Raw genomic sequence first — 57,671 nt, forward strand, 5'->3', positions numbered from 1 at the left:
GTTCGGTGGTCGGAATGATCTTCACCGGAATGCGCGCAACCTTTTCCGCACCGCGCAATTTGACGCCGGCTTCAACTTTCGGACGTGGCGCCCGCTCGGAGACATCCACCGTCGGGATCAGGGTTTGAACAGCGTCTTGCGCAGTAGTCATATCAGTCGATTCCGCCCGTTAGGGTCGTCTGCTCAGCATAGTCGAGGTGTTTGACGAGCTGCGCACGCAGCCGGGCACTTACCTCGGCAAATTCAATCGGCCCTGCATGGTCGCTCAGCTGGGTCATCGCCAACCCGGCATAACCACAGGGGTTAATCCGTCGAAACGGCTGCAAATCCATGTCCACGTTCAAGGCCAGGCCATGAAAGGAACATCCATGGCGGATACGCAGGCCCAGGGAGGCGATTTTCGCCCCTTCGACGTAGACACCCGGTGCATCGGGCTTGGCCGCCGCCGGCACGCCGTAGCTGGCCAACAACTCCACCAGGCATTGCTCCATGCGACTGACCAGGTCACGCACGCCAAACCCCAGCCTGCGTACATCCAGCAGCAAGTAAGCCACCAACTGGCCGGGACCGTGATAAGTCACCTGTCCGCCGCGATCGGCCTGCACCACCGGTATATCTCCCGGCAGCAGCAGATGCTCGGCCTTGCCCGCCTGGCCCTGGGTAAACACCGGCGGATGCTGCACCAGCCAGATTTCGTCTGGGGCGCTGGTGCCACGTTCATTGGTAAAGCGCTGCATGGCCTGCCAGACCGGCTCGTAAGCCATCAGGCCAAGCTCACGAAAGCCCAGCGTCTGTGGCATCACAGCACCATGTGGACGACACCGGTAGCACGCAGGGCACTATTGATATCACGCAGTTGGTCTTCACCGGTGGCGGTGATGTGCAGTTGTACCGTGGTGTACTTGCCGTTGCTGCTCTGACGCTCGGCCAGGGACTTGATGTCCAGCTTGGCGTACTTGGCGAGGATCTCGATCACGGTGTCCTTGAAGCCGACAACCGTGTCACCGATCACCTTGATCGGGTAGTCATCGACGGGGAATTCAATCTTGTGCGACTTAACGTCAGTGTCTGTCATGGCAGTAACGGCCTCGTAAGCCGGACGACGGACATGGCCCCCGCTCCACTTCGGAGCGAGGGCCATGCAGGTCGACAATATCAGTTGAACAAGCCGTAGAAGAATAGACGGATGCTATCCCACATGCGGCGGAAGATACCACCTTCGTCGACCGCTTCCAGGGCGATCAGGTCAGCGCTGTGCACCACCTTGTCGTCCAGTTTCACTTCGACTTTACCAATCACGTCGCCCTTGGCGATCGGCGCAACCAGTTGCGGGTTCATGGTCATGCTGGCGGCGAGCTTTTTCAACTGGCCTTTAGGCATGGTCATGGTCAGATCTTCAGCCAGACCGGCCTTGACCTGATGAGTGGTGCCCTTCCACACCGGCGCCTGAGCCAGCTCGGTGCCTTTCTGGTAGAAGGTCTGGGTTTCGAAGAAGCGGAAACCGTAGGTCAGCAGCTTCTGGGTTTCGGCGGCGCGGGCCTGCTCGCTGTTGGTGCCGAACACCACGGCGATCAGACGCATGCCATCGCGTACTGCCGAAGACACCATGCAGTAGCCGGCTTCATCGGTGTGGCCGGTTTTCAGACCATCGACGGTCTTGTCGCGCCACAGCAGCAGGTTACGGTTAGGTTGCTTGATGCCGTTCCAGAAGAACTCCTTCTGCGAGTAGATCGCATAGTGGGCAGGGTCTTCATGGATGATCGCGCGAGCCAGCACCGCCATATCGTGGGCCGACGAGTAGTGCTCAGGGTTCGGCAGACCGGTCGGGTTCATGAAGTGGCTGTTGCTCATGCCCAGATCGGCAGCCGTCTTGTTCATCATGTCGGCAAAAGCGTCTTCGCTGCCGGCAATGTGCTCGGAAACCGCAACGCTGGCGTCGTTGCCCGACTGAATGATGATGCCGTGCAGCAAGTCGCTGACGGTGACTTGCGAACCCACCTTGATGAACATCCGCGACCCGCCGGTACGCCAGGCATTCTCGCTGACGGTTACCGGATCGTTCTCGCCGATCTGGCCGCGACGGATTTCCAGGGTCGCGATGTAGGCGGTCATCAGCTTGGTCAGACTGGCTGGTGGCAGGCGCTGGTCACCATTGTTCTCCACCAGCACGTTACCGCTGCTGGCGTCCATGAGCACATAGGATTTGGCGGCCAGTTGCGGTGGCGACGGCATCGCTTCGACCGCCCAGGCGGCGGGCGTGATGATCAGCGGGACAAGCAGGCACAGGCGTTTGGCAAAGGTGGTGATGTTCATCCGTCTCTCGAAGTTGCTAATGGAAACTTGCCCGAGGGCAAAACTATTTCAGACAGCCTTCTAAAGGGCTGTCGCGTGTTCAGTTGCTCACTCACTGACCCTTGCCGGGCTTTTGTTGTTCGACGAGCCAACAACCAGGGTCCGCCCCCCAATACCGCAAGCGGACCTTCAATCTTCTTACTCGGCAGTCACCACACTGGGCTGGCCAAGGTTAGCCAAGCGCACACTGTTCTGCGCTTGCTGAGCCTCACCCGGCGTGCCGAATGGCCCCAGGCGTACCCGATGCAGCGTCTGCTGATTACGTACGATCGAGCTGATGAACACCGGGGCGCTCACCATGCTGCTCAATTTAGACCTCAACAGCTCCGCAGCGTCCGGGTTGGCGAAGGCCCCAACCTGCAGATACTGGCCTGAGGCGGCTGCAGGAGTGTTTTTAACTTGTACGGGAACCACTGCGGCAGCGTGTTGCTGGGGCGGCGGCGTCCATTGCTCGACAGTACCGGCCGAAGCCGTGATCACCGGCGCGCTATTTTGCGCCACTTGCGGCTCATTGAGCATCAACGGCGCCGGACGGCCACGCTGGGCCCACCACTGCTGCGGATCGATGCCTTCGACCTTGACCCGAGCGGTGCCGGTCTCGGCATAACCGAGCTTCTTTGCAGCCGCGTAGGACAGGTCGATGATGCGGTCGGAGTAGAACGGACCACGATCGTTGACCCGCAGGATCACGCTGCGATTGTTGTCCAGGTTGGTGACCTTCACGTAACTGGGCAAGGGCAGGGTCTTGTGTGCGGCACTCATACCGTACAGGTCATAGACCTCGCCATTGGCGGTGTTTTGACCATGGAACTTGGTGCCGTACCAGGACGCCGTACCGGAGGCCACGTAGTTCTTGGACTCCTGGATGGGGAAATAGGTTTTGCCCAGTACCGTATAGGGGTTGGCCTTGTACGGGCCGGTGTGCAGGGTTGGGGTCGCATCGGGAATGCGCGAGACGTCGACGTCCCACCAGGGCGCGCCATCCTTGTGGGCACGGTTGACGTCCAGGCCCGGCATGGCGCGCACGCCACTCGTGGACTTCTGCTGCGGCGAGCGGCTCGTCGAGCAACTGACCAACAACAAGGACAACGCGGCAAAAGCCACCAGCTTCAGGGGTTTGCGGATTGGCATTGCCAGCATTACTTGACGCCCCGTGCTTGGACCAGTTGTTCAGACAACTGATGTACGGCCATGGCATACATCACGCTGCGGTTATAGCGAGTGATCGCGTAAAAGTTCTTCAGGCCCATCCAGTATTCCGGGCCACTGTCACCTTCCAGACGGAAAGCGGTGACCGGCAGATCATCGCGCAGCGCATCATGACTCGACCAGCCCAGGGCCCGCAACTCCCCGACCGTCTTGGTCGGCTCTATCCCTGTGGTCAAGCCTTCGTCCACGCGATCGCCACGCACGTCGGCGCGACTCACCACCGGCTCGCCGGCCACCCAGCCATGACGCTTGAAGTAGCTGGCAACGCTGCCGATGGCATCGTCCGGGTTGGTCCAGATATTGATGTGGCCATCACCGTCGAAGTCCACCGCATAGGCGCGAAAACTGCTCGGCATGAACTGCGGCAGCCCCATGGCTCCCGCGTAGGAGCCCTTGAGGCTCAAGGGATCAAGTTGCTCTTCACGGACCAGCAGCAGGAACTCGCGCAGTTCCTTACGGAAGAATTCGGCACGGGGCGGATAATCGAAGCCCAGGGTAGATAACGCATCGATCACCCGGTAATTGCCGGTATTACGCCCAAAAAAGGTCTCAACACCGATAATCGACACTATGACCTGGGCCGGTACGCCATATTCCTGCTCGGCGCGAGCCAGAACCGCCTCATGCTGACGCCAGAAATCCACACCGCGGGCAATGCGCGCGTCGGTGATGAACATCGGCCGGTATTCTTTCCACTGCTTGACCCGCTCGGCCGGCCGGGAAATGGCGTCAAGAATCGATTGCTTGCGCTCGGCCTCGCGGAACACCCCCATCAGCTGTTCCCCGGCAAAACCATAGTCCCGGGTCATTTCGCCAACGAATTCGGCCACTTGCGGCGAACCTTCGTAATCACCGGCGAACGCGGGTTGCGCTGCACCAAGGATGCTTACCAGGCCGACCCACGGCGCATGCCGAGCAGCCCAGCCACGCATTACTTGCATTGAATTCTTCACCTTAATCAAACCTGCGCGATCCACTTGCGATGGGTATGGATCGACATCAAAACCCCAAACGCTGACAGTAGCGTCACCAGCGAAGTTCCTCCGTAGCTAATGAACGGCAACGGAACCCCCACTACCGGCAACAAGCCACTGACCATACCGATGTTGACGAAAACGTAAACAAAAAACGTCATGGTCAGGCTGCCTGCGAGCAACTTGCCGAACAGCGTCTGCGCCTGAGCGGTGATCACCAACCCGCGCCCGATCAACAGCAGGTAGATCAGCAGCAGCGCACAAATGCCCACCAGGCCGAACTCCTCGCCCATGACCGCAATAATGAAGTCGGTGTGGCTCTCCGGCAAAAAGTCCAGGTGCGACTGCGTACCCAGCAGCCAACCCTTGCCGAAAACCCCGCCGGAACCGATGGCCGCCTTGGACTGGATAATGTTCCAGCCCGTGCCCAGGGGGTCGCTCTCGGGGTCGAGAAAAGTCAGGATTCGCTGTTTCTGGTAGTCATGCATGATGAAGAACCACATGGCGATGGCCACCGGCACCGCGGCCGCCAGCACACTCAGAATCCAGCGCCAGCGCAGCCCACCCATGAACAGCACGAAGGCGCCACCGGCCAGGATCAGCAGGGCGGTGCCCAGGTCCGGCTGACGCACGATCAGGATGAACGGAATGCCGATCAGTATCAGGCTGATCCCCACATGCTTGAGATGGGGCGGCAAGGTGCGCTTGGACAAGTACCAGGCGATGGTCGCCGGCATGATGATCTTCATGAACTCCGACGGCTGGAAGCGGATCACCCCGGGAATGTTGATCCAGCGGGTCGCGCCCATGGCGTTGTGACCCATGACGTCCACCACCACCAGCAACACCACGCCGAACACATACCCCAGAGGCACCCAGCGCGCCATGAAGCGTGGCTCGAACTGGGCGATGACAATCATCGACACCAAGCCGATGCCAAAGGACGTGGCCTGCTTGGCCAGCAGATCCCAACTCTTGCCACTGGCGGAATACAGCACGAACAGGCTGCCGGCGGCCAGCGTCAACAGCAATACCAGCAAGGGACCATCGATATGCAGGCGCTGCAACAGCGTCGCACGACGGCGCATCACATCCTCACTGGAGAGGATGCGGTCAAAATTACTCTTCACGGGCCGTAGCCTCCGCGCTGATAGGGCTGGCGAACTCAGGCTTGAGCTGGCCGTCCTGGCCGAGAAGCCAGGCATCCATCACCTGGCGCACCACGGGAGCCGCGACGCCGGAGCCCGACTCGCCGTTCTCGACCATGACCGAAACCACGATCTTGGGGTTTTCCGCCGGGGCGAAGCCGACAAACAGGGCGTGGTCGCGATGGCGCTCCTGAACCTTGGAGCGGTCGTATTTCTCGCCCTGCTTGATCGCCACCACCTGGGCGGTACCACTCTTGCCGGCAATCCGGTACTGCGAACCAACCGCAGCCTTGCGCGCAGTGCCGCGGGCGCCGTGCATCACCTGCTGCATGCCGTGATTGACCCTCATCCAATCCGACGGGTCGCGCAGGACGATGTCCGGCATCGGGTTGTGATCCACCGGCTTCTCGCCTTCGATGCTCTTGGCCAGGTGTGGTCGGTTCCACTTGCCCTTGCTGGCAACCAGAGCGGTCGCCTGGGCCAGTTGCAACGGCGTCGACTGCATGTAGCCCTGGCCGATCCCGAGAATCAGGGTTTCTCCCGGGAACCAGGCCTGACGCCGGGTGGCGCGCTTCCACTCGCGGGTCGGCATCAGCCCGGGGGATTCCTCGAACATGTCCAGGGAGACCTTCTGGCCGATGCCGAACTTGGTCATGTAGGCCGAGAGCCGATCGATCCCCAGCTTGTGGGCCAGGTCATAGAAATAGGTGTCGTTGGACCGCATGATCGCGGTGTCCAGGTCGACATAACCGTCACCGCTTCGGTTCCAGTTGCGGTACTTGTGATCGTAGTTGGGCAGTTGGTAGTAGCCCGGGTCGTAGACGCGGGACGAGGCCGTCACCACCCCGGCATCCAGCCCGGCAATCGCCACCGCCGGCTTGATGGTCGAACCCGGTGGATACAGACCGCGCAGCACCCGGTTGAACAGCGGCCGATCAATGGAATCACGCAATTCGGCATAAGCCTTGAAGCTGATACCGGTGACGAACAGGTTCGGATCGAAACTTGGCTGGCTGACCATCGCCAGAACTTCACCGGTGCTCGGGTCCAGCGCCACCACCGCACCGCGGCGGCCGCCCAGAGCTAGCTCCGCGGCCTCCTGCAACTTGATATCCAGGCTCAGGACAATGTCCTTGCCGGGAATCGGATCGGTGCGCTTGAGCACCCGCAGCACTCGGCCACGGGCGTTGGTTTCAACTTCCTCGTAACCCACCTGTCCATGCAATTCCGGCTCGTAGAAGCGTTCGATGCCAGTCTTGCCGATATGGTGGGTGCCGCTGTAGTTCACCGGGTCCAGGGACTTCAGCTCTTTCTCGTTGATCCGTCCCATATAGCCCACGGAGTGCGCAAAGTGCGCGCCCTGCGGGTAGTGCCGGACCAGTTGCGCAACCACTTCCACCCCGGGCAGACGGAACTGGTTCACCGCAATGCGGGCTATCTGCTCTTCCGTCAACTCGAACAGGATAGGCACCGGTTCGAAAGGGCGCCGCCCCTGTTTCATGCGCTTTTCGAACAGCACCCGGTCTTCCGGGGTCAGTTCCAGCACCTCGACAATCACATCGAGGACCTGCTGCCAGTTGCCGGAACGTTCGCGGGTCATGCTCAGGCTGAAACTGGGCCGGTTATCAGCAACTACCACGCCATTGCGGTCGAAAATCAGTCCGCGAGTCGGAGGAATCGGCTGCACATGCACCCGATTGTTCTCCGACAGCGTGGAGTGATAGTCGTACTGGATCACCTGCAGGTAATACAGCCGGGCAATCAGCACGCCAATCAGGCAGACCACCATAATGGCGCCGAACACGACCCGGCTACGCACCAGACGGGCGTCTTTTTCGTGGTCCTTGATGCGGATCGGCTGGGACATTAGGGGCGCGGGCTACTTGTGGTAAGGGTGCCCGGACAACACGGTCCAGGCGCGATACAGCTGTTCACCGATGAGAATCCGCACCAGCGGGTGCGGCAAGGTCAGCGGCGACAGCGACCAACGCTGATCCGCTCGCGCACAGACTTCCGGCGCCAGCCCTTCCGGGCCGCCGACCATGAAATTCACGGTGCGCGAATCGAGACGCCAACGATCCAGTTCCACCGCCAACTGCTCGGTGCTCCAGGGTTTGCCGTGCACCTCGAGGGTGACGATGCGCTCGTTATGCCCGACCTTGGCCAGCATGGCTTCGCCTTCCTGACGGATAAAGCGAGCCACGTCGGCGTTCTTGCCCCGGGTATTGAGCGGAATTTCCACCAGTTCCAGCGCCAGCTCGGAGGGCAGACGCTTGGCATACTCGTGCCAACCCTCTTCCACCCACTTGGGCATGCGTGAACCAACAGCGATCAGACGCAGGCGCACAGCTGTCCCTTATTGCTGGTCTTTGTTGAGCTTGGTGAAGTGCTCGTGGCCATGCTCCGGGCTGTGGTGCTTGCCATCGGCCGCGCGGCTCTGCTCGGCGCCCTGCCACAGACGCTCCAGGTCATAGAACTGACGAGCCGAGGCAGTCATCATGTGCACGATCACATCGTCCAGGTCCAGCAGCACCCAGTCGCTGTCGCCCTTGCCTTCTTCACCCAGCGGACGCACGCCCTGGGCCTTGACCATTTCGCGGACCTTTTCCAGCATCGCGCCGATCTGGCGATTGGAGGTACCAGTGGCGATGATCATGTAGTCAGTGATGCTTTGCTTGTCGCGAACATCGATCACCAGGACATCCTGGGCCTTGACGTCTTCCAGCGCGGCAACAGCCACCTTGACCAGATCTTCGCCTTTCATTACTTGGTTAGTCATATAAAACTCGTTCAGCTCGTATGTTTGGAGCGCCGCTCAGCACAGGCCGGCAGCGTTCCTTCAGTTCGGCGCACGGTAAAGTCCGTGAGCATCGATATAGGCCAGGACCGCGTCAGGCACCAGGAAACGTACCGACTTACCGCTGGCCAGCAGTTGACGGATCTGGGTGGCGGACACCGCAAGCGGCGTCTGCCAGACGAATGCAATGTGTCCCCCCGGCCCTTGCAGGGCCAGTGGGTCGCTCACCGAGCGCGCCGCCAACAGGTTGCGCAAGGCATCCGGTGGCTCGCTGTCGGCATCCGGGCGTTGCAGCACCAGGATGTGGCAATGCTGGAGTAATTCTTCCCAACGATGCCAGGTGGGCAGGCCGCAAAACGCGTCCCAGCCCAGTAACAGAAACAACTGGTCATCCGCGGCCAACTCGGCCCGCATCTGCTCCAGGGTGTCGATGGTGTAGGACGGCTTGTCCCGTTTCAGCTCACGGTCGTCCACCACCAGGGGTGAAACGCCCGCCACCGCATATTCGACCATCGCCAGACGATCGAGCGCCGACACCTGCGGTGTATCCCGATGCGGCGGCCTGGCACTGGGTGTCAGGCGCAGCTCATCGAGTTGCATGGATTCAGCCACCTCCAGCGCACCACGCAAGTGGCCGATATGCACTGGATCGAAGGTGCCGCCCAGCAGACCGATACGTTTGCCCATCAAGTGCGCACGTGACCGTCACCGAAAACCACATACTTCTCGCTGGTCAAGCCTTCCAGGCCCACCGGGCCACGGGCGTGCAGCTTGTCGGTGGAAATGCCGATCTCAGCGCCCAGGCCATATTCGAAACCGTCGGCAAAGCGCGTAGAGGCATTGACCATGACCGAACTGGAGTCCACTTCATTGAGGAAGCGCCGAGCGTCACTGAAGTTCTCGGTGACGATGGAGTCAGTATGGTGCGAGCCGTAAGTGTTGATGTGCTCGATGGCCTGCTCCAGGTTGTCCAGTACCCGGATCGAGAGGATCGGCGCGGTGTACTCGGTGCGCCAGTCTTCTTCGGTCGCTTGCAGCACATCGGCGCCAAGAATTCCTCGGGTTTGCTCGCAGCCACGCAACTCGACGCCCTTGTCGCGATAGATCGCAGCCAATGGCGGCAATACGCGCTCGGCAATGGCGGCGTGAACCAGCAGGGTTTCCATGGTGTTGCACGGCGCGTAGCGCTGGGTCTTGGCGTTATCGGCAATACGAATCGCCTTGTCCAGGTCCGCCGCCACATCGATATACACGTGGCAGACGCCGTCCAGGTGCTTGATCACCGGCACCTTGGCATCGCGGCTGACCCGCTCGATCAGGCTCTTGCCGCCACGAGGCACAATTACGTCGACAAACTCGGGCATGGTGATCAGCGCGCCCACCGCGGCGCGATCGGTGGTTTCCACCACTTGCACCACGTGAGGCGGCAAATCGGCAGCCGCCAATCCCTGCTGAATGCAGGTGGCAATGGCACGGTTGGAATGAATGGCCTCGGAACCACCCCGCAGGATGGTGGCGTTGCCAGACTTCAGACACAGGCTGGCAGCATCGATGGTCACGTTCGGACGGGACTCGTAAATGATGCCGATCACGCCCAGGGGCACGCGCATCTTGCCCACCTGGATGCCCGAAGGCAGGTAGCGCATGTCGCGGATTTCACCGATGGGGTCAGGCAGCTTGGCCACCTGACGCAGGCCTTCGATCATTTCATCGATACGCGCTGGAGTCAGCGCCAGACGATCCAGCAGAGCCGGTTCCAGACCATTGGCCCGGCCGTTGGCCAGGTCCTGCTCGTTGGCTGCGGTCAGCTCCGGTCGCGCAGCGTCCAAGGCATCGGCAGCCGCCAACAGCGCACGGTTCTTCTGCGCAGTGGTGGCACGGGCGATCACCCGGGAAGCTTGGCGGGCAGCGCGACCCAAACGGGTCATGTAGTCAAGAACGGACTCAGTCATGGTCTGGTGTGGTCTTGGCAAAGAGGAAAGCGGCTGATTATAGCTGTCGCGCCCGTTCACGGACAGCGGTCACGGGCGGATGGTCGAAATGGAGTGTAAATACCCGCAGTTCAGCCTGAATTAAGCCTGGAGTTGTTACCATTACGTCACTTTTTCCGCCATAACCCTCGTCACCATGTCCATCCTGACCTCTGCGAACCCGCCCAAAGCCTTGCCTGACGGCTTTTTCGACCGTGACGCCGAGCTTTTGGCCCGTGAACTGCTGGGCAAAGTCATTCGCCATAAAGTCGGCGAGCTGTGGTTATCCGCGCGCATTATCGAAACCGAAGCCTATTACTGCGAGGAAAAAGGCAGCCACGCCTCCCTCGGCTACACAGAAAAACGTAAGGCTTTGTTTCTCGATGGCGGCCACATCTATATGTATTACGCACGCGGTGGCGACTCGCTGAACTTCAGCGCCCAGGGCCCCGGCAATGCGGTACTGATCAAGTCCGCCTATCCCTGGGTCGACGCCGTCTCCGGCCCGGCCAGCCTGGCGCAGATGCTGCTGAACAACCCGGACGCCAGTGGCCGCCCGCGCCCCTCGCAAAAGCTCTGCGCCGGCCAGACCCTGCTGTGCAAGGCCATGGGCTTGAAAGTCCCAGTCTGGGATGCAAAGCGCTTCGATCACGAAACCCTTTTCGTCGAGGACGTCGGCAGCGCAGTGCCGCACATCATCCAGACCACCCGCCTGGGTATCCCCCGCGGTCGTGACGAACACCTGATGTACCGCTTCGTCGATGCCGCCTATGCGCCCTACTGCACACGGAACCCGCTGCGCCGTGGCCAAGTCGAAGGTCGCGACTACCTGATCCTCGACTGATTAGCGCAACCCCGTACCCGCCAGACACTGACAATGGAGTTGAAATTATGGGCCCATGGCTCGACAGCGTGACCGCCTGGCTGACCACCAACCCGCAGTGGCTGGCCGCCGCTGTATTTATTGTGGCCTGCGTGGAGTGCCTGGCCATTGCCGGCCTGATCGTTCCGGGAACGGTGCTGCTGTTCGCGATTGCCGTGCTGGCGGGCAACGGCGCGTTGTCACTGGGAGAAACCCTGCTTCTGGGGTTGTTCGGCGGTTTGCTCGGGGATGTGGTGTCCTACCTGCTGGGGCGTCACTTTCACCAGAGCATCCGGCGCCTGCCAGGACTGCGCCATCATCCGGAATGGATCAACGGCGCCGAAGCCTATTTTCAGCGTTACGGCATCGCCAGTCTGCTGGTAGGACGCTTCATCGGCCCGCTGCGGCCAATGTTGCCAATGGTTGCCGGCATGTTCGACATGCCATTTGTACGATTTTTCGCCGTCAGCCTGCTGGCAGCCGCGGGCTGGTCGGTGGCTTACCTGCTGCCAGGCTGGGCCACGGGTGCGGCGATTCGCCTGCCGCTGCCCGAAGGCTTCTGGCCACAAGCCGGTGTCGTAGCCGGCAGCCTCGCGATACTGATCGGCTTGAGCGTTGCCAGCAGCCTGCGCCGCCATCGTCGGGCTACCCTGCTGATGTCCGGCCTGAGCCTGTTGATCCTGGCAGGGCTGTTCATCGGTTACCCCTATCTCACGCAGTTCGACCAGGGGCTGATCGCCCTGGTGCAGGAACACCGGAACCCGAGCCTGGACAAGATCATGGTGATGGTCACCCAGATCGGCGAGTTTCGCGCCATGTTCATCATCAGCGCGGTACTGACCCTGCTACTTCTGGCCCTGCGCCAATGGCGTCACGCCGTATTCGCCGGCGCCACCCTGATGTGCACCGCACTGGCCAACACTGGCAGCAAATGGTTCTTTGCGCGGGTACGTCCCGAGGTCCTGACCGAGCCCCTCACCAGTTTCAGCATGCCCAGCGGGCACTCTTCTGGCTCCTTCGCCCTGTTCCTGACACTGGCGGTATTGGCTGGCCGTGGCCAACCACCACGAATGCGCCTGACCTGGCTGCTGCTGGGTTGCCTGCCGGCGGCATCCATTGCCTTGTCCCGGGTCTACTTGGGGGCCCATTGGCCAACCGACATTCTCGCCGGCGCCATGCTCGCGACCTGTGTCTGCGCCGCCAGCCTGACCCTGATTCAATGGCAAGAATCGCTCAAGCCGATGTCGGCCAAGGTCTGGTGGCTGCTACTGCCAGTCATGCTGTTGATGTGCGGGTTCATGGCGACACGGCATCTGCCTCACGCCCTGCTGCGATACGCCTATTAAGCGTGCAAGCGGCAACCTGTAGCCGCCGCTAGAGGTTCAGGTCTCAGGCGAAGAGCTCGCCCTGCAGTTCATCCAGCAGTTGCTGGATGGCATCGAGACGCTGCTGCGGGTCATCCAGTTGCAGCAGGTCGATCTTGTCCTGCTCGGAAAAGGGCAACAGGTAGGCCAGTTGATTGGCCAGGGACAATTGCCCCTGGGCCTCGCTGCCCATGTCCAGGGCCTCCACCATCGGATGCTCGGCCAGAGCCTTGAGCAGCGCGATCAGGTCTGCGTCCTCATCCTGCAATGGTTGCTCCGCAGCCTCCGCCAGCCACTGGACCTGGGCCACCGTCAGTTGGTCTTTCTGCACTTCGCTCTCCAGCACGCGGAAGCGTCGACCACCCTTGACCCTGATTCCCAGCAGTCCATTGTCCTGCTGGTGAAAGTCGGTAATCAGTGCTTCGCAACCCACCAGGGCATAGCCTGGCGCGGCCGTACCGACCTCCTCGCCCTCCAGGATGCACACCACCCCGAAGCCGCAACCCTGCTTCATGCAGCGGCCGATCATGTCCAGGTAGCGCGCCTCGAAAATCTGCAGATCGAGGATGCAGTCAGGGAACAGCACGGTATTCAAAGGAAACAGCGCCAGGCTCATACACCCATCCTTAAACCAGCAAAGACACCGCCAACGGCAGCAGTACCGCCGTGGCCACGCCCATCAGACTCATGGCCAGCGCCGCAAAGGCGCCGCACTCCTCACTCTCCTGCAAGGCCACCGAAGTGCCCACCGCATGGGCGGTCATGCCCAGGGCCATGCCTCGCGCCTCAGGCCCATGAACGCCCAGGCGGTCGAGGATACTCGGGCCGAAGATCGCCCCGATCACCCCGGTAATCAGCACGAACACCGCCGCCAGAGCCGCGACGCCACCAATCTGCTCGGCCACCAGCATAGCGATCGGCGAAGTCACCGACTTGGGTGCCATGGTCATGAGGATCATGTGCTCAGCACCGAACCACCACCCCAGCAGTACCCCCAGGCTGGTGGCCAGCACCCCGCCCACCACCAGCGTAGTCAATATCGGCCAGAACAATTGGCGGATGCGCCGCAAGTTGAGGTACAGGGGAACCGCCAGGGCCACCGTGGCAGGGCCCAGCAGAATGCTCAGAATCTCGGTGCTCTTGCGGTACTCCGCATAACTCAAACCACAGCCGAGCAGCACACCGATCACCAGCAGCATGGACACCAGTACCGGCTGCAGGAACATCCAGCGAGTTTTCTCAAAGGCCGCCAGCACCAACTGGTAGGCGCCCAGGGTGATGCCGATGCCGAACAGCGGATGGTGAATCACCGCCGCCCAGGCGCCTTGCCAATCAACATTCATTGACTGTCCTCCCGGCGGGACTGGCGCTTGACCAGGCGCTGCATCAGCACACCGACAAAGGCCATGGAGATCACCAGAGACAGCACCAGCGCGCCACTGATCGCCCAGAAGTCCGCGGCAATATCCCGGGCATAGACCATCACTCCGACCGCAGGCGGCACCAGTAACAGCGGCAGGTATCGCAGCAAACTGCTGGCTGCCAGGTTCAACGGCTCGCCCACTTCGCCGCGCACCACTAGAAAAACCAGCAGCAACAACAGGCCGATGATCGGCCCGGGAAGTACGGGCAACAGCAGATGATTGAGCGCCGTGCCGAGCAATTGGAACAGCACCAGCCATGTCAAACCGCGTAACAACATACCGCCTCTCCAGCCAGATCCCGTGGCGCATTATAAGCACGCAGGCGCTATGAACCGGCATTCGCCAAAAGCATGGATGTTTACCGGGAAGGATCGCCATGATGATCTAAAGTGGATACTTCAGACCACAAAGCACTGGGTCGAATACTAAAAAATCGTTGAACCAAGGAGAGTCTCAATGCCCTATGTTCCTGTTGCAGAGCTCAAAGATTATGTCGGGAAGGAACTCGGACGTTCCGCGTGGCTCACCATTGACCAGGAGCGTATCAACCTGTTCGCCGAAGCCACTGGCGACTTCCAGTTCATTCACGTGGACCCGGTCAAGGCAGCGAAAACGCCGTTCGGCACCACCATCGCCCATGGGTTCCTGACCCTGTCGCTGATCCCCAAACTGATGGAAGACATCCTCGTGCTGCCCGAGGGCCTGAAGATGGTGGTCAACTATGGCCTGGACAGCGTGCGCTTCATCCAGCCGGTGAAAGTCGACTCCAAGGTGCGTCTCAAGGTCGAACTGACCGACGTCACCGAGAAGAAGCCCGGCCAATGGCTGCTCAAGGCCACGGCCACCCTGGAAATCGACGGCGAGGAAAAACCTGCCTATATCGCTGAGCCTCTTTCGCTCTGCTTCGTCTGAAATGTCCCTGATGCGAAACAGCTCATGCTGTTTCGCTCAACCTCTCTATATATAAGTCACACCGCTGCGGCATACTCGGTCCCCTAATTATCCGGAACCCGTTATGCGCCCACTTGTACCCCTGGTCTTGACTCTCTTGCTCAGCGCTTGCGGAGACGGCGAATCGCTGTTGCCGCCCGATGCCCGACTGCCCGACGGCGGGCGCTATCGCGGCGACCTGGTCAATGGCCTGCTCCAGGGACAGGGACGCATCGACTACCCCAACGGCAGCTGGTACGCCGGCCAGTTCGACAAGGGCCAATGGCATGGCCAGGGCGAATGGCATGGCAGCAATGGCGAGGTCTATCGCGGCCAGTTCCAGCAAGGGCTGTTCCACGGGCAAGGCACCTTGACCACCAAGGACAGCAGCTACAGCGGCGGCTTCAAACTAGGCCGCCGGGACGGCGAAGGCACCCTAAAAGAAGACGGCATGACCTATCGCGGCGAGTTCAAGGCCGACCTGTACTCGGGCCTGGGCCGCCTGGAACTGGAGGACGGCAGTCAGTACCAGGGGCAATTCGCCAAGGGCAAGCCCAATGGCGAAGGCCAGCGCAGCGATGCCAGCGGCAACCAGTTCAGCGGCAACTTCGTCAACGGCCAACTGGAAGGCAACGGCACCTTCAACAGCGCCGAAGGTGACATTTATGTCGGTGGTTTCAAACACAACCAGCTCAATGGCAAGGGCCGCTACGAAAACTCCGACGGCGACGTCTGGATCGGCCAGTTCAAGGAAGGTGCCCTGGGTGGCAAGGGCGAGCTGATCGGCGCCGATGGCAGCCATTATGTCGGCACCTTCAGCGACTGGCGCTTCAGCGGCGAAGGACGACTGAACCTCAGTGACGGCAGCTTCTACATCGGCGGCTTCGACAGCGACAACTACCAGGGCCACGGTGTGCTGGTGCTGCGCGATGGCAGCGTGCAAAGCGGTGTCTGGAGCAATGGCATGCGGGTTCGCGACGCCGACGGCAAACTACTGCCGGACCCATTGGAAACTGCTCTGCTGGTCCAGGGTCGCCTGCTCAAGGAGGCCCTCGACGCGGTGCCTGCCTCCAGCCCGACCATCGAACTCTATAGCCTGACCCTGGCCGGCGACGGCAAGCAGAGTGTCTTCCTGCGCGAAGCCGACTACGTCAGCAACATGCTCGCGAGCCGCTTCGGCGCCCACGGCCAGATCCGCCTGGTCAACCACCGGGACCACCTGATGAACCGGCCCATGGCCACCCGGGAGAACCTGCGCCGCGCCGCACAGACCCTGGCCGAACGCAGCGGCCCCGAAGACCTGGTGTTCATCTACCTCACCAGCCATGGCACCAGCGAGCACGAACTGGTGCTGGATCAGCCGCGCATGGAGTTGACCGACCTACCAGCCGATGAACTGGCCATTGCCTTGGCCCCCCTGAAAAACCGCGACAAGATCATTGTCATCTCGTCCTGCTACTCGGGCGGTTTCATCCCTGCGCTCAAGGACGAACGAACCCTGATCATGACCGCCTCCCAGGCCGACCGGGTGTCTTTCGGCTGTTCCGAAGAAGCCGACTTCACCTACTTCGGCGATGCTTTATTCGCCCAGGCACTGAACCAGACTGATGACCTGGAGCACGCCTTCAAGCTGGCCCGGGCCACAGTGGCCGAACGTGAACAGGCCGATGGTTTCGAAGCGTCAGAACCACAGATCTGGGCCCCCAAAGGCGTCATCGCGCATTGGCAACAATTGCGCAAACAGCAGGCACGAAAAGCGCTGCAAAGTGTCTCTATAGGCAGCAAGGAAGCACAGAGCAACTAAGCTGAAACAGTATCAAGGGGGAATGACTATGTACTTGACGCCTCAGCATATCCTGCTCGCCGGCGCCTCCGGACTAACCGGAGAGCATCTACTCGATCGCCTGCTCAACGAGCCCACCATCATTCGTGTTCTGGCACCCAGCAGACGCCCGCTAAGCAAGCACCCACGCCTGGAGAACCCCGTCGGCGATCCGGCGGTATTCCTGCCGCAACTGAGCGGCAAGGTGGAGATCGCCTTCTGCTGCCTGGGCACCACCATCAAGCAGGCGGGTTCCGAAGCGGCCTTTCGCGCCGTGGACCTGGACATGGTGGTGGCCTTCGGCAAACGCGCCCTGGAAATGGGCGCGCGGCACCTGATAGTGGTCAGCGCCCTGGGCGCCGACCCCAAGTCATCGATTTTCTACAACCGGGTCAAAGGTGAAATGGAAGAGGCCCTTAAACAGCAGGGCTGGCCACAGCTGACCATTTGCCGGCCGTCACTGCTGCTGGGAGACCGGATCGAACCGCGCCTGACCGAACAACTGGCCGGCCCGTTGTCGCGACTGATCCCGGGCAAGTACCACGGCATCGAAGCCTGCCAGTTGGCACGCGCCATGTGGCGGTTGGCCCTGGAAGAGCAAAGCGGCACTCGGGTCGTCGAATCCGATGAGTTGCGCAAGCTAGGTAAATGAAGCACTCGCCGGCAAGCCGGTTCCTGCACATAGCTGCAGGAGCCGGCTTGCCGGCGAAACACTACAACCCACCCGTTGCCTGAAACCCCACCCCCAACACTGTCAGCACCGACAACGGCAGCAACAGCGTATCGAGCAAGGCACTGGCCGGCAGGTCTACTCCCGGATAGCTCGGTGCCTCGGCGCCAAAGCGGTCCATGGCACAGCAACCACCCTGCATGGCATAAAGATCCAGGCGCGTCCCCGAATACACCACCGGCGCCCCAGCTTGTGCGGCGTTCAAGGTGCGGACCGTGGCACAGCCCCCCAGCTGCAGGGCAGCCAGCAGCATCAGCAGGGATTTATTCATCGCTGCTCAAATGATGTTCGCCCCAGCGCGGCAACATGTCCTGGGGGATGTTCAGCAGATTGAGAATCCGCGCCACGACGAAGTCCACCAGGTCATCGATGGTCTGCGGCTGATGATAGAAACCCGGCGAGGCCGGCAGGATAGTCACGCCCATGTTCGACAACTTGAGCATGTGCTCCAGATGAATGCTGGAGTAGGGAGCCTCGCGAGGCACCAGAATCAACTGCCGGCGCTCCTTGAGGGTCACGTCCGCCGCCCGTTCGATCAGGTTGTTGCAAGCCCCGGTAGCAATCGCCGACAAGGTGCCGGTGGAGCAAGGCACCACCACCATCGCCGCCGGCGAGCCGGAACCCGAGGCTACCGGCGACATCCAGTCTTCCTTGCCGTACACCCGGATCTGCCCCGCCGCCGCACCGGTGTACTCGGTGAGAAAGGCCTGCATCATCTGCGGCTTGGGCGGCAGGGTCACATCGGTTTCCGTGGCCATGACCAACTGCGCAGCCTTTGAGATCAGGAAGTGCACTTCCCGATCCTCACGCACCAGGCAATCCAGCAGGCGCAAACCGTACTGGGCGCCCGAGGCACCGGTCATGGCCAGGGTGATGCGTTCCGGGCCATTGCTCATTGCAGTGCCTCGGCCAGTTTGCCGTGCAGGCCGCCGAAGCCGCCGTTACTCATGATCACCACCTGGGTGCCCGGCTTGGCCTGGCTTTTCACCCGTTCGATGATGCCTTCCAGAGAGTCGCTGACAATCGATGGCACCGAACACAAGGCCGCCGTTGCCGCCAGGTCCCAGCCCAGGTTGGCCGGAGCGTACCAGATCACCTGATCGGCCTGGTTGACGCTTTCCGGCAGCCCATCACGGTGGGCGCCAAGCTTCATGGAGTTGGAGCGCGGCTCGATGATGGCAATCACCGGTGCGTCGCCGACCCGCTTGCGCAGGCCGTCCAGGGTGGTGGCGATGGCCGTCGGGTGGTGGGCGAAGTCATCGTAGATGGTCACGCCATGCACTTCGGCGACCTTCTCCATGCGGCGCTTCACGCTCTTGAACGCACTCAGGCCAGCAATGCCCATCGACGGCACCACGCCAACATGACGAGCAGCGGCCAGCGTCGCCAGGGCATTGGCCACGTTGTGCTGCCCGGTCAGTTCCCACTCCACCACGCCCTGGCTCACCCCCTCGAACATCACTTCAAAGGCCGAACCGTCGGCACTGAGCAACTTGACCTGCCACTGACCACCGGCACCGGTGGTCTGCACCGGCGTCCAGCAGCCCATCTCGATGACCCGCTGCAAGGCTGGTTCGGTGGTGGGATGAATCACCAGGCCTTCGCTGGGGATGGTCCGCACCAGATGGTGGAACTGCCGCTCGATGGCCGCCAGGTCAGGGAAGATGTCCGCATGGTCGAACTCAAGGTTATTGAGGATCGCCGTGCGTGGACGGTAGTGGACAAACTTCGAGCGCTTGTCGAAGAACGCGCTGTCGTACTCATCGGCCTCGATCACGAAGAACGGTGTGCCGCCCAGGCGGGCCGAAACGGCGAAATTCTGCGGCACCCCACCAATCAGGAAGCCCGGGCTCATGCCGGCATGCTCCAGTACCCAGGCCAGCATGCTGCTGGTGGTGGTCTTGCCGTGGGTGCCGGCAACAGCCAGGACCCAGCGCCCTTGCAGGACATGGTCCGCCAACCACTGCGGGCCGGAAACATAGGGCAGGCCTTTGTTCAGCACATACTCCACGGCCGGGTTGCCCCGGGACATGGCGTTGCCGATCACCACCAGATCCGGAGCCGGGTCCAGCTGGGCCGGGTCATAGCCTTGAGTCAGCTCGATGCCCTGGGCTTGCAGCTGGGTGCTCATGGGGGGATAGACGTTAGCGTCGGAGCCGGTGACGTGATGGCCCAGTTCTTTAGCCAGAACCGCCATCGAGCCCATGAAAGTGCCGCAGATACCGAGAATATGGATGTGCATAGTCGACCTCATAAAACATCGGCGCAGGTTAGCCTAGAGGGCTGCAAATCGCACCCATTAGCTGACCGGGAGGCTGTTGCGTTTGCCGCCGCTGGCACAAGGCAAGCGGCCCTGTACCGGCAGTCACAGGTGCGGTTTAACGCGCAATACCGTGTTTGCGCAGCTTTCTATAGAGGGTGTTGCGGCTGACCCCCAGCTGTTCGGCGGTATGGGTCATGTGCCAGCGCTGTTGCTCCAGGGCTGCCAGTAGCGCAACCCGCTCGGCGTCCTCCAGGGGGCGCTCCTGCGCTTCGGCAACCGGCTCGGCAACTGGCGCCGGGCGGCTGTTGCGGATCAGCGGCGGCAGGTCTTCCAGACCAATGCGGCCGTTTTCACACAAGGCCGCCAGGGTTCGCAGGACGTTGCGCAATTGCCGCACGTTTCCCGGCCAGGAATAACTCAACAGGCTCTGACGCGCCGCTTCGTCCAGCACCACCGGTTGCCCGCCCGCCTCTTCGGCCAGGAGAAAGTCCAGCAACTGGGATTTGTCGCTGCGCTCACGCAGGGCCGGCAGCGCGATCTCAAGACCATTGAGCCGGTAATACAGATCCTCACGGAAACTGCCGTCGCGTACCCGCTCCAGCAGATCCCGGTGGGTGGCGCTGATGATCCGCACGTTGACCGATTGCGGCTCACCGCCAATCGGCACCACCAGGCGATCTTCCAACACCCGCAGCAAACGCGTCTGCAGGGCCAGGGGCATATCGCCGATTTCATCGAGGAACAAGGTGCCGCCATCGGCCTGCTGCAACTTGCCGCGCATGCCCTCCTTGCGCGCCCCGGTAAAGCTGCCGCCGCGATAACCGAAGAGTTCGCTCTCGATCAGGCTCTCCGGAATCGCCGCGCAATTGAGGGCGACAAAGGTTTTATCCGAACGGGCACTGCCCTGGTGCACCGCCTTGGCAAAAGCCTCCTTGCCGGAGCCGGTTTCACCATTGATCAACAGCGGCACATCACGCTCGAACACCCGCGAGGCCCGGCGAAAATCATTCTGCAGCCCTTCATCCCCAAGGCAGATGCTTGAAGTGCGCGGCGGCGTAACACCAGCCGGCACCCGCGGTGCTGGTTGCGATACCGGGTGCGGCTGACCGCGCAACAAGGCAAACAGACGCCGCCCATCCCGAGTACGCAAGGGCCAACTGGCGCTGGCATTGATGCTGGCGCGACTGAGCAATTCATCCAGGGAACAGTCGAAAAAGCTGTCCACCGGTTTACCCAGCAAGCCACCGCGAATATGCCCCAGCAGATTCAGGGCGCTCTGGTTCACCGCACAGATTCGCCCTTCGCCGTCAAACGCCAGCAAGCCCTCACTGAACAGCCCCACAGACTCCGCCTGCAGATGAAAGCGCAGCAGCCACTGGTTCTCGAAATAACGCAGGAAATAGCAGCTCTCGATCATTTTCGCCGAGAGATTGACCAAGGCCATGGTGTGGAACTGACTCTGCCGGGAAACGTCCTGACGCGCCGAGGACACATCCAGCACCGCCAGCAATTCGCCATGGGGATCGAACACCGGGCTCGCCGAGCAGGTCAGGCCAGTGTGCCGGCCACGGAAGTGCTCGCCCTGGTGAATGGTCAGCGACTGACGCTCCACCAGGCAGGTGCCAATGCCGTTGGTGCCTTCCCGGGCCTCGCTCCAGTCGGCGCCCAGCCAGAGACCGGCATGCTCGAAAATCTTGCGCTCGCTAGGGGCGGTGATGCAGTTGAGGATCACCCCCCGGGCATCGGTCAGCAGCACGGCATGGCCCGCGCCGGACAACTGCTGGTGCAGGTTGGCCATCTCGGTGCCGGCTATTTGCAGCACATCCTGCAGGCGTTCGCGACTTTCCAGCAGGCGACCATGCTCCAGCACTGTGGGGGCCATGGCCTGGGCCGGATCAAGGTGATAGTCCTCAAGGCAGCGCAGCCAGGAGCGAGCAATGGAAGGATCGCTGCCGGGGCCCTGCAAATGGGCTTTACCCTGGGCCACCGTCAGCACCTGCTGGGCATGTCGACTCAGATGATTACTACTGTGCATTTCTTATTATTCTCCTGATGCGCTGTCACGCTCAGACGGAACACTGGCGCCGCTGCCGGCCGCAATCGGCCCTGTAAAGAAGGACAGACCATCAGATCTATCCGACAAGATTCGACACGCGAACCAGCATCCTCCAGCCGCTGTTTCATTGCAATGCCGGCTTGACCCATGAGTCACAGCTTGTGCCATCCAGGTTACAAACTGTCACTCGGTGCCGTACCAGATTCGTCACACGCGGCCGTTGGCACCGCTTCGAAACATCCGCAAACCCTTGATTCATATGGCCTGCACCCCACTGGCCCGACCTTTGCTCTACGCTTGGTATGCGCTATAGCGCGTCCTCCCCCATAAGCATAAAAGCCAGGAGATACCCACCATGCGTTACGCACACCCCGGTACTGAAGGCGCTATCGTTTCGTTCAAGAGCAAGTACGGTAACTACATCGGCGGCGAATTCGTTGCGCCAGTCAAAGGCCAGTACTTCACCAACACCTCGCCGGTCAATGGCCAGCCGATTGCCGAATTCCCCCGCTCCACCGCCGAAGACATCGACAAGGCGCTGGACGCCGCCCATGCCGCCGCCGACGCCTGGGGCGCCACCTCGGTACAGGCCCGCTCGCTGATCCTGCTGAAGATCGCCGACCGCATCGAACAGAACCTGGAACTGCTGGCCATCACCGAAACCTGGGACAACGGCAAGGCGGTACGCGAGACCCTGAACGCCGACATTCCCCTGGCCGCCGACCACTTCCGCTACTTCGCCGGTTGCCTGCGGGCCCAGGAAGGCAGCGCCGCGGAAATCGACGGCAACACCGTGGCCTACCACATCCATGAACCCCTGGGCGTGGTCGGGCAGATCATCCCGTGGAACTTCCCGATCCTGATGGCCGCCTGGAAACTCGCCCCAGCCCTGGCTGCCGGTAACTGCGTGGTACTCAAACCCGCCGAGCAGACCCCACTGGGCATCACCGTACTGATGGAAGTGATCGGCGACCTGCTGCCACCGGGTGTGCTCAACGTGGTGCAAGGTTTCGGCCGTGAAGCCGGCGAGGCCCTGGCCACCAGCAAGCGCATCGCCAAGATCGCCTTCACCGGCTCGACTCCGGTGGGCTCGCACATCATGAAGTGCGCCGCCGAGAACATCATTCCGTCCACCGTGGAACTGGGCGGCAAGTCGCCGAACATCTTCTTCGAAGACATCATGCAGGCCGAACCGAAGTTCATCGAAAAGGCCGCCGAAGGCCTGGTGCTGGCGTTCTTCAACCAGGGTGAAGTCTGCACCTGCCCATCCCGTGCCCTGGTGCAGGAATCGATCTACGACGAATTCATGCAAGTGGTGATGAAGAAGATCGAGCAGATCAAGCGTGGCGATCCGCTGGACACCGACACCATGGTCGGCGCCCAGGCCTCCGAGCAGCAGTTCGACAAGATCCTCTCCTACCTCGACATCGCCAAGAACGAAGGCGCGCAGCTGCTCACCGGCGGCAAGGTGGAGAAACTCGAAGGCGACCTGTCCAGCGGCTACTACATCCAGCCGACCCTGCTCAAGGGCACCAACAAAATGCGCGTGTTCCAGGAAGAAATCTTTGGCCCGGTGGTCAGCGTCACCACCTTCAAGGACGAAGCCGAAGCCCTGGCGATTGCCAACGACACCGAGTTCGGCCTGGGTGCCGGGGTCTGGACCCGCGACATCAACCGCGCCTATCGCATGGGCCGCGGGATCAAGGCCGGCCGCGTCTGGACCAACTGCTACCACCTGTACCCGGCGCACGCCGCGTTCGGTGGCTACAAGAAGTCCGGCGTTGGCCGTGAAACCCACAAGATGATGCTCGACCACTACCAGCAGACCAAGAACCTGCTGGTGAGCTACGACATCAACCCGCTGGGCTTCTTCTGATCGAACCTCCCGGCGACCCAGGTCGCCGGGAGGCCTTTTGGCGGCCTTGCCGCACTTGTTCACCTGCTCTGATCCGGTGCCGAAGGCTTGCCGGACGGGACACTGCTGTCGGAAGTTCTGCGCCAAACCAGTCGTGCACAGACCCTGCTTGAAAAACAATAACAAGGGACAAACGCAATGGATCAGATCGGCAACTACGTGCTCTACCTCATCATGCTCTGCGCCGTAATCGGTGCCTTCGCCGCCATCTATGACAGCGAGCGAGGCTTGGGCAAAGAATTCATGGAAGGCATTCATGCCACCGGCTACATCTTTGTGCCGGCCGCAGGGATCATGGCTTCCATTCCCTACCTGACGGTGGTCATCGAGACCGTCTTCGGTCCGTTCTTCAACTCCCTGGGCGCCGATCCGGCCCTGGCGGCGACCATGATCATCGCCTCGGACATGGGTGGCTATCAGCTGGCCTCGGCCCTGGCCGCCAGCAAGGAAGCCCTGGTGATGGCCTTGATCACCGGCTTCATGGGCGGCGCTACCATCGTCTTCTCGATCCCCATGGGCCTGGCGATGCTCGACAAGCGCGACCACAAGTACATGGCCCTGGGGATCATGTCCGGCATCCTCACCATCCCCGTCGGGGTGATGATCGCCAGCCTGATCCTGGCCTTCAGCAACCCGGTGGTACGCGAACTGGTGAGCACCAACGGTGAAGCCAGCTACCAACTGGCCCTGGGCCTGGGCAGCATCTTCGCCAACCTGCTGCCGATCCTGATCTTCGTCGTGGCCCTGGCCCTGGGCCTGCGCTTTTTGCCGGACATGATGATCAAGGGTTTCATCATCTTCGGCCGCGCCATGGACGCGGCCATCAAACTGGTGCTGGTGTTCTCCATCGTCGAATACTTCACCGGGGTCTTCTCCGCGGTATTTGGCGGCTGGGGCTTCCACCCGATCATCGCCGACGCCCAGGACCAGACCCGCGCCCTGGAAACCGCCGGCTACATCGGCATCATGCTGGCCGGCGCCTTCCCCATGGTCTACCTGCTGCGCAAGTACCTGGGCAAACCCCTGGAGAACCTCGGCGGCAAGATCGGCCTCAGCGCGGTGGGCAGCGCCGGCATGCTGGCGACCATCGCCAACATCCTCGCCATGTTCCGCCTGGTGCGCCTCATGCCGCCCAAGGACAAAGTGGTGAACATCGCCTTCGGCGTCTGTGCCGCCTTCCTGCTGGGGGACCACCTGTCCTTCACTGCCAACTTCCAGCCCACCATCATCCTGCCGGTACTGATCGGCAAGATCTGCGCCGGCTTCGTCGCCGTCGGCCTGGCCTACTGGCTGTCGGTGCCCAAGGCGCTGCAACTGGAAGCCCAGGATCGGGCTGCGGGGATCATCGCCCCGGGCGAGTACCTGGGCGGCACCGCGCTGGACACACCGGAACCTGCCGGCCAGAAGGCCACCGCCTGACTGCGGCGCGGCGAGGAACGCCTGCATGCAAGCCATCACGGGCGGCGCATCGGTACTGCTGCTGGGGCTGGACTTCGGGTCCACCACCAGCAGCGCGCTGATCGCCCAGGCCAGCCTGAGCAGCCACTGCATCACCGGACGCATGGCCCTCAACGAGCCACGGGTACTGTTTCGTGGCGAGCCGGTGTTCACCCCGTTCAAGGACCAGGTCATCGATGAGGCCGCGATCCGGGCCCTGATCGAAACCTGGCTCGAACAGGCCGGCGTGAGCCCGCAACAGCTGTTTTCCGGTGGTGTGATCATCACCGGTCTGGCGGCGCGGCGGCACAACGCCCAGGCCCTGGCGCAACTGGTCGGCCAATTGATCGGCAACGCCCTGATCACGCGCGCCGACGACGGCGGGCTGGAGTCCTGGCTGGCCTTCATGGGCAGTTGTTCGGCGCTGAGCCGCTTCCACGCTCGGCAACCGATACTCAACCTGGATATCGGCGGGGGCACCACCAACGCCGCCTGGGGCCTGGATGGCAACGTCCTGGCCAGCGGCTGCCATTTCATCGGGGCCCGGCACTTGCAGTTCGAGCCGGGCAGTTATCGTCTCAGCGGCGTATCGGAGTTTGGTCAGGCACTGCTCGATCACCTGGCAATCTGCAAGCATCCCGGACAGGTCCTGGAGCGTTCCGAGCTGGAGGCGGTGGTCAATTGGTACATCGATGCCTTGGTCGCCATTGCCGAAGGTGATCGCCACTTCTTTGCCAGCCCGTTGGGCCAGTCGACCGAGCAACTGCCGCTGATGCTCCCCGAACATAACGCCGCCCCAGCCCTGACCTTTTCCGGTGGTGTGGGCGAGCTGCTCTATCGCCACCTGCAAGGCGAACCCATGCCCGGCATCACCTATTACGGCGATCTGGGCATCGATCTGGCCCTGGCCATTGCCCGCCACCCGCGACTGGTGCAGGCGGCCACCCGACTGGTGCCGGAAAACCGCGGCCGGGCCACGGTCTACGGCCTGACCCTGCACAACACCGAGATTTCCGGCAGCACCCTGTTTCTGCCCCAGCCCGAGGTGCTGCCGCTCAAGGACCTGCCCATCGTCGCCCGGCTGCCCATGGATGCCACCGAGCAGCAACTGGACGACGCCCTGGCCCTGGCACTGAGCAGCTGCGACGGCGCTTGCCTGCAATTGCTCGACAACGGCCAGGCGCCACGACTGGAAGACATCCGACAGCTGGGCGCACGCCTGGCCCGCGCCCTGGAGCAAGCACGACCCGCCCCGCACTGGCCGCTGGTGCTGCTGTTGGAAAGCAACGTCGGCAAGGTCCTGGGCAACTACGCCACGGATTGGGGGCGCAGTTCTTGCAACCTGATCGTCATCGATGAAGTACGCGAGCGTTCGGCACACTTCATCAACCTGGGAAAACCCCACCAGCACATCGTGCCCGTCGCCTTCTACGGCGTGCACTGAGCCGATGCCGGCCAAGGAGCGTCTTGCCATGTCACTCACCGCACTGCAGCACATCCGCCTTCCCGAAGCGCTTGCCGAACGGGCCTACAGCACCCGGGTGCTGGACCGCGAGATAGGCTTCGCCAGCCTCAAGGCGGTGCTCGGCGCCGCCGACATCAGCAAGGCCGGGGACCGGGTGGCAGGGCTCGCGGCGGCTGATGAAATCACCCGCGAGGCGGCGCGCAAAGTGCTCTCAGAGCTGACCCTGGATCACTACTTCCAGCATCCGCTGACAGATCGCCACGGCCGCATCGACAGCGTCATGCAGGTCAACTACGACATCGACCACAGCGTCTTTGGCGAGATCGCCGACCTGACCCTGGGCGCCCTGAAAGATCGCCTGCTGCGCAGCCATGGCACTGAAATACGCCGTATCGGCACGGCCCTGACCGGGGTCATGGTGGCGGCCCTGGCCAAGCTGCTGGACGTGCATGAACTGATCCTGCTGTCGAAAAAGCTCAAGAGCGGCGCGGCGGCCAAGGCCCGGACCCTGGTGGGCCTGCCCGGTACTCTGTCGTCGCGGCTGCAGCCCAACCATCCCACCGACAACCTCAGCGGCATCACGCTGCTGGTCTACACCGGCCTGAGCATGGGCTCGGGGGACGCGCTGATCGGCCTTAACCCGGCCATCGACACCGTGGACAACATCAGTGCCACCCTGCGCCACCTGGATAAATTGCGTAGGGAAACCGGAGCGCCGACGCAGATCTGCGTGCTCTCCCACATCAAGACCCAACTGGCCTGCCTCGACCAGGGCGCGCCAGTGGAAATCATGTTCCAGAGCCTGGCCGGCACCGAACGCACCCTGACCGACGAGTTCGACGTCACCGTGCAGTTGCTGGATCAGGCCTGGCAGACCATGACCGAGCGCGGCCCGCTGCGCGATGTTGCAGAAAACTTCATGTACTTCGAGACCGGCCAGGGCAGCGAGCTGACCTACGGCAAGCACGAAGGCATCGACATGACCACCTGCGAAGCCCTGTGCTATGGACTGGCCAGGCGCTATCGGCCGTACATGGTGAACAACGTCACCGGTTTCATCGGCCCGGAAACCCACCTCGACAACTTCGAGATGACCTATTCCTGCCTGCAGGACCAGTTCATGGGCAAGCTGCTGGGGCTGCCCATGGGCATGGCGCCCTGCTACACCCTGCACTCCCAGGTGACCCTGGAAGGCCAGCAAATGGCCACCGAATTGCTGACTGCCGCCGGTGCCAACTTCTTCATGGACGTGTACCTGAGCACCGACCGCATGCTCGCCTACTTCGACACCAGCGCCCACGACAACCAGACCCTGCGCGAAGTCCACGACCTGGCGCCGGCCCCGGAATACCTGCGCTGGGCCCTGGGCAAGGGGATTTTCCAGGAGAACGCCCACGGCAACGTGGAACGCGGACCGAACTGGGGCAACCCGCGAATCTTCTGTGAGTCGGACATCGACTTCCAGCGCCTGCTCGAATCCACCCCGGCCACCTACGGCTTTGACAACGCCGGCCCACGCCCGGCCAACGCGGTGTCGCGGACCGTGCGCGCCAACCTCGCGGTGGCCCGAGAGGCGATCTACGTCGACCTGCGCCCTGCCGAAATCGGCGCCATTCCCCTGCGCGAGCTGCGTACCGCTGCCCCGGACAAGCTGGCCCACCTGCAAGACCCGGAGTTGGGCGCGCGGCTGACCGAGGAGGTGCTGCGGCGCCTGCAACCGGAATACAACGACGTGCAGATCGTGATTTCCGACGGCCTCAGCGCCGAAGCCATCCACCACAACATTCCCGAATTGCTGCCGGTGCTGATGGACGGTCTGCAGAGTCGCGAGCTGCGCATCGGCCAGCCGATCCTCGCGCCCTATGGCCGGGTCAAGCTGGCGGAATCGGTGGGCGAAGCCCTGCAACCGCAACTGATCATCGTACTGATCGGCGAGCGTCCCGGCGGCGATGCCCTGGCCTCGCGCAGCATGTCCGCCTACCTGGGCTACCGCCTGCCGGACGACCAGGCCCGCCGCGCCGCCGCCCAGTTCAGCGGCAACCCGGACATTCGCTACGAATACACCGTGATTTCGAACATCTACAGCGGTGGCCTGCCACCGCTGGAAGGCGGCAGCCTGGTGGCGGAAAAGGCCTTTGCCATCCTCCACCATCGGGCTGCCGGAAACCGTCTGGAAAACCTGCTGAAGAAGGTGGCATCCTGATGATCCGCCAGCACTCGGCAACGCCCCTACATCGTTGAAACGGAGACTGAGATGGCCCAATTTTCCCACAGCGTAGGTTCTCAGACCTATCGCTTCGACAGCCTCAAGGAAGTCATGGCCAAGGCCAGCCCGGCCCGTTCCGGAGATTTTCTGGCCGGTGTCGCCGCCCTCAACGACGGCGAACGGGTCGCTGCCCAGATGACCCTGGCGGATATCCCCCTCAAGCACTTTCTCGAAGAAGTGCTGATTCCCTATGAGTCCGACGAAGTCACCCGGCTGATTATCGACAGCCATGACAAGCAGGCCTTCGCCACCGTCAGCCACCTCACCGTTGGCGGTTTTCGCGATTGGCTGCTCAGTGACGCCGCCGACGAGCAGAGCCTGCGGGCCCTGGCGCCGGGCCTGACCCCGGAAATGGCCGCCGCAGTGTCGAAGATCATGCGCGTCCAGGACCTGATCCTGGTGGCGCAGAAGATTCGCGTGGTGACAAAGTTTCGCGGCACCCTGGGCCTGCGCGGGCGCCTGTCCACCCGCCTGCAACCCAACCACCCCACCGACGAGCCGGCGGGCATTGCCGCGAGCATTCTCGACGGCCTGCTGTACGGCAACGGCGATGCGATGATCGGCATCAACCCGGCCACCGACAGCATCGCCTCGATCTGCGCCATGCTGGAAATGCTCGACGCCATCATCCAGCGCTACGAGATCCCCACCCAGGCTTGCGTGCTGACCCACGTCACCACCTCCATCGAGGCGATCAATCGCGGTGTTCCCCTGGATCTGGTGTTCCAGTCGATTGCCGGCACCGAAGCCGCCAACGCCAGCTTCGGCATCAACCTCAACGTGCTCCAGGAAGGCTATGAAGCAGGCCTGAGCCTGAACCGCGGCACCCTCGGGCAGAACCTGATGTACTTCGAGACCGGCCAGGGCAGTGCCCTGTCGGCCAACGCCCACTTCGGCATCGACCAGCAAACCTGTGAAACCCGCGCCTATGCCGTGGCCCGGCATTTCAAGCCGTTCCTGGTCAACACCGTGGTCGGTTTCATCGGCCCGGAATACCTCTACAACGGCAAGCAGATCATCCGCGCCGGCCTTGAGGACCACTTCTGCGGCAAGTTGCTGGGCGTGCCCATGGGTTGCGACATCTGCTACACCAACCACGCCGAAGCCGATCAGGATGACATGGACAACCTGCTGACCCTGCTGGGCGTGGCCGGGATCAACTTCATCATGGGCATCCCCGGCTCCGACGACATCATGCTCAACTACCAGACCACGTCCTTCCACGACGCACTCTATGCTCGCCAGACCCTGGGCCTGAAACCTGCCCCTGAGTTCGAACAATGGCTAGCCAGGACCGGCATCTTCACCCAGGCCGACGGCAAGGTGCATTTCGGCAACAACCTGCCACCGGCTTTCCGCCAGGCACTGGCCCAGCTGGGATAAGGAACAGGCACATGCAAAAACATCCGACCGACTCGCAAAATCCCTGGCTGGAACTGCGCCGCCTGACCCCCGCGCGCATTGCCCTGGGCCGCACCGGCACCAGCCTGCCGACCGGCGCCCAACTGGACTTCCAATTCGCCCACGCCCAGGCCCGGGATGCCGTGCACCTGCCCTTCGACCACGCCGGCCTGAGCGCCCAACTGGCCGAGCGCGGCCGTGACAGCCTGCTGCTCCATAGCGCCGCTACCGATCGCCACAGCTACCTGCAACGCCCCGACCTGGGGCGCCGGCTCAGTGATGAATCGGCCCAGAGCCTGCGCGACTACGCCAGCGCCCATCCCGGTGGGGTCGACCTGGCGGTGGTGGTGGCCGATGGTCTTTCGGCCCTGGCAGTACATCGCCACACCCTGCCCTTTCTGGCGCGCATGGAGGAACAGACCGCCGCCGAAGGCTGGTCGCTGTCGCCGGTGATCCTGGTGGAACAGGGTCGGGTAGCGGTAGCCGACGAGATTGGCGAACTGCTGGGGGCGAAGATGACTGTGATCCTGATCGGTGAGCGTCCCGGGCTCAGTTCTCCCGATAGCCTGGGGTTGTACTTCACCTACCAGCCGAAAGTCGGGCTCACCGATGCCTATCGCAACTGCATCTCCAATGTGCGCCTGGAAGGCCTGAGCTATGGCATGGCCGCCCATCGCCTGCTGTACTTGATGCGTGAAGCCTGCCGCCGGCAATTGTCGGGAGTAAACCTCAAAGACGAAGCACAAGTGCAGACTCTGGACAGCGACTCAACGGCAGACATGAAGGGCAACTTCCTTCTGGGGCCGCCCCAAGCGTGATTTTGCAAGACGATTGCGCTTTTTTCCCGCTTTGGGCAGCATCGGAACACGGCTGCCCGAGTCATCCAACCTGTGCCGTCACATCCACTTGAAGTTGAGAGCCACCATGCGGATTACTCAAGCAACCCTCGAGCACCTGGATCTGTTGACCCCGTTATTCGTCAAATACCGCGAGTTCTATGGCGCCCTGCCCTATCCGGATTCGTCCCGGGCTTTTCTGGAAAAGCGCCTACGACGCAAGGAATCGGTGATCTACCTGGCCCTGGCCGATGATGACAGCAATAAATTGCTGGGTTTTTGCCAGCTGTACCCAAGCTTTTCCTCCCTGTCGCTCAAGCGCGTATGGATTCTCAACGACATCTACGTCGCTGAAGATGCCCGGCGCCAGCTGGTGGCCGACAACCTGATGCGCACCGCAAAGAAGATGGCCAAGGAAACCAACGCCGTCCGCCTGCGTGTGTCCACCAGCAGCAACAACGCCGTGGCGCAGAAAACCTACGAGTCCATGGGCTTTCGCGAAGACAGCGAGTTCAAGAACTACGTCCTGCCTCTGAGCGATAGCTGATCTCACCGACAGCGGCCTGCGGGCCGCTTTAGTCCCTCAGGCCGGGGTGATCCCAGGTGGCCTGCCGCGCTTTGCGCGCCGAAACGCCCCGCTACAATCTGAACACGCATTTCACCTCTCTGCCTTTATAATGGCCGCCCTTTTCGGCGCGTAAGAAAATCTACACATCCTTGTAGTCCCTTTCTCCGAGTCATCGCACAGGCCTGCCGAGCCAGGCTGTCACCACAGGTGCCCCCATGGATTTCAACCCGATCGACCTACTCCTTCATCTCGACGTTTACCTCGACATGTTGGTGACCAACTACGGGCCCTGGATCTACGCCATCCTGTTTCTGGTGATTTTCTGTGAAACCGGTCTGGTGGTGACGCCGTTCCTGCCCGGGGACTCCTTGCTGTTCATCGCCGGCGCAGTAGCCGCAGGCGGCGGCATGGACCCGGTGCTGCTGGGGGGCCTGCTGATGCTGGCGGCGATCCTCGGTGACAGCACCAACTACGTGATCGGGCGAACCGCGGGCGAACGGCTGTTCAGCAACCCCAATTCGAAGATCTTCCGTCGCGACTACCTGCAGAAAACCCATGATTTTTATGAAAAACACGGTGGCAAGACCGTAACCCTGGCGCGCTTCCTGCCGATCATCCGCACCTTCGCACCGTTCGTCGCTGGCGTGGCCCGCATGCCCTACCCACGATTCTTCGCTTTCAGCGTGATCGGCACCATCCTCTGGGTCGGCGGCCTGGTGACCCTGGGCTACTTCTTCGGCAACGTACCGTTCATCAAGAAAAACCTGTCGTTGCTGGTGGTGGTCATCATCCTGCTGTCCCTGGTGCCGATGATCATTGGCGTGCTGCGCAGCCGCTTCGGCCGCAGCGCTGAAAAAGCCGAAACCCGCTAAACACCATGTGGTCCCTCAGTGCCTGGCGCCGCAAGCGCCGGCTGGCCAAGCACCCGGTCAGCGATGAAACCTGGCAGCGGGTGCGCCAGCACCTGCCCTTCCTCGACGGCCTCAGCGTTGCCGAGGACCAGTGGCTCAGGGAAGCCAGCGTGCTGTTTCTCGATGACAAGCACCTCACCGCCCTGCCCGGCGTGGAGCTGCATCAGGAGCAACGCCTGCTGCTGGCAGCCCAGGCGCAACTGCCATTGCTGCACCTGGGCGACCTGAACTGGTACCAGGGCTTCCATGAAATCATTCTTTATCCCGACGACTTCCTCAGCCCCCAGCGCCACCGCGATGCCAGCGGTATCGAGCATGAATGGGACGGCGAGCACAGCGGTGAAGCCTGGCAGCAGGGCCCGATCATCCTCGCCTGGCCTGGGGTGCTGGCCAGTGGCGGTTGGGAAGCCTACAACCTGGTGATCCACGAACTGGCCCACAAGCTGGACATGCTCAACGGCGACGCCAATGGCCTGCCGCCGCTGCACAGCGACATGCGGGTCAGCGACTGGGCGCAGGTGATGCAAAGTGCCTACGACGATCTCAACCGCCAGCTCGACCATGATCCGGAGGCGGAAACCGCCATCGATCCCTACGCGGCGGAAAACCCGGCAGAGTTCTTCGCCGTCACCAGCGAGTACTTCTTCAGTGCCCCGGACTTGCTCGTGGCGGCCTATCCGAAAGTCTATGAACAGTTGCAGCTGTTTTATCGGCAGAATCCATTGGCCCGACTGCAGCAACTTCAAGCTAAAGATCCGGTCTATCAAACGCACCACTAATGTCCTGTCGCGCTGATACGTTGTTCATCTGAAGGCCAGTTGAAAGACCACTGCCACGCCTGCCGACCGATGGCAAAACCGCCGGTCGCACGGCCCACCCGAACATGTCTGCGAGACAGTACAACCAAGGTTCTACGACCCTTGGCACGTAGCATCGGTTGCGGAGTGTGTCTATAATCGCCGCCACTTTTTGGTCAATCCGGCCAAGTCATTTGGTCAACTAACGGGGGCAACGCCCAATGAGCTACAGCAAGATTCCGGCGGGCAAAGACCTGCCGAACGACATCTACGTCGCTATCGAAATCCCGGCCAACCACGCGCCGATCAAGTACGAAATCGACAAAGACAGCGACTGCCTGTTCGTTGACCGTTTCATGGCCACCCCCATGTTCTACCCGGCCAACTACGGCTTTATCCCCAACACCCTGGCTGACGACGGCGACCCCCTCGACGTGCTGGTCGTGACCCCGTACCCAGTAGCGCCAGGCTCGGTGATCCGTGCTCGCCCAGTGGGCATCCTGAACATGACCGACGACGGCGGCGGCGATGCCAAAGTGATCGCGGTTCCTCACGACAAGCTGTCCCAGCTGTATGTCGACGTGAAGGAATACACCGACCTGCCAGCCCTGCTGCTGGAACAGATCAAGCACTTCTTCGAGAACTACAAAGACCTCGAAAAAGGCAAGTGGGTGAAGATCGACGGTTGGGGCAATGCCGATGCAGCCCGCGCCGAGATCCTGAAGTCGGTTGCCGCCTATAAAGGCTGAGAAGCAGCGTTAAGCTTCGAGCGACAAGCTTCAAGAGAAAGCCCCGAGTGATCGGGGCTTTTTCGTACCTGTTCCCCCATCGCAGCCGTCTTGCCAGCCAACAAGGCCGCACCAAACACGCACCCGGCAACAAATTCCCACGCACTATTTTCGTCCCGAGGGCCTCTGGATAGCGCTTCGCACTGGGAATTGCCGGCGAATATGCGTATGCTGCGCCCCACATTTGCGCATCGACCCTCCCTGCGGTCAGATCGCCCGACGAAGCGGATGACTTTCCTGCCCAGTCCCACAGCCAGCCGCAAGAGCTGGGTGTACGTTTTGAAGGCTGGTGCGGTTTACCAAAAATGAACCAAGCCAGTCCCCGAGAAGCCGGCCACAAGCCGGCTTTTTAATTACACCGAAATAATCCTACCCAATTCTAAAATCTCCCTGATAGCCTATGCACAAAAAGGTCTGGAACCAACAAGGTACGGGGCAAAAAACACCGAGCACCGCCTAGCCCCCCTGCTACAGGTCATATCTGCAGTTTTTCTAAGAAAGGATTATTTATGAATGTCACCGTTTTCGGCACGGGCTATGTTGGGCTTGTCCAAGGAGCTGTGTTGGCTGAAGTGGGACATCATGTGGTGTGCGTTGATGTTGATCGAAATAGAATCGAAAACCTGAAAAAAGGAAAGATTCCGATCTATGAACCGGGTCTAGAGACCCTAGTAACAAATAACTACGCGGCTGGTCGCCTACAATTCACGACTGATGCAGCCGAAGGTGTGATGCATGGTGATATCCAGTTCATCGCGGTAGGTACACCTCCCGACGAGGATGGCTCAGCCGACCTCAAATACGTCCTGACGGTAGCTGAAACCATCGCGACAAACATGCAAAACTCGAAAATCATCATCAACAAGTCGACCGTACCTGTAGGTACAGCTGACAAAGTGGGGGCGTGTGTTGCCACAGCCCTCTCCAAACGCAACAGAGCTGATCTTGGTTTCGATGTTGTTTCAAACCCAGAGTTTCTGAAAGAAGGTTCTGCGGTAGCAGACTGCATGCGTCCTGATCGTATTGTGATTGGAACGGCGAGCAAACGCGCTGAAGATGCTATGCGCGAACTCTATGCGCCCTTCAACCGCAACCATGAAAAAATCATTATCATGGACGTTCGCAGCGCGGAGCTGACGAAATACGCAGCCAACTGCATGCTTGCAACAAAAATCAGCTTCATGAACGAAATGGCCAACTTGGCGGAAAGACTGGGCGCTGATATTGAAATGGTTCGCCAAGGCATCGGTTCCGACCCGCGCATCGGCTATCAATTTATATATCCAGGTGCAGGTTATGGCGGCTCCTGCTTCCCCAAAGATGTCCAAGCCCTGGTTCGAACCGCTGAATCCATAGATTTCGACGCAAGGGTTCTCAAAGCTGTCGAGCATCGTAATAACGAACAAAAGCGCGTCTTATACCAAAAAATACTCAACCACTTTAAGGGTGAGCTAAAAGGTAAGGTCTTTGCGCTTTGGGGTCTGAGCTTCAAGCCCAATACCGACGACATGCGCGAAGCTCCAAGCAGAGTATTGATGGAAGCGCTATGGGCAGCCGGAGCTATTGTTCAAGCGTTCGACCCAGAAGCAATGAGTGAGGCGCAGCGGATTTATCAAGACAGGGCCGACCTTCGCCTATGCCTAAGCAAAGAGGCGGCACTGGAGGGAGCGGATGCCTTGGTGATCATTACCGAGTGGCAGGCGTTTAAAGCTCCCGATTTCGGGCTGATTTCAGCGAAACTTAGTCAGCCGGTTATTTTTGATGGTAGAAACTTGTTTGAAACAGAAAGAATGAAAAACAAAAACATTGCCTATTACTCAATTGGCCGATAATCAATAACTTTATATAAAAAGCCAACTCCAAAATTAAATAATCCAGAAGCCATTAATTGAACGCACCCCCCAAAAACTTTAGAGATGGTGCAATGCACAACATCTTCATACATTGTAAATATGAGCAACTTTAAAAACCCCGTTTGGTTACGTTTTCTACCGCCCCCCCTACGTGAGCGACTAAGCGGACGAGTGAATATCTTTTCGATCATCCACAACAGCGGATGGTTACTACTTGACAAGTTCGTCCGAATGTTTCTTGGGCTACTTGTTGGCGCCTGGGTAGCGCGATACCTAGGGCCAACTGAGTACGGAGAGCTTGCATACATTGTTGCTTATATTGCGTTTTTCCAAGCGGTTGCAACCTTGGGACTGGACGGAATCATCATTCGCGAGATATCACGAAACAAAGATGCCGCCAGCTACATACTAGGCACCAGTTTTAGTCTACGTCTTCTGGCAGGGGTTATTTGTTGGTTAGTTGCCGTATGTAGCATGGCAATTATACATGACTGGAAAAGCTCCACTGTATTAATAGCAGCACTTGCTGGCGGCACACTAATTTTCCAGGCTGCAGATACAATTGATCTATGGTTTCAGAGCCAAGGCCAGAATCGACGCACCGTTATCGCAAAACTAGTAGCTTACATAATCTCGAGTACCCTGAAAGTACTAATGATACTTTCAAATGCCCCCCTAATTGCCTTTGCAATGGCTATATCTCTAGACATAATAATTTCAGCAGCCGGGCTATTTTTTGCTTACAGACGTTTCCCCTGCAATGAAAGATGGCACACAGTAAGAAGTACAGCAATAGCGCTTTTAAAAGAGTGCTGGCCATTTATCTTAAGCGGCTTGGCAGTCATCATCTACATGAGAATTGACCAACTCATGATTAAAGAGATGTTAGGAGCAAAAGCCTTGGGCATATATTCTGCAATTCTCCCTATCGCCATGGCTCCAAATTTTGTCCCTGTCATTATATCGGTCGTTTTGATGCCAACCATCAGTAGACTGCATGGTGAAAACAAAGAAAGATATAGATCACTTTTAATCAAAATATTCAGAGCCAACTTCTATGCCGCATTATTTATAGCCTTGTGCACCGCAGCGCTTTCCGAATTTATTGTCTCACTTTTATTCGGAGCAGACTTTAGCGAATCCGCCGGCATTCTTAGAATATATATATTCTCAAATTGCTTTACCTGGCTCGGCGTTGCGCATAGCTTGTGGCTGGTCAATGAAAAAAAAGGAATGGTTAGATTATATGGAACTCTGCTAGGTGCCGCCTCCTGCATTATCTTAAACTCACTCCTAATCCCAATCTACGGCCTTAAAGGAGCGGCAATCGTAGCCATAATTGCGCAATTTGTATCTGCAGTAGGGATAAATTGGTTTTTTGCAAAAGAGTCCTTTATCCTGCAAATCAAAGGCATTCTATTCTTAAAAGAGGCACACACGTGAATATAAAGAAATACCTACGCCCAGCTTTCGAGCTCATATTAAAAAAGACTGGGCTTCTCTATATATTCAGACTAAAAAGAAACGCCATTAAAAATTATGGCTGGGAGCTAAGTGCAACCTCGTACGCTTCTATCGATGCAGACTCCAATCCAATACCTTGGATCACGTATCCTGCTATAGATTTTTTATCGCGACGCATCAACCAAAATATGAAGGTTTTTGAGTACGGCAGTGGTAACAGTACCTTGTGGTGGGCAAAACGCGCTGCAGTGGTGAGCTCGGTTGAGCACGACTTCAACTGGTATGAAAAAGTTAAATCTGAAATGCCTAAAAATGCCACCCTTCAATATGTCGAATTGTCGTACGATGGTGAATACTGCCGCGCATTGGAATGCGGTGAAAACTGGAACATCATTGTAGTAGACGGACGAGATCGAGTTAATTGTCTTAAGCAAAGCATCCGCAAAATTGCTGAGGATGGCGTTATATTACTCGACAACTCAGACAGAGAAGAGTACCAAGAAGGTATTGATTTCTTAATTAGCAATGGATATCGGAAACTTGAATTCAGGGGGCTAGCCCCCATCGTGACTTATATTTCGGAAACTTCCATATTTTACAAATCAGGAAATTGCTTGGGGCTTTAAGACCCAAGCCACCAAAAAACTTACAGTCAGATGATGGATGCCCATAGAAGCTTGCTTGGGTGTTACAAGCACACCTTGTGGCAACCTGAAATTTGGAGAGATTATTTTGTACGCGCCAGTTGTAATATTTGCATATGACCGACTTGAACATCTACGGTCAACCATAAACTCGTTACAGCTAAATAAACTGGCGCCTAAAACTGATATCTTTATCTATTCGGACTCGGCAAAATCGAAAAAAAATGAAGAAGGCGTCTCAAAGGTTCGAGACTATCTCACGTCAATAACGGGCTTTCAGTCGGTTACCATCATCCACAGAGCACAGAATTTCGGACTCGCCAAATCTATTATAAGCGGTGTCAGCGAAATCTTGAAAACCAGTAAACGGATCATTGTCCTAGAAGATGATTTAGTTACAAGCCCATACTTTCTAAACTACATGAATGACGCTCTTGAGATGTACCAAGAGCACTCTGAGGTCGCGAGTATTCATGGCTACATTTATCCAATAAACAATAAAAACCTGCCTAATTATTTTTTCATAAAGGGAGCAGACTGCTGGGGCTGGGCAACCTGGGACCGTGCCTGGCAACACTTTGAAGCTGATGGAAACTTGTTACTAGAGCAAATTAATAACGCCCCTGACAAAGCAGACTTTGACTTCTCAGGAGGCTACAAATATACAAAAATGCTTCAAGATCAAGTGGAGGGTAAAAATAACTCCTGGGCTATACGCTGGTATGCATCTGCATTCCTAAGAGGAATGGTTACACTTTATCCATCACAATCATTCGTCCATAATATTGGCAATGATGGCTCAGGCACTCATTCTGAAACAACTAATCATTTTGATGCCGACATTTTGAAACACTACCCCCCATTGTCATTAAATAGTACAAAAGAAAATACAGTCGCCCGGGCTCGAATAACGGAATACTTCTACTCAACCAGACCGAGTTTTTTTCGCCGAGCCATTCGTGCAATTATGCGGAGAATACGATGAAGAAAATTATAAAGCAGTTTCTACCGCCAATAATTCTCAGCGCATACAGAGCGATTAAAAGCTCACGTTTCGGCTTTATGGGAGACTACCCATCCTGGCAAGAAGCTGAAGACGAATGCAAGGACGGCTACGCCGCAGGCCCCATCTTTGAGAGCGTCAAACAGGCCGCACTTAAAGTGAAGAGTGGAGAGTATTTTTGTGAACGTGACTCTGTACTTTTCGAGTCCCCCCAATACTCCTGGGAGTCGCTGGCCTGTCTAATGCACGTTGCCGCTCGCTCCTCCGGCGAACTGAATGTACTGGACTTCGGGGGAAGCCTGGGCAGTAGCTATTTCAACAATCGACTGTTTATCTCTGGACTGAAGACACACTGGTCAATTGTTGAGCAGGAACATTTTACAAGCTTCGGTTCAGAACACCTTGAAGACCAGAGTCTTTGCTTCCATAAAACCATTGAAGAAAGTATCAGCGCGCATCAACCAAATGTAATTTTACTCTCAAGTGTCCTGCACTATCTACCTGAGCCGTACGAGTGGCTTGAACGGTTACTCTCGGTTGCCCCCCCCTTCGTTTTGATTGATCGAACCCCCATGGGAAAAAATGGTCGAGACATAATCAAAGTACAACGGGTACATCCATCTATATACTCAGCGAGCTACCCCTGTCGCATACTCGACCTTGACAAGATAATCAGCCATTTGAAAAGCCACAATTATAAAATCCTAGAATGTTTCCCTACACATATTGACGGCGACATCAAAGGCGGTGAGTACATGGGGATCTTTGCTGAAAAACTCGCTTAACTTTCAGCCATCAACTTGCACCCAAACGTAAACACCCAAGAAAAACCAAAGCCTCAGGGATAGCAACATGTATAACTTTTGCACATTATTTGACTCTCGATACATGTCTCGAGGACTTGCCATGTATGAATCCTTGAGCGTCAACTGCCAGACCTTTCATTTATTCATATTCGCATTTGACAAACTATCCTACGAATACCTTTCAAACGAAAATCTTCCTAACGTAACGATAATATCCCTAGAGGAGTTTGAAACCGAGGCGCTGCTCTCAGTTAAGAAAGAGCGTAGCCCAGGTGAATACTGTTGGACATGCACTCCCTTTACTATCCTGCATGCACTAGAGCATTATAATTTAGAAAACTGCACCTATCTGGATGCAGATCTATATTTCTTTTCAAATCCAGTCGTTCTCATTGATGAGATGCAGAGCAACTCCGTCCTGATCACGGAACACCGCTACACAGAGATATACAATCAAGAGACTACCAGTGGAAAATACTGCGTTCAATTCATGACCTTCAAATCCACAAAAGCAGGGATGAAAGCCCTTCGCTGGTGGGCAGAAGCATGCCTAGAGTGGTGTTTCGATAGGTTCGAAGATGGGCGCTTCGGCGATCAGAAGTATCTGGACGACTGGACGGAACGCTTCGAGGAGGTTCATGTACTCTACCATTTAGGTGGTGGTGTGGCCCCTTGGAATGTACAACAATATGCCTTTACTCTTACTGATCAACGGGTAACAGGCACTGAGTTGACTACGCAGCAAGCATTCGACTTGGTCTTTTTCCACTTTCATGGATTTAAAATCCTACCAGATCAGAAGGTTGATCTTGGGGGGTATAGACTCTCCGAAAAAACCAAAAAAATGGTATACCAGCCATACGTAAAGCATCTCATGCAAATTGAGCAGTCAATTCAAACCAAGACGTCAGCCACTGGTAGCCTATCCATCACCAGGCCCGCTCCCAATGACTGGAGGAGCCTTGCACGAAAGTTGCGACAAAAAATAACCGGGTGTTATAATATTCATTTAATCAACTGGTTTTATAGATAATGGCCAAACTGATAGTTATCCCAACATTTACTGATGCACGAGGATCTCTATCAGTAATAGAAAAACAGATACCATTCTCAGTAAAGCGAATTTATTACATTTACAATGTTGTAGGTCAGCGTGGCGGACACCGTCATAAAACTACTAAACAAGCGCTGATCTGCCTGGGTGGTAGTTGTAAAATTTTTGTAGATGATGGAACTGATAAAAGGACCTACACTTTAGATAGTCCTGATCAATGTTTGCTTTTGGATGCAAAAGACTGGCATACAATGCAAGATTTCACCACATCAGCGACTTTACTGGTCCTAGCTTCTGAGCTTTATGATTCATCTGACTATATTGATGAGAAATATCCATGATCGAATATGAAAATCTAGGTCGTCTGAACGCTCCTTTCTTCATGGAGTATGAAAGCGCCTTCAAACAAGTGCTCGAAAGTGGATGGTACGTACTAGGAAAGAATGTCGCTCAATTCGAGTCAGCTTTTGCTGAATATTTGAGTGCGGATTACTGTACTGGTGTCGCCAACGGCCTTGATGCATTAGTTCTTGCACTGCAAGCACTAGACCTCCAAGCCGGAGATGAAGTCATCGTTCCAGCAAATACCTATATTGCAACCATTATCGCGATTGTGCGCCTTGGATTGAAGCCTATATTGGTTGAACCCTGCCTTTACTCTTACAATATAGACCCTGGCAAAATCGAAGCCCATATTACACAACGAACTCGAGCCATTTTGGTTGTACACTTATATGGCAAATCCTGCGATATGGATCCAATTCTAGATATCTGCAAAAAGCATGAACTACGCCTTATTGAAGATTGCGCTCAGTCTCACGGCTCGACCTATAAGGGCAAGATAACAGGCACCTTTGGAGACTTCGGTTGTTTCAGCTTCTACCCTACTAAAAACCTGGGAGCGCTGGGTGATGCTGGAGCTGTTATAAGTGCCAATGAGGCTCTAGATAGCGTCATAAAAAAACTAAGAAACTATGGATCTGTAAAAAAATACCATAATGAATTAGTGGGCTACAACTCCAGACTTGATGAATTACAAGCTGCGTTCCTGAACATAAAACTCAAGTCGCTAGAGAAAATAAACAAACACAAACAGGCTCTAGCTGAAATATACTTCACCCATCTTGACAAGGCATTCATCAAGCCTCTTCGCAATGAAGACTTTGGAGATGTATTCCATATCTTCAATATAAGACACCCCCATCGCGACAAGCTGAAAAACTATCTCTTAGAGCATGGCGTAGGGACCGAAATTCACTACCCGATCCCCCCTATTGACCAGGTTGCTATGAAGGGAATTATTAGCGGTAGCTTCCCCATATCCGAGCAAATACACAAAACCACATTAAGCTTGCCCATCTCTTTCTTTCATACTAAGGAAGATATTCTTTTCGTATGTAAAACTGCGAATAGTTTTATTGCCGAGCACGGGTAAGCTCAAAAAACAACAGAGCACTTATGTGCCAAACACAGACCAGCTCTTGTTTGGCCAGCTCACCTTTTAAACACTTTCCTGTTCAACTTCCAAAAACACACTCACACAAAATCCAATAAGATTTAAAGTGACACACCAAAACACCATTTTTTTTTGAACAATCACTTTCCAACCAACACCATTCACCAAAAAAAACCACCTGAACCACCAAACTTTAAAACCCACTGACAACCCCGACACCATTTACATAATATCAACTCATCCCCTACAACTTACGTTCAGAACGAAACAAAAAAACGACCAATAAGAGCTCCAACTGTAAGTTTCCAGCACCATTTGCAATTGCACCAATACTCGCAACTCAGCCCTGATAGGATGCTTGGCCATATCCCTGAGTACGGAACTTCACATCCCCACACTGCTCGTGGTGTCAGTCTTCATTTTCTTCTTAATGGGACTGCTAACCTTCCATGCCTGGCTGCGGGAAACCCGTGAGCGTGCATTGGCCTACCTAGGCGGCACGATGTTGCTGGCGGCTGCCGGAATGTTGCTTGTCAGCTTGCGCGACCTTGAGGCCGATCTCGTGCCCAAGGTCCTAGGCAACGTGACCCTTTTACTCAGCGCAGCCTTAAACTGGACGGCCATGCGGGTATTCGCCGGACGTCCGCCCCATGCACCGGGCATGCTCGCCGGGGCCGGCATCTGGCTGGCCCTGTGCATGGTTCCAGCGTTCTACCAGTCGATGACGGTTCGGGTCTCGGTGTATTCGCTGCTGGTGGCCGGCTATGGCCTGCTGATCATCCTGGAGTTCTGGCGCAGCCGTCGGCAGTTGGAAGTTGCCTATATGCCTGCCCTGGCCCTGACTCTGCTGCACACCGTGTTCTACAGCGTGCGCGCGGTGATTGACCAGGGCCTGGCCATGGATCAGGTGTTCAAAGGCTACGGCGCCGGAGTGCCGCTGTTCTCGCTCATGTTGTTCGAATCGATGCTGTATGTGATCGGCATCGCCTACGTGACCCTGTGCATGGTCAAGGAACGGGTCGAACTGCGCCTCAAGGCCGCAGCCTTCTGCGACGCCCTGACGGGCATCGGCAACCGCCGGGCGTTCATGGTCCATGGCGAACAAATGCTGATCGAATGCCAGCGCAGAGGTGCGCCGTTGGCCTTGCTGCTGTGCGACCTGGACCATTTCAAGCGCTTGAACGACGCCTTTGGCCATCAGACCGGAGACCAGGCGCTGATCGCCTTCAGCCGGGTACTCTCAGAAACCCTGCGCGGCAAAGACGTGTTTGCCCGCATCGGCGGTGAAGAGTTCGCTTGCCTGCTGGAGTCGACCGACGAGCAGTCCGCCGTGCGGGTCGCCGAACGAATTCGCCAGGCATTTGCCCGGTTGCCTCTTTTGGAGCCAGGGCTGCTCAGTGTCAGCATTGGCGTAGTAACCAGTGAAACCCAAGGCTACGATCTGCCGCGCCTGCTTTCCCTGGCCGATGAAGCGCTATACGGCGCCAAGGACCGGGGGCGCAACCGGGTGCAAACGGCGGCGCGCAACGTCCTTGAGCTACAGCCGGGTTGAATGGTCAGGGCAACCTTTGCCGAAGTGGACTCAACGCGGTTTTAGCGGCCTGAACAATAACTGTGATACGCCCCCCAAAGCCCGAAGAAAAGGCACTTAGCCAGTATTTCCGCCCCCACTGCGCAAGCATAGAATCGCCGCTCTTCAGGACTCTCGGATAACAAGGAATGTGGAATAAACAAGCCGCTATCAGTCACTTGAACGCGCACGCTCACGCCGGCAGTACCGGGCGCTGCGCGGCCTATACCCGCAAAGCGATCGAAGCCGGTGGCGGTGGGGTGATTTTGCACAGGAAGCACTCGGCCAAGGATTTCGGCTCATCATTGACCTCTGCCGGTTTTATCGAGCAACCGGCCGGCCAGACGCCCGCAGCAGGCGATGTGGTCATTATCCAGCCCATTCCCGGGCACCCCCACGGCCACATGGCGATGTTCAACGGCACCATCTGGGTGTCAGACTTCAAGCAACTGCACGGTTTTTACCCGGGTCACTCCTATCGGGTGCAAAAGCCTGCCTACAAAATCTATCGCCATCCGTAAGGGGTTCTCCATGAGAATGCTGTTCTGCTCGCTGCTGGCAGCGGTCGCCATGCATCAGTCGGTCGCCCTGGCCGACTGCGCCAGCTCGCCAAAACCCGCCACTCAGGCGTTCTACAGCTGGTACCTGCAAACCTTCAGCGAAGACAAGGACCCTCTGACCGACAACGTCCCCGAGATGAAGAAATACGTCTCTGACTCACTGATCGCCAAGATCAAGAAACAGATGGCCAGCCCCGACGGCCTGGAAGAGGACTACTTCCTCAAGGCCCAGGACTACATGGACGAGTGGCTGACTCAGATCAAGGTCAGCGAACCGCAGATCCAGGGCTCCAGCGCCAAGGAGCAGGTGACGCTGGGCAGCCCCCCGGATACCACCCAGATCGTCGATGTGCGGATGATCAAGGACAAGGGCTGCTGGAAGATCGACGAGGTACTTTCCACCGCCGATCAGAGCGACTGATTCTGGCGTTTGGGCGTTGAATCCAGCCAGTGCACGGGTCGTCCGCCAGGGCGATCCACCATGCTAAGCTGCGCGCCGTTTCGGGCAACGGCCCGGGACTTCCTTCACTGAAAAAGGACGCTCAGTCATGTCGTTGCCGGCCGCAGTACGCCTGCCCCTGTCATTCCTCTCGTTGTTCGGGGCTCTGAGCCTCAGCGGTTCCTGGGCCCACGCCGATGCGCAACAGGACGTCGCCAAGGGGCGTTGGCAAGGCCTGGCCGGTATGGCCAACCTGTACCTGGACGAGGCCACGCCGGCGGATTTCATTGAGGCCGGGGACAACGAAAAAAGCCAGCATGACAATTACGCTGGCGCTCTCGCCTACTACCTGACCGCCGCCCGCCTCGACCCGAAGAATGCCTACGCCTCTTACCAGGCGGCTGGCAGCCTGGCCGCCATGGACAAGAACAAGCGCGCCGCCGAATTCCTCGATCAGGCCCGCGAGCGAGGCTTCTGGCAGTTGGTGATTCTCAAGGAAGACGACGAACTGCAATCCCTGCAGCAGACCCCGGCCTACCAGAAGCTGCTGCGAGCCGCGGAACAGAACTACCCGGCCAAGGCCAAGGATGCCGGCCTTGCAGCCTTCAGCATTCCCCAGGGCAAGGCCCCGGCCGCAGGCTGGCCGGTGGTGGTCTGGCTATCGGGATTCGGCACCGAGGGCAGCGACGGCGTCGATATGCGCACCGACCTTGTGGGCGAGCAGGCCGTGCTGGTGGGCATCAACGGCACCCTCAAGCGCGACGAGCACCAGTTCATGTGGCAGCAGCATTCGGTGGACACCACCCAGGAGGCGGTCAACGCCGCCCTGAAGAAGCTGGAAAAACAGACTCGCATCGACCGCTCGCGCATTGCCCTGATGGGTTTCTCCCAAGGCGCCGAGCACGCCTCGCACCTGATCGCCGAATACCCGCAGCAGTACAGCGGCGCGTTGCTGCTGTCCCCCGGCGGCTACCGGATTCCGTTCGGCGAAATCCGGGCCCGGGACAAGCGCATCGTCATTGTCCATGGCGCCCAGGAGCACGAGAGCAACCAGAAGCTCACCGCCACCACGCAACAGGCCCTGGAGCCCGGCAACCAGGTCCAGAGCCATGAACATGCCGAAGGCCACACCTTCCAGAACGACTGGCGCCAGGTGTATCCGGGCTACCTGAAGTTCGCCCTGAACCTCTGATGCCAGGTGCCGGGGCTTGAGCCCCGGCTGCTATCACTTGCCCGAAGTGATGGGCCCGGGGGCTTTTACCAGAGTCATCAGGTCGTCATCCCACTGCCCCTCGACCTTGACCTGAGCCAGGGCCCCCAGCTCCATGGCCTCGATCAGGTTGTGGTTGAGGTACACGTAGGTGCCCGGCTGCTTGAAGGTGTAGAGCGCCGCCAGCGCCGAACCGCCAGGAATGAACCAGGTCTCCAGGTTACGTTGCGGAGCGTTGGCGAACTTGCCGGTGGTCCAGACCCAATCGCCATGACCGCCGATCAGGTGCGGACGGCTGTCGCGGTTGGCCTGGGAATGGATGAACAGCACGCTTTCGCCGACCTTGGCAGTCAGGGCGTTGGCCCCGGTCAGAGCACCAACCCGACCGTTGAACACCACATGGCTCGGCGTCAGCGTGCGCATCACTTCACGGGTGTCCTGGTAGCTGGAGGCCAGGTCCGGGTAGTCCTTGTAGTGCCCGTCCTTATCCTTGGGGATATACAGGTCAAACTCACCGATGGTGTAGGCCCGGTCATAGCGCAAGGGTTTGCCGGTGGGGTCTTTCAAGCCCTCGCGAGGCAACACCATCAAGGTCCCGCTCATGCCCGACACCACGTGCCAGGGCACCATGCCCGGCGGCGCACAATGGTAGACAAAGGTGCCGCTGCGATCGGCCTTGAAGCGCAGCACCACCTCCTGTCCCGGCAGTACCTGATTCAGGGCCGCGCCGCCCAAGGCGCCGGTGGCCGCATGAAAATCGATGTTGTGGGGCATGCTGTTGCCGGCCGGGTTGCTGAGGGTCAGCTCGACGTAGTCGCCCTCATGCACCACCAGCGTTGGGCCGGGCATGGAGCCGTTGAAGGTCATGGCCTGCAAGGTGGTGCCCTGGTCATCCACCTGCATCTTTTTCTCTTCCACAGTCATGCGAAACTGCACGACCTTCGGCGGCCCGTTGACCACTTGTTCATGGGCGTGCACCTGGGGCGGCGCCACCAGGTCAACCTTGACCCTCTGCAGCCCGTCGGCCCCTGCGGCCAACACCACGCCGCAGGCGCAGCTGCCAGCCACCACACAACACTTCAACCACGATTGAAACCTACCCATGTTGCGCATTTCCCTGCCAATGAATGGTGATTCATTGCAAGGCAAACACCGGGCAATCGTATTGTCTCAGGGCAATGAACCAATGCTCGGGCAGGCGGATAGATTGAGCCCGATCATGGATAGCTGAAACTGCGTACCAGGGTCAGCTCTCCGGGGGCGCGCATCGGCACGATGAAGGATTCGCTCTTCTCATCCGGCGTGCCTTCCTCGGTAATCACCGTGACCTGGGCCGTGGTCAGGGGCTGCACGGCGTTTTCCTGGCCGCCGTCTTCATCGTCACTGCGATAGCCGCCACCGTAGTAGTTCACATACACCAGGTACTGGCCCTTGAGCGGCGCCGGCATGGAGAAGATCTCCGGGCCGTAGCCGGTGGTCACGTCCACATCCAGGGCCGCGCCGTTGGGGGCCACGCGCTCGCCATACCAGATGTGCGCGCCGTCTGGGGTCACCAGGTGCAGGTCGAGGTCGGTGTTGTCGCTGTCCCAGGACAGCAGCACCCGCAACTTGGGTGGAGTCACGCCACCGCCGGTATTGAGGAACTGCACGCGCTTGCGCTGCTGGCCGTCCGGGCTGCGCACTTCAACGCTGTTGCTGCCATTGGGGAAGGAATACGGCCGGTCGAAACCACCTTGTTCATTGAACTTGAGTGGCATGCTGACGCCATTGACGATCAGTTGACCCGGCTCCTTGCTCGCTTTGGGCGCGCCTTTGATCTGCCCGCTGATACGCGCGGTATTGGCCTGGCCCTGGGGCGTGTTCACCGAAGAGGCCGGGTAGTTGACCTCCTGAATGTATTGCTCGCCATCGACAGCGCGGGTACGCCAGCCGCCTTTGGGGGTGTCGAGCTGGATGCCGCTGTCGGCCAGGGCCATGGGCAGGCTGAACATTCCGCAAAGGAACAGGAGGACCGGGGGAGCAGGAAGTTTCATGGCCTATTCCAATAAAAGATGACGGGCGAGCCCTTCGATGTAGGTTTCATCCTGGCCGTTGGGATGAGCTTCAAAGGCCAGGTGCAGGTATTCGTGAGTCAGGTCGAGGCGGTCTTGCAGCGAGAGCACGCCACGCACGTAGATGCGTTGTCGTTCGCGGTCGACGTAGGGCCGACCGAAGCTCAGGCGGCACACGGCGAACTGGCTGATTTCGTTGTAGCCGATCTCTTGCTCCAGCGGCTGGCGCCAGCGCCGACGCTGGTTCAACAGCCACTCCTGAGCTGCGGGCAAGGGTTCGCAAGACGCCACCGGGTTGTCCCAGCGGCTGAGGCTGGCCCGAGGGTAGGCATGCAGCAGGATGGCGTCGTAACGCTGGCCAGCGCGCGCCTGTTCAACGGCCTGCTGCCAGGACAGTTTGTCCGGCGCACTCAGGTCCGAGTGGTAGGTGACTTGCGTGCCGGCCAGCACCAGATCGCTGGTCCAGGCGGCAATGGCCCTGGCCTGGGCGGTCGCCGGGCGCGGCGCGACCCGCTGGCGATTGCTGCTGTCGTCGATGCTCAGGCATTCGCCGCTGCGTCCGGCGTTCTGCAGCAGGTAGGTGCGGATCGCCACGGCCAGGGCCTTGGCGGCCTCCGCCGGTTCACTGCTGGCTTCGCGTTGCAGCACACGGGCCACATATTCTTCACGGTCCAGGCGCGCCACCAGTCGCTGGGCCGCAGGGTCTTGCTGCAGGAACAACTCGCCGGCGCTGTGGATATCCAGCCGGTTGCCGTTGGCAAATTCCACCCGATAATCCCCTTGCAGAGCGCCCGGCCTGGCTGGCTGACCCTTCTGGCTGACGCTTTTGAGCGGGTAGCGGGAAAACAGGCTGACTTCCACACAGCGGCCTTTATCCACAGGCGGATTGTCCGGCAGCACTTGGTTCAGGGCCTGGGCGTAGTCCTTCAGCACCCGCTGGCTAGTACCGCGCCCGCCCACCCACAGCGGCGTACCATCCACCAGCCAACCGGCAAAGCCGCCCTGGCGCGACTGCGGGTCCTGATCCGCCAGCCAGCTCCAGGTCTTGACCCGCAGGCGCCCGCCCACCTCGCCCGCTACGGCACCGTCACCGGCATTGAGCACCACATCCAGCAGCACACGCCGCGCCGTATCCCGTGCCGGCAGCAGCGCCAGCACCTGCAACAGCTGCGCCACCGGAACCCGGGTCTGGGGTTGCAACTGGTCCAGGTCCTGCAGCCAGCCCGGAGCATTGCGCGCTTGCCAGTAGGCGCGCCAGTCAGCACTGGACAGCTGCAAGCGCTGAGGCTCGAAGTACAGACCACAGGAGCGAACCAGGGCCTGATCCCGGGCAATGCTGCTGCCTGCCGTGCAGCAATAGACCTCGTCCTTGGACTTGCCCTGGCAGGCATAGGCCGGTTCTTGCGCGCCGGTATCCACCAGCCAGGCGTAGACGAAGAGTTTCCAGATGCTGCCCAGGGGCGCTTGCAGGTCCTGCGGCAACGGCTCACGAGCCAGCACCTGAGTCTTGCTCAGGCTCACCAGCTCGCTGTCCGGGGCGGTTTTCCAGGCCAGACGCAGAGGCTCGTCCTGGGCTGTCACCAGCCCAGGGAGTAGACACAGGCACAACCAGGCCCAACACCGCGTCATGTTATTTGACCGTGACCTGACCCAGTGCCGGCGTACGTTCCTGGGCCTGATGCTCTGGCGCATACACCTGGTAGTAACGTGCCGCAGGCAGGTTGAACTGGCCCTTCTGGGAGAAGCGGATCAGATGCCGCAGACGCACTTCGCTGTTGTCGTTCAACGCATCCAGCGGCACCGCGTAACTCATCTGCCCGGGTTCAAAACGCGCTTTTTCCAGGGACGCCGCTTCAGTGCCCGCAGGACCGGCCAGCTTGATACCCCAGGTGGTGCGCTCGACATCGGCGCCCGGCGGCAACGGCACTTCCAGCATGCCGTACAGCAGCGGCCGGTTGCCCTCGTTGGCAATGATCACTTCGTCCAGATACAGGCCGTCACTGGCGATCGGCTTGTTGCCCACCGGCTCCAGCTTGAAGGTGAAGGCTTCATCCCCGGGCACCAGGCGCAACAGGCGACGGGTAATGTTCACCGGCGACGGCGTGCCCATGTCCAGCTTGCTCAGGTAGCTGACCGAGGCCTGCAGCGGACGCTCCGGCACCTTGTCCAGGGTCAGCACGGCCGGCAACTGCGGCCCTTGCCACTGCCAGTAGCGTTCGCCGCTGGCGCCCTGCTGCTGTTGCCAGCCCTGCCCCGGATTCAGGGCCTCGGCCGGTGCCGACTGGGCCACGCTACGCTGCAGCCAGGTCAGGGCCAGAGCACGGTCCAGGGTCGGTTGCGATGGCAGCAGACGTTGCAGCAATGCACGCGCCGTCGCTTGATCGAAAGGCTTCAAGGACAGATTCATTGCCTGAGCGAACGGCTGCGAGCTGATATCGACCTGCTGCTGTGCCGCCTCCAACTGCGCCACGAAGGCTGGTGGCGGCGTGACCTTGGCGTCTCGCGCCAGGGCGGCTGTCAGCACCCGGGCGCTGGCCAGGCCGAGGGCCGAATCCGGGTCCACCATCACCAGGCTGTCGCTGCTGTCGTCATCCATGCTGGCAGCCGGACCGGCCCCCACCTTGGCCAGGTCGTCCATCAGTCCCCTGACCAGAGTATTGATCGGCAGGTTCATCTCACGGGCGAAGGACAGGATCAGCGCCCGTTGCAGCAATGGCGTGCTGCCGGCCTGCTTGGCATAGACCTCCAGCACCCGCTGCCAGTGTTCCGGCGGCAGGTTCAGGTCCATGACCTTGCTGGCATTCCAGTCAGCGTAATAGGCATAGGCGGTGAGGAACGCATCCGGTTCGGCGTCTTCGCCCCACCAGGTGAAGGCTGCTTGCGGCCCGGCCATATGCACCAGGCGCAGGCGACTGTTCTGCATGATCAGGCGCAACCGATCACGGATCTGCGGGTTACTGGCCAGCGCCGGGTAGGCAACGCTCAACGGCAGCAACTGGCTGGCGGTCTGCTCGACGCCGCCATAGGGGTATTCCAGCAACCCATCCAGGGCCGAACGGAACAGCGCTTGCGGGCTGTCGTCCAGACGCAGGCGAATCTCTGCGGCATCGGCCGGCAGGCCCAACGGCGTCGTGGTGCTGACCACGTCCAGGCTCTGGGTTTGCACCGTCTGCCAGCCGGCCGCGCTGCTCACCAGACGCACAGCCAGGGCGTCCACAGTCTTGCCGCCCTGCACCAGCTCGGCGCTCCACTCGCCATTGCCCGGGGCAATGGCCGGCAGCGCCACATAGTTGATGCCGCTGTTCAAGGTCAGCGGCAGGCGCTGGGATTCCCCGGCGTAATGAATCACCAGCTCGGCCTTGACCGGTTGTTCGGACTGGCTGAAGGCAAATACCCCCAGGTCCGGCTTGTCGCCGCTGCGGAAGCGGCTCGGGCCGCTCCACTTCAGGTACAGAGCCTTGTCGGAACGAACGAACTGTTTCTTCTGCCCCACTTGGCCGTCATCGGCGATGGCCCGAGCGGTAATGCGCCAGCGGGTCAGGGAATCCGGCATGCGGAAGGTGAAACGCGCCTTGCCGCTGCCATCGGTCACCAGCTCCGGCTGCCAGGCGGCGGTGTCGACGTCTTCACGACGTGGCCGCTCCAGCACCTTGACCCCACGCTCGCTGCGATTGGCCTTGCCCGGGGCCGTCGGGCTGCCCGGCAGGGCCACGTCGTAGCTGATGAACGACAGGCTGGCGCTGGTGCGCACGTTGTTGCGCCGAGGGTGGTAGAAGAACTGGTCGATGCTCGGCGCTACTTCCGGCTGCAACGCGTAGACCATCTCGTCCACCACGCTGACGGTCAGGTGCGCCGGCACCGGCTTGCCGGCGAACTGGGTGGACAGGTCCACGGTGACCAGGTCACCCGGCTGGTACTTGTCCTTGTCGGTGTGGATGGCCACATCGATCTGCGGTGTCAGCACCTTGATCCCGGCATTCTGGAAGCTGTACTCGCCGCCCTTGGTGTAGAGCACAGAGAACGTCAGGTTCGGTGCGAAGTTGTCCTTCACCGGCACCCGGGCGCGGTACTGGGTAGGGCTGAGTTTTTCCACCTTCAGCCAGTCGCCGCCCTTGGACAGCAGCGCCGTGGCTTCGACCTTGTCGCGCTCCAGCGACAGCAGCGCATCGTTGATCGGCTCGGGGAAGGTAATCAGCGCCAGGGCTTCGTCACCGTTCTTGTATTCGGCCTTGTCGAGAACGATTTCCACGGTGCCCGGCACCGCTTTAACGCCTTCGCCGGTGACCGAGTGGCTGGTGCCGCCCAGTACTCGGTCGTGCTCGTCCTTCAGGGTCAGGTTGTAGGTGCCGGGACGCTCGAAGGCCAGGGCAAAGCCCTTGTCGGCCTCGCCCAGCTTGCCCTCACCGGTGGACTGGTCTTCCAGGCGCACCCAACTGTAGCGGCTGGGGGAAACCTTCTGGCTCTGCTCACCGGTGTTCTGGTTGACGTAGCTGAACTGCACCTTGTCGCCAGCAGCGCTGAAACGCTGCGGTGCACTCAGGCTGAAGCTCGCCGCGCCCCGCTCGATGAGGATTTCCTTGGTGGTCTTGACCCGATAGGCCGCGCCGTCGCTGGCGAACACGGTGAGCATGTAGCGGCTCGGCTTGCTGGCCGCCGGCAGATCGAGGGTGGCACTGCCCTTGGCGTCAGTGGTCAGCTCGGCACTGGTCAGTTCCACCGGGAACTGGCCCATGTACTGCAGTTCGTTGTCCACCATGGACAGCTGCTGGGCCCGCAGGCTCAGTTGCAGGCGCGCATTGGCCACCGGCTTGCCGTCCGGATAGAGCAGCACCAGGTTGCCCTTCACCGGCTCGCCGGTCTTGAAGTCCGGCTTGGCCAGGCTCAGGGCAATCTCGAAGTGCGGCTTGATGTATTCGGCCACGCGGAAGGCGCTGCTGTAGACCTGGTCCTTGTAGGCAAAACGCAACTCATAACCACCGGCCACGGCATTTTCCGGCAGTTGGAAACGGCCTTGGGTGCCAGACTTGGAATCCAGATTCAGGGTCAGGTTCTGCAGCGCGGTGCCGGCGGCATCCAGCACGCTGACATTCACCGTGCCGGCACCCGGCTGCACCGAATCCCGGGCGTTCTTGAACTCGCGGCCGACGATTTTCAGCGATACCCAGTCCCCCGGGCGATACAACGGCCGGTCGGTGAACGCATAGAGCTTGGTGTCGTAGATTTCGCTGTCGTAATAGAAGTTCTCAGAGACGAACACCCCGCCTTCCTGGTCCTCGCCGATCACGTAGGAGCGCTCCGGGCTGACGTGTTTCAGGCGCACCAGGCCCTGTTCGTCAGTGGCGCCGCTGTTCATCACGCCCAGGCCGTCGGTCCACAGTACGTTGACCTTGGGCACGGAGTTGCCTTCATGCTTGCCCGCGGCCCAGACCAGCAGCTCATCGCCGGCAATCTTGCTCACCGCCACGGTGTTGGAGACGAAGACCATGGTGGTCGCACGGTACTTGCCCACCAGGGCTTCCACCAGGTACAGGCCCGGCTTGAGTTGCCCCAGCGGGATGTAGACGTTGCCCGGCGCGACGTTGATGAACTGGCTGGAGGAACCGGACAGGTCAACCCCGGCCGGCGGCTGGATCGGCTTGGCCTGCCACAGCGGATAACGGAACTGGGTCACCAGCGGCAGCCCCGGAATCAGGGCGAATTGCGGTTGGGCGTCATAAGGCGTCGGCGCCAGCATCGAATTGCCGACCTTCAATTCCGGCACCTCCTCGGTCACCTGCTTGCGTGACTCGTAGGAGAAGGCGCGCTGCATCACCCGGCGGGATTTGCGATACCAGTTGTCCCACAGGTAGGCCAGGGTGTTGGACAGGCCCTCGCCCTTGAACTGGCCGTCACTGACCACCCGGTGCAGGTTCTTCTGGCGCTTGAGGAAGTCCAGCGGCTGGTTGATCCGGTACACCCGGATGTCCGCGCCGCCGTAGGGCTCCATGCGAAAGCGCCGGTAATCCCGACCCGGGGCCTCAAGGCGCACCATGGCCTGCTCGTCGCTGGCAAAGCTGCTGTCGGCCAGGAGGAAGAAACTCTCGCCGGAGACCGCCGCGTAATCGCTGGACGGCACCGAGTCTTCGGCATTGACCAGGCTCGCGGGGGCCGCGAGGGTCAGAACAACAGTCAGTCGAAACAGAAAACGCCACATACGCGATTCGCTCATTGGGTGAGGAAGTTCAGTCGATAGATGCCGATGAAGTTGGGGTTGGCGGGGTCGGGTATCCATCGAGTGTCCTTCCATGTCATCAGTTGCTGCACGCTGGCCGAGCGCATGCCGTTGTCGGTGGGGGTGGTGGTGCCGGTGTGATAGGCGATGTTGCGGCCCATCCAGATCATCAGGTGCTGGTCGTCGCCCTGGTCGAAGAACAGCAGGTCGCCGGGGCGCGCCTGGCCCAGGTCACGGCTGACCAGATGGCTGTTGAACTGGATCAGCTTGATGGCGTTGACGTAGGGCCCGGTCTGGCCGCCGCCCTGCTGCCACTGCTGGGCCAGGCCACGCTGGCCTTCGCTCAGTTGCAGCTCCGGCGGCAGGTAGCGATTGGACATGCCGTTGGCCCGCAGCCATTTGCTGTCGTGGGCCTTGAGCGCTTCGTTGGCGGCAAAGCGCACCAGGCCGGCGCAGTCCTGCTGGTACCAGCGCGGGCTCGGCCCTTGACTCAGTTGCTCCTGGGCGATGCGCACGAACCAGGCGCGAAACACCTGGGACTGCTGCACGTCCAACGGCGGCGCCTGGGTCGCGCCCACGGCGTTGCTCAGCAACAGGGCCAGCAGGCCGAGACTGCCCAGGCTTTTGCGCCATGCACTCACAGTGCGCGCCATTGCAGGGGCAGCCATTGCCAGTGACCGTTGGGCTCGCTGCCTTCGGGCAGAGTCAGGGCGTACTTGCCGTAACCGCCAAGGGTGCGCAGCTTGGGCACCAGGTAGGTTTGCGCAGCGTTGTTGAACACCGGCTCCATGTCCTGGGGCAAGCTGTCGAAGGTTTCCTGCTGGATCAACTGCGCCAGGGATTGCGGGCCCAGGTACACCGGCATCAGTGCATCCTTGGGTACCACATCGGCCAGGGGCGGGAAGCGCTTATCCAAAGTGTCCAGGGCCTTGCTCACCAGCTTGTCGTCCAGGGAGAACACCAGGGTCGAACCATGGCGAGCCAGGCTGACCTGCATGAAGGCGCGGCCGGTGATGGCTTGCGGGTCCTTGGCTTCCTTGGCCGGGTACTGACCGAAGTTGGAACTGACCTGGCGCTGCCACTGGCGCACCTCGCCGTTCTGCTGCTCGACCACGGGGAAGATGCGCTCCGGCACCTTGCTTTCCCGAGCCCCGACCATGGAACCGAACAGTTTGCCCAGTTCCCCATCGAGCTGGGTGTTGTCCTTGTCCTTGAGGCTGGCCACCAGCAGCGGCGTGTACAGCCGCGAGTCGGCGTACCAGCACAGGCCGGCGGTGCCGGCCATGTGTTCAGTCAGGCTGCTGGCCACCGCCTCTTCGGCACCGAGCTTGACCAGCAGCGGTTTCTGCTGCTCCGCTGCCAGGGGCAACGCCACGCAGGCACTGGCGCCCATGGGCATGGCCTGCCAGATCGGCTTGAAGTCGAAGGCCGGCTGGTTGTCCTGCTCTTGCATGGCCAGGTAGCTGTGCCAGCCCTGGGCGTCCATATCGAAGCGCAGGCCGGCGAAGTTGGGGATGAAGCGCTGGTAACCCATGGCCAGGACACTGGAGTTGACCGCCAACCGCTGCTGCACTTCAGGCTTGCGCGCCTCCAGGCCAAAGGCTTCGGGGAACAGTTTGTCACCGTTGAGCAGGGCTTCCAGGGCAGCGGTGGAGACGGCGCCGTGCTCATCGTCGGCACCGCTGCTCAGGTCATACAGCTTAGCCGGGTTGGACAGCACCACCAGTTTGTCGCCGTGGGAAGCGAACGCCAGGGATTTACCGGCGTTGTAGTTCAACTGGTAGAGGGTCACCGCATCGCCGCCGACCTTCAGCTCAGCCAGCTTGCTCAGTTGCGTGTCGTCCAGGGCAACCTTGGCCAGGGGCTCCAGCAGCTTGGCCAGCCCGCCACGATCCATCACCAGCAGGAAATCCTTGAGGCGCCCATCGACACCGCGCCACAGCGCCACATCCGCCGGCTGGTCGAACAGTTGCTCGATCAGGTTGTCCTGCAATTTCAGGTCATGCTCGTAGATGATCCGCCGCAGGCTGCCGATCAGGCCCAGGCGGTCGGCGTGGGCCTGGTAATAGAAGACGAAGTCTTCGGTCAGGGTTTCCTTCAGGAAAGGCACCGCCAGCAGGTCCTTGGGCAGTTGCGTCAGGGAGTGGGTTTCCAGTAGCCCGTCGGGGCGACTCAGGCCCAGCTTGTCGCCGGCCAGTTCGGCCACCGGGGTCTTGGGCTTGCAGCCCACACCCGCGACTGCGGCGGCGACCAGACACAGGCCCGCGACCAGTGCTGGCCAGCGCCGTTTGCTACCGGGTTGAACAGGGCCGGGAACGCCGGCCGCCGGGGATGCTGTGTTTTCGCTCATGATTCACAAAGCCCAATTCATCCGTGGTGCGGGATGTTCAATAGTTGAAAGACTTGACCAGCAACAGGTCGCCGATGGCCCGCATGGGCACGATAAAGGTCTCGCGTTTCTCATCGACGGTGTTTTCGTTAAGGATCAGGTTGATCTGCGAGGTGATCACCTCGTTCTGATTGCTGCCTTCGTCGAAGTTGTACCCGCCACCGCCGAAGTTGCCCCAGTAGTTGACGTAGATCAGATAGGTGCCCCGCAGCGGCGCGGTCATGGTGAACATTTCCGGGCCCGGCCCGTCGACGCCGTCCGGGTCCAGGCCGCCGCCGTTGGTCAAACCGGGATGACCGAAGAACGCGTGCTGACCGTCGGGGGTGATGATGTGCATGTCCAGCTCGGCCTTGGGATCATCCCAGCCCAGCACCACGCGAATGCGTGGGGGCGTCTTGTTCTGATTGGCTTCGTAGAATTGCACGCGCTTGAGGGACTTGCCCTCGGAGCTGCGCACTTCGACGCTGTTGGAGCCGGCACCAAACGCATAAGGGCGAGCGAAGCGGCCCTGTTCGTCGGTGTAGAGGTTCAGCGGATTGCCGTTGACCGACAGGCTATGGGGCTGGCGCAAGTGACCGATCGCCTTGAGCTGGCCCTCGATCAGGGTGCGGTTGCGTTGAGTGCCGCGGTCGATGGGTGGCGTCGGATAGGCCACCCGGTCCTGCTCGGTGCGGTC

General features: G+C 59.8%; 53 protein-coding genes (2 of these 53 cut by a window edge). 27 read left to right on the forward strand and 26 right to left on the reverse strand.

Features of this window, described 5'->3' with window-relative positions:
* The 12 genes from lipA to LOY69_RS26445 all read right to left on the reverse strand — a co-directional run.
* Positions 1 to 151 carry the start of a lipoyl synthase gene (gene lipA, locus LOY69_RS26390; protein ID WP_102865352.1) on the reverse strand. The gene continues 872 nt to the left of window position 1, outside the view, so the window shows 151 of its 1,023 coding nt (coding positions 1-151); it begins with the start codon at positions 149 to 151; the stop codon falls past the left edge of the window.
* A gap of 1 nt (position 152) precedes the next feature.
* Positions 153 to 800: a lipoyl(octanoyl) transferase LipB gene (gene lipB / locus LOY69_RS26395; RefSeq protein ID WP_102865351.1), complete on the reverse strand. Its 648-nt coding sequence runs from the start codon at positions 798 to 800 to the stop codon at positions 153 to 155.
* Positions 800 to 1,075, reverse strand: a complete 276-nt coding sequence (locus LOY69_RS26400) for a DUF493 domain-containing protein (protein ID WP_011063665.1) — start codon at positions 1,073 to 1,075, stop codon at positions 800 to 802. The genes lipB and LOY69_RS26400 overlap by 1 nt, the downstream gene beginning before the upstream one ends.
* Before the next feature lie 80 nt (positions 1,076 to 1,155).
* Positions 1,156 to 2,313 carry a D-alanyl-D-alanine carboxypeptidase family protein gene (locus LOY69_RS26405; protein WP_110596247.1) on the reverse strand — a complete coding sequence of 386 codons (1,158 nt, stop codon included), beginning with the start codon at positions 2,311 to 2,313 and terminating at the stop codon, positions 1,156 to 1,158.
* A 177-nt stretch (positions 2,314 to 2,490) separates the two neighbouring features.
* Positions 2,491 to 3,492, reverse strand: a complete 1,002-nt coding sequence (locus LOY69_RS26410; RefSeq protein WP_110596248.1) for a septal ring lytic transglycosylase RlpA family protein — start codon at positions 3,490 to 3,492, stop codon at positions 2,491 to 2,493.
* A complete protein-coding gene (mltB, locus tag LOY69_RS26415) occupies positions 3,492 to 4,514 on the reverse strand; it encodes a lytic murein transglycosylase B (protein ID WP_371826211.1) in 1,023 nt (340 codons plus the stop codon). Before mltB ends, LOY69_RS26410 begins: the two co-directional genes overlap by 1 nt.
* Positions 4,515 to 4,519: 5 nt before the next feature.
* The gene (rodA, locus tag LOY69_RS26420; RefSeq protein WP_102865347.1) at positions 4,520 to 5,623 is read right to left on the reverse strand and encodes a rod shape-determining protein RodA; all 1,104 of its coding nucleotides are present in this window, start codon (positions 5,621 to 5,623) and stop codon (positions 4,520 to 4,522) included.
* Between the two features lie 31 nt (positions 5,624 to 5,654).
* Positions 5,655 to 7,550 (reverse strand): penicillin-binding protein 2, encoded by a 1,896-nt coding sequence (gene mrdA, locus LOY69_RS26425; RefSeq protein ID WP_102865346.1) that lies wholly within the window; start codon positions 7,548 to 7,550, stop codon positions 5,655 to 5,657.
* Positions 7,551 to 7,562: 12 nt separating this feature from the next.
* Complete coding sequence (gene rlmH, locus LOY69_RS26430; protein ID WP_011063671.1) at positions 7,563 to 8,030, reverse strand: 23S rRNA (pseudouridine(1915)-N(3))-methyltransferase RlmH; 468 nt, start codon at positions 8,028 to 8,030, stop codon at positions 7,563 to 7,565.
* Between the two features lie 9 nt (positions 8,031 to 8,039).
* The gene (gene rsfS, locus LOY69_RS26435) at positions 8,040 to 8,462 is read right to left on the reverse strand and encodes a ribosome silencing factor (RefSeq protein ID WP_015637171.1); all 423 of its coding nucleotides are present in this window, start codon (positions 8,460 to 8,462) and stop codon (positions 8,040 to 8,042) included.
* A 60-nt stretch (positions 8,463 to 8,522) separates the two neighbouring features.
* Positions 8,523 to 9,167, reverse strand: coding sequence for a nicotinate-nucleotide adenylyltransferase (gene nadD / locus LOY69_RS26440; RefSeq protein ID WP_102865345.1), 645 nt, complete (start codon positions 9,165 to 9,167; stop codon positions 8,523 to 8,525).
* Complete coding sequence (locus tag LOY69_RS26445) at positions 9,167 to 10,432, reverse strand: glutamate-5-semialdehyde dehydrogenase (protein WP_102865344.1); 1,266 nt, start codon at positions 10,430 to 10,432, stop codon at positions 9,167 to 9,169. Before LOY69_RS26445 ends, nadD begins: the two co-directional genes overlap by 1 nt.
* Positions 10,433 to 10,607: 175 nt before the next feature.
* Here LOY69_RS26445 and LOY69_RS26450 point away from each other — a divergent pair, with 175 nt between their 5' ends.
* Entirely contained in the window at positions 10,608 to 11,294 is a 687-nt protein-coding gene (locus tag LOY69_RS26450; protein WP_110652038.1) for a DNA-3-methyladenine glycosylase, read from the forward strand.
* Positions 11,295 to 11,341: 47 nt separating this feature from the next.
* Positions 11,342 to 12,658: a bifunctional DedA family/phosphatase PAP2 family protein gene (locus LOY69_RS26455; RefSeq protein ID WP_265073810.1), complete on the forward strand. Its 1,317-nt coding sequence runs from the start codon at positions 11,342 to 11,344 to the stop codon at positions 12,656 to 12,658.
* 43 nt (positions 12,659 to 12,701) lie between these two features.
* Here the strand turns inward: LOY69_RS26455 and LOY69_RS26460 are convergent, their stop codons facing one another.
* Genes LOY69_RS26460 through LOY69_RS26470 form a run of 3 tightly spaced genes read right to left on the reverse strand, consistent with a single transcriptional unit; the run spans position 12,702 to position 14,378 of the window.
* A complete protein-coding gene (locus tag LOY69_RS26460; protein WP_102865341.1) occupies positions 12,702 to 13,292 on the reverse strand; it encodes an LON peptidase substrate-binding domain-containing protein in 591 nt (196 codons plus the stop codon).
* A gap of 10 nt (positions 13,293 to 13,302) precedes the next feature.
* Entirely contained in the window at positions 13,303 to 14,019 is a 717-nt protein-coding gene (locus LOY69_RS26465; protein WP_170002120.1) for an LrgB family protein, read from the reverse strand.
* Positions 14,016 to 14,378 (reverse strand): CidA/LrgA family protein, encoded by a 363-nt coding sequence (locus LOY69_RS26470; RefSeq protein WP_110596251.1) that lies wholly within the window; start codon positions 14,376 to 14,378, stop codon positions 14,016 to 14,018. Before LOY69_RS26470 ends, LOY69_RS26465 begins: the two co-directional genes overlap by 4 nt.
* Positions 14,379 to 14,556: 178 nt before the next feature.
* On the opposite strand from LOY69_RS26470, the gene LOY69_RS26475 reads away from it, so the two are divergent.
* From LOY69_RS26475 to LOY69_RS26485, 3 genes are all read left to right on the forward strand, one after another.
* Positions 14,557 to 15,012, forward strand: a complete 456-nt coding sequence (locus LOY69_RS26475) for a MaoC family dehydratase (RefSeq protein WP_102865338.1) — start codon at positions 14,557 to 14,559, stop codon at positions 15,010 to 15,012.
* A gap of 103 nt (positions 15,013 to 15,115) precedes the next feature.
* Positions 15,116 to 16,834, forward strand: a complete 1,719-nt coding sequence (locus LOY69_RS26480) for a C13 family peptidase (protein WP_102882339.1) — start codon at positions 15,116 to 15,118, stop codon at positions 16,832 to 16,834.
* 28 nt (positions 16,835 to 16,862) lie between these two features.
* A complete protein-coding gene (locus LOY69_RS26485; RefSeq protein WP_102865336.1) occupies positions 16,863 to 17,504 on the forward strand; it encodes an oxidoreductase in 642 nt (213 codons plus the stop codon).
* A 61-nt stretch (positions 17,505 to 17,565) separates the two neighbouring features.
* On the opposite strand, the gene LOY69_RS26490 is transcribed toward LOY69_RS26485, so the two are convergent.
* The 4 genes from LOY69_RS26490 to LOY69_RS26505 form a co-directional block, all read right to left on the reverse strand.
* Positions 17,566 to 17,853, reverse strand: coding sequence for a YceK/YidQ family lipoprotein (locus tag LOY69_RS26490; protein ID WP_265073811.1), 288 nt, complete (start codon positions 17,851 to 17,853; stop codon positions 17,566 to 17,568).
* Positions 17,846 to 18,478 (reverse strand): flavin prenyltransferase UbiX, encoded by a 633-nt coding sequence (gene ubiX / locus LOY69_RS26495; RefSeq protein WP_102865334.1) that lies wholly within the window; start codon positions 18,476 to 18,478, stop codon positions 17,846 to 17,848. The genes LOY69_RS26490 and ubiX overlap by 8 nt, the downstream gene beginning before the upstream one ends.
* The gene (gene mpl / locus LOY69_RS26500; RefSeq protein ID WP_102882340.1) at positions 18,475 to 19,824 is read right to left on the reverse strand and encodes a UDP-N-acetylmuramate:L-alanyl-gamma-D-glutamyl-meso-diaminopimelate ligase; all 1,350 of its coding nucleotides are present in this window, start codon (positions 19,822 to 19,824) and stop codon (positions 18,475 to 18,477) included. Before mpl ends, ubiX begins: the two co-directional genes overlap by 4 nt.
* Positions 19,825 to 19,960: 136 nt before the next feature.
* Complete coding sequence (locus LOY69_RS26505) at positions 19,961 to 21,880, reverse strand: sigma-54-dependent Fis family transcriptional regulator (RefSeq protein WP_102882341.1); 1,920 nt, start codon at positions 21,878 to 21,880, stop codon at positions 19,961 to 19,963.
* Positions 21,881 to 22,256: 376 nt separating this feature from the next.
* Between LOY69_RS26505 and LOY69_RS26510 the strand changes: the two genes are divergently transcribed.
* The 22 genes from LOY69_RS26510 to LOY69_RS26615 all read left to right on the forward strand — a co-directional run bounded on the left by LOY69_RS26510 (position 22,257) and on the right by LOY69_RS26615 (position 46,326).
* Entirely contained in the window at positions 22,257 to 23,777 is a 1,521-nt protein-coding gene (locus tag LOY69_RS26510; RefSeq protein WP_011063687.1) for an aldehyde dehydrogenase family protein, read from the forward strand.
* Positions 23,778 to 23,954: 177 nt separating this feature from the next.
* Positions 23,955 to 25,235, forward strand: coding sequence for an ethanolamine utilization protein EutH (gene eutH / locus LOY69_RS26515; protein ID WP_102882342.1), 1,281 nt, complete (start codon positions 23,955 to 23,957; stop codon positions 25,233 to 25,235).
* Between the two features lie 25 nt (positions 25,236 to 25,260).
* Positions 25,261 to 26,697, forward strand: a complete 1,437-nt coding sequence (locus LOY69_RS26520; protein WP_265073812.1) for an ethanolamine ammonia-lyase reactivating factor EutA — start codon at positions 25,261 to 25,263, stop codon at positions 26,695 to 26,697.
* A gap of 28 nt (positions 26,698 to 26,725) precedes the next feature.
* Positions 26,726 to 28,921, forward strand: a complete 2,196-nt coding sequence (locus LOY69_RS26525) for an ethanolamine ammonia-lyase (protein WP_265073813.1) — start codon at positions 26,726 to 26,728, stop codon at positions 28,919 to 28,921.
* 51 nt (positions 28,922 to 28,972) lie between these two features.
* Complete coding sequence (locus LOY69_RS26530; protein WP_102882345.1) at positions 28,973 to 30,367, forward strand: ethanolamine ammonia-lyase subunit EutB; 1,395 nt, start codon at positions 28,973 to 28,975, stop codon at positions 30,365 to 30,367.
* Between the two features lie 11 nt (positions 30,368 to 30,378).
* Positions 30,379 to 31,203, forward strand: a complete 825-nt coding sequence (gene eutC / locus LOY69_RS26535) for an ethanolamine ammonia-lyase subunit EutC (protein ID WP_102865326.1) — start codon at positions 30,379 to 30,381, stop codon at positions 31,201 to 31,203.
* A gap of 106 nt (positions 31,204 to 31,309) precedes the next feature.
* Positions 31,310 to 31,768, forward strand: a complete 459-nt coding sequence (locus LOY69_RS26540; protein ID WP_102865325.1) for a GNAT family N-acetyltransferase — start codon at positions 31,310 to 31,312, stop codon at positions 31,766 to 31,768.
* A gap of 236 nt (positions 31,769 to 32,004) precedes the next feature.
* Positions 32,005 to 32,661, forward strand: a complete 657-nt coding sequence (locus LOY69_RS26545; protein ID WP_102882346.1) for a DedA family protein — start codon at positions 32,005 to 32,007, stop codon at positions 32,659 to 32,661.
* 5 nt (positions 32,662 to 32,666) lie between these two features.
* Entirely contained in the window at positions 32,667 to 33,479 is an 813-nt protein-coding gene (locus LOY69_RS26550) for a zinc-dependent peptidase (protein ID WP_265073814.1), read from the forward strand.
* A 239-nt stretch (positions 33,480 to 33,718) separates the two neighbouring features.
* Complete coding sequence (gene ppa / locus LOY69_RS26555; protein WP_011063696.1) at positions 33,719 to 34,246, forward strand: inorganic diphosphatase; 528 nt, start codon at positions 33,719 to 33,721, stop codon at positions 34,244 to 34,246.
* 548 nt (positions 34,247 to 34,794) lie between these two features.
* On the forward strand, positions 34,795 to 36,117 hold the full coding sequence (locus LOY69_RS26560; protein WP_102882348.1) for a UDP-glucose dehydrogenase family protein: 1,323 nt from the start codon (positions 34,795 to 34,797) through the stop codon (positions 36,115 to 36,117).
* 120 nt (positions 36,118 to 36,237) lie between these two features.
* Positions 36,238 to 37,581, forward strand: a complete 1,344-nt coding sequence (locus LOY69_RS26565; protein WP_265073815.1) for a flippase — start codon at positions 36,238 to 36,240, stop codon at positions 37,579 to 37,581.
* On the forward strand, positions 37,578 to 38,228 hold the full coding sequence (locus tag LOY69_RS26570) for an FkbM family methyltransferase (protein ID WP_102882350.1): 651 nt from the start codon (positions 37,578 to 37,580) through the stop codon (positions 38,226 to 38,228). The genes LOY69_RS26565 and LOY69_RS26570 overlap by 4 nt, the downstream gene beginning before the upstream one ends.
* 37 nt (positions 38,229 to 38,265) lie before the next feature.
* A complete protein-coding gene (locus LOY69_RS26575) occupies positions 38,266 to 39,231 on the forward strand; it encodes a glycosyltransferase (RefSeq protein WP_102882351.1) in 966 nt (321 codons plus the stop codon).
* Positions 39,228 to 40,034 carry a methyltransferase, TIGR04325 family gene (locus LOY69_RS26580; RefSeq protein WP_102882352.1) on the forward strand — a complete coding sequence of 269 codons (807 nt, stop codon included), beginning with the start codon at positions 39,228 to 39,230 and terminating at the stop codon, positions 40,032 to 40,034. Before LOY69_RS26575 ends, LOY69_RS26580 begins: the two co-directional genes overlap by 4 nt.
* Positions 40,035 to 40,155: 121 nt before the next feature.
* Positions 40,156 to 41,088: a glycosyl transferase gene (locus LOY69_RS26585; RefSeq protein WP_102882353.1), complete on the forward strand. Its 933-nt coding sequence runs from the start codon at positions 40,156 to 40,158 to the stop codon at positions 41,086 to 41,088.
* Complete coding sequence (locus tag LOY69_RS26590) at positions 41,088 to 41,450, forward strand: sugar 3,4-ketoisomerase (protein ID WP_102865317.1); 363 nt, start codon at positions 41,088 to 41,090, stop codon at positions 41,448 to 41,450. Before LOY69_RS26585 ends, LOY69_RS26590 begins: the two co-directional genes overlap by 1 nt.
* Positions 41,447 to 42,544: a DegT/DnrJ/EryC1/StrS family aminotransferase gene (locus LOY69_RS26595; protein WP_102882354.1), complete on the forward strand. Its 1,098-nt coding sequence runs from the start codon at positions 41,447 to 41,449 to the stop codon at positions 42,542 to 42,544. The genes LOY69_RS26590 and LOY69_RS26595 overlap by 4 nt, the downstream gene beginning before the upstream one ends.
* Positions 42,545 to 42,995: 451 nt before the next feature.
* Positions 42,996 to 44,117: a sensor domain-containing diguanylate cyclase gene (locus tag LOY69_RS26600; RefSeq protein ID WP_265073816.1), complete on the forward strand. Its 1,122-nt coding sequence runs from the start codon at positions 42,996 to 42,998 to the stop codon at positions 44,115 to 44,117.
* A 167-nt stretch (positions 44,118 to 44,284) separates the two neighbouring features.
* On the forward strand, positions 44,285 to 44,656 hold the full coding sequence (locus tag LOY69_RS26605) for a cytoplasmic protein (RefSeq protein ID WP_102882356.1): 372 nt from the start codon (positions 44,285 to 44,287) through the stop codon (positions 44,654 to 44,656).
* Between the two features lie 10 nt (positions 44,657 to 44,666).
* Complete coding sequence (locus LOY69_RS26610) at positions 44,667 to 45,116, forward strand: YbjP/YqhG family protein (RefSeq protein WP_265073817.1); 450 nt, start codon at positions 44,667 to 44,669, stop codon at positions 45,114 to 45,116.
* Positions 45,117 to 45,243: 127 nt separating this feature from the next.
* Positions 45,244 to 46,326 carry a dienelactone hydrolase family protein gene (locus tag LOY69_RS26615; protein WP_265073818.1) on the forward strand — a complete coding sequence of 361 codons (1,083 nt, stop codon included), beginning with the start codon at positions 45,244 to 45,246 and terminating at the stop codon, positions 46,324 to 46,326.
* A gap of 33 nt (positions 46,327 to 46,359) precedes the next feature.
* Here LOY69_RS26615 and nirK read toward each other — a convergent pair whose 3' ends face one another.
* From nirK to LOY69_RS26650, 7 genes are all read right to left on the reverse strand, one after another.
* A complete protein-coding gene (nirK, locus tag LOY69_RS26620) occupies positions 46,360 to 47,448 on the reverse strand; it encodes a copper-containing nitrite reductase (protein ID WP_265073819.1) in 1,089 nt (362 codons plus the stop codon).
* 113 nt (positions 47,449 to 47,561) lie between these two features.
* The gene (locus tag LOY69_RS26625) at positions 47,562 to 48,377 is read right to left on the reverse strand and encodes a YfaP family protein (RefSeq protein ID WP_102882359.1); all 816 of its coding nucleotides are present in this window, start codon (positions 48,375 to 48,377) and stop codon (positions 47,562 to 47,564) included.
* Positions 48,378 to 48,380: 3 nt separating this feature from the next.
* On the reverse strand, positions 48,381 to 50,024 hold the full coding sequence (locus LOY69_RS26630; protein ID WP_265073820.1) for a DUF2300 domain-containing protein: 1,644 nt from the start codon (positions 50,022 to 50,024) through the stop codon (positions 48,381 to 48,383).
* Between the two features lies 1 nt (position 50,025).
* On the reverse strand, positions 50,026 to 54,603 hold the full coding sequence (locus tag LOY69_RS26635; protein WP_320110042.1) for an alpha-2-macroglobulin: 4,578 nt from the start codon (positions 54,601 to 54,603) through the stop codon (positions 50,026 to 50,028).
* Complete coding sequence (locus tag LOY69_RS26640) at positions 54,600 to 55,259, reverse strand: DUF1175 domain-containing protein (protein WP_102882362.1); 660 nt, start codon at positions 55,257 to 55,259, stop codon at positions 54,600 to 54,602. Before LOY69_RS26640 ends, LOY69_RS26635 begins: the two co-directional genes overlap by 4 nt.
* Positions 55,244 to 56,956, reverse strand: a complete 1,713-nt coding sequence (locus LOY69_RS26645) for a DUF2138 domain-containing protein (protein ID WP_265073822.1) — start codon at positions 56,954 to 56,956, stop codon at positions 55,244 to 55,246. Before LOY69_RS26645 ends, LOY69_RS26640 begins: the two co-directional genes overlap by 16 nt.
* A gap of 37 nt (positions 56,957 to 56,993) precedes the next feature.
* Positions 56,994 to 57,671 carry the 3' portion of a YfaP family protein gene (locus tag LOY69_RS26650; protein WP_265073823.1) on the reverse strand. 114 nt of this gene lie beyond the right edge of the window, so the window shows 678 of its 792 coding nt (coding positions 115-792); the start codon falls outside the window, past its right edge; its stop codon occupies positions 56,994 to 56,996.

Origin of the sequence: Pseudomonas sp. B21-059, from assembly GCF_026016285.1 — a bacterium.
GTDB lineage: Bacteria > Pseudomonadota > Gammaproteobacteria > Pseudomonadales > Pseudomonadaceae > Aquipseudomonas > Aquipseudomonas danubii.

Bases quoted from the DNA above. Each gene is read 5' to 3' on its own strand.
- LOY69_RS26460 (WP_102865341.1), bottom strand. From the start codon at position 13,292: ATGAGCCTGGCGCTGTTTCCTTTGAATACCGTGCTGTTCCCTGACTGC.
- LOY69_RS26600 (WP_265073816.1), top strand. From the start codon at position 42,996: ATGGGACTGCTAACCTTCCATGCCTGGCTGCGGGAAACCCGTGAGCGT.
- LOY69_RS26630 (WP_265073820.1), bottom strand. From the start codon at position 50,024: ATGACGCGGTGTTGGGCCTGGTTGTGCCTGTGTCTACTCCCTGGGCTG.
- LOY69_RS26505 (WP_102882341.1), bottom strand. From the start codon at position 21,880: ATGCACAGTAGTAATCATCTGAGTCGACATGCCCAGCAGGTGCTGACG.
- nadD (WP_102865345.1), bottom strand. From the start codon at position 9,167: ATGGGCAAACGTATCGGTCTGCTGGGCGGCACCTTCGATCCAGTGCAT.
- LOY69_RS26445 (WP_102865344.1), bottom strand. From the start codon at position 10,432: ATGACTGAGTCCGTTCTTGACTACATGACCCGTTTGGGTCGCGCTGCC.
- LOY69_RS26470 (WP_110596251.1), bottom strand. From the start codon at position 14,378: ATGTTGTTACGCGGTTTGACATGGCTGGTGCTGTTCCAATTGCTCGGC.
- ubiX (WP_102865334.1), bottom strand. From the start codon at position 18,478: ATGAGCAATGGCCCGGAACGCATCACCCTGGCCATGACCGGTGCCTCG.
- mrdA (WP_102865346.1), bottom strand. From the start codon at position 7,550: ATGTCCCAGCCGATCCGCATCAAGGACCACGAAAAAGACGCCCGTCTG.
- LOY69_RS26455 (WP_265073810.1), top strand. From the start codon at position 11,342: ATGGGCCCATGGCTCGACAGCGTGACCGCCTGGCTGACCACCAACCCG.
- LOY69_RS26485 (WP_102865336.1), top strand. From the start codon at position 16,863: ATGTACTTGACGCCTCAGCATATCCTGCTCGCCGGCGCCTCCGGACTA.
- LOY69_RS26595 (WP_102882354.1), top strand. From the start codon at position 41,447: ATGATCGAATATGAAAATCTAGGTCGTCTGAACGCTCCTTTCTTCATG.
- lipB (WP_102865351.1), bottom strand. From the start codon at position 800: ATGCCACAGACGCTGGGCTTTCGTGAGCTTGGCCTGATGGCTTACGAG.
- rsfS (WP_015637171.1), bottom strand. From the start codon at position 8,462: ATGACTAACCAAGTAATGAAAGGCGAAGATCTGGTCAAGGTGGCTGTT.
- LOY69_RS26560 (WP_102882348.1), top strand. From the start codon at position 34,795: ATGAATGTCACCGTTTTCGGCACGGGCTATGTTGGGCTTGTCCAAGGA.
- LOY69_RS26520 (WP_265073812.1), top strand. From the start codon at position 25,261: ATGCAAGCCATCACGGGCGGCGCATCGGTACTGCTGCTGGGGCTGGAC.
- LOY69_RS26410 (WP_110596248.1), bottom strand. From the start codon at position 3,492: ATGCTGGCAATGCCAATCCGCAAACCCCTGAAGCTGGTGGCTTTTGCC.
- LOY69_RS26405 (WP_110596247.1), bottom strand. From the start codon at position 2,313: ATGAACATCACCACCTTTGCCAAACGCCTGTGCCTGCTTGTCCCGCTG.
- LOY69_RS26605 (WP_102882356.1), top strand. From the start codon at position 44,285: ATGTGGAATAAACAAGCCGCTATCAGTCACTTGAACGCGCACGCTCAC.
- LOY69_RS26575 (WP_102882351.1), top strand. From the start codon at position 38,266: ATGCCCATAGAAGCTTGCTTGGGTGTTACAAGCACACCTTGTGGCAAC.
- LOY69_RS26450 (WP_110652038.1), top strand. From the start codon at position 10,608: ATGTCCATCCTGACCTCTGCGAACCCGCCCAAAGCCTTGCCTGACGGC.
- LOY69_RS26615 (WP_265073818.1), top strand. From the start codon at position 45,244: ATGTCGTTGCCGGCCGCAGTACGCCTGCCCCTGTCATTCCTCTCGTTG.
- LOY69_RS26640 (WP_102882362.1), bottom strand. From the start codon at position 55,259: ATGGCGCGCACTGTGAGTGCATGGCGCAAAAGCCTGGGCAGTCTCGGC.
- LOY69_RS26465 (WP_170002120.1), bottom strand. From the start codon at position 14,019: ATGAATGTTGATTGGCAAGGCGCCTGGGCGGCGGTGATTCACCATCCG.
- LOY69_RS26490 (WP_265073811.1), bottom strand. From the start codon at position 17,853: ATGAATAAATCCCTGCTGATGCTGCTGGCTGCCCTGCAGCTGGGGGGC.
- rodA (WP_102865347.1), bottom strand. From the start codon at position 5,623: ATGCGCCGTCGTGCGACGCTGTTGCAGCGCCTGCATATCGATGGTCCC.
- mpl (WP_102882340.1), bottom strand. From the start codon at position 19,824: ATGCACATCCATATTCTCGGTATCTGCGGCACTTTCATGGGCTCGATG.
- LOY69_RS26540 (WP_102865325.1), top strand. From the start codon at position 31,310: ATGCGGATTACTCAAGCAACCCTCGAGCACCTGGATCTGTTGACCCCG.
- LOY69_RS26610 (WP_265073817.1), top strand. From the start codon at position 44,667: ATGAGAATGCTGTTCTGCTCGCTGCTGGCAGCGGTCGCCATGCATCAG.
- LOY69_RS26530 (WP_102882345.1), top strand. From the start codon at position 28,973: ATGGCCCAATTTTCCCACAGCGTAGGTTCTCAGACCTATCGCTTCGAC.
- LOY69_RS26525 (WP_265073813.1), top strand. From the start codon at position 26,726: ATGTCACTCACCGCACTGCAGCACATCCGCCTTCCCGAAGCGCTTGCC.
- LOY69_RS26635 (WP_320110042.1), bottom strand. From the start codon at position 54,603: ATGAGCGAATCGCGTATGTGGCGTTTTCTGTTTCGACTGACTGTTGTT.
- nirK (WP_265073819.1), bottom strand. From the start codon at position 47,448: ATGGGTAGGTTTCAATCGTGGTTGAAGTGTTGTGTGGTGGCTGGCAGC.
- LOY69_RS26565 (WP_265073815.1), top strand. From the start codon at position 36,238: ATGAGCAACTTTAAAAACCCCGTTTGGTTACGTTTTCTACCGCCCCCC.
- LOY69_RS26625 (WP_102882359.1), bottom strand. From the start codon at position 48,377: ATGAAACTTCCTGCTCCCCCGGTCCTCCTGTTCCTTTGCGGAATGTTC.
- LOY69_RS26585 (WP_102882353.1), top strand. From the start codon at position 40,156: ATGTATGAATCCTTGAGCGTCAACTGCCAGACCTTTCATTTATTCATA.
- eutH (WP_102882342.1), top strand. From the start codon at position 23,955: ATGGATCAGATCGGCAACTACGTGCTCTACCTCATCATGCTCTGCGCC.
- LOY69_RS26590 (WP_102865317.1), top strand. From the start codon at position 41,088: ATGGCCAAACTGATAGTTATCCCAACATTTACTGATGCACGAGGATCT.
- ppa (WP_011063696.1), top strand. From the start codon at position 33,719: ATGAGCTACAGCAAGATTCCGGCGGGCAAAGACCTGCCGAACGACATC.
- LOY69_RS26480 (WP_102882339.1), top strand. From the start codon at position 15,116: ATGCGCCCACTTGTACCCCTGGTCTTGACTCTCTTGCTCAGCGCTTGC.
- LOY69_RS26400 (WP_011063665.1), bottom strand. From the start codon at position 1,075: ATGACAGACACTGACGTTAAGTCGCACAAGATTGAATTCCCCGTCGAT.
- eutC (WP_102865326.1), top strand. From the start codon at position 30,379: ATGCAAAAACATCCGACCGACTCGCAAAATCCCTGGCTGGAACTGCGC.
- LOY69_RS26510 (WP_011063687.1), top strand. From the start codon at position 22,257: ATGCGTTACGCACACCCCGGTACTGAAGGCGCTATCGTTTCGTTCAAG.
- LOY69_RS26475 (WP_102865338.1), top strand. From the start codon at position 14,557: ATGCCCTATGTTCCTGTTGCAGAGCTCAAAGATTATGTCGGGAAGGAA.
- LOY69_RS26545 (WP_102882346.1), top strand. From the start codon at position 32,005: ATGGATTTCAACCCGATCGACCTACTCCTTCATCTCGACGTTTACCTC.
- LOY69_RS26580 (WP_102882352.1), top strand. From the start codon at position 39,228: ATGAAGAAAATTATAAAGCAGTTTCTACCGCCAATAATTCTCAGCGCA.
- LOY69_RS26550 (WP_265073814.1), top strand. From the start codon at position 32,667: ATGTGGTCCCTCAGTGCCTGGCGCCGCAAGCGCCGGCTGGCCAAGCAC.
- LOY69_RS26645 (WP_265073822.1), bottom strand. From the start codon at position 56,956: ATGAGCGAAAACACAGCATCCCCGGCGGCCGGCGTTCCCGGCCCTGTT.